The organism is Variovorax sp. J31P207, assembly GCF_030316965.1.
In the GTDB taxonomy this organism is placed as follows: Bacteria; Pseudomonadota; Gammaproteobacteria; order Burkholderiales; family Burkholderiaceae_C; genus Variovorax; species Variovorax ginsengisoli_B.
Genome location: NZ_JASZYN010000003.1, coordinates 111971 through 166993, shown reverse-complemented (window position 1 = coordinate 166993; position 55023 = coordinate 111971). Strand labels below are relative to the sequence as shown.

Annotated in this window: 57 protein-coding genes (1 of these 57 running past the window's edge); 26 read left to right on the top strand and 31 right to left on the bottom strand. The window is 69.4% G+C overall.

The window, feature by feature from the left end; genetic code table 11:
- Positions 1-157 precede the first annotated feature (157 nt).
- Positions 158-970 carry a class I SAM-dependent methyltransferase gene (locus QTI68_RS11885; RefSeq protein WP_286521750.1) on the top strand — a complete coding sequence of 271 codons (813 nt, stop codon included), beginning with the start codon at positions 158-160 and terminating at the stop codon, positions 968-970.
- A gap of 7 nt (positions 971-977) precedes the next feature.
- Here QTI68_RS11885 and QTI68_RS11880 read toward each other — a convergent pair whose 3' ends face one another.
- The 3 genes from QTI68_RS11880 to QTI68_RS11870 all read right to left on the bottom strand — a co-directional run bounded on the left by QTI68_RS11880 (position 978) and on the right by QTI68_RS11870 (position 2528).
- Positions 978-1226, bottom strand: coding sequence for a hypothetical protein (locus QTI68_RS11880; RefSeq protein ID WP_286521749.1), 249 nt, complete (start codon positions 1224-1226; stop codon positions 978-980).
- Positions 1227-1354: 128 nt separating this feature from the next.
- On the bottom strand, positions 1355-2059 hold the full coding sequence (locus QTI68_RS11875; RefSeq protein WP_286521748.1) for a nucleotidyl transferase AbiEii/AbiGii toxin family protein: 705 nt from the start codon (positions 2057-2059) through the stop codon (positions 1355-1357).
- Complete coding sequence (locus tag QTI68_RS11870) at positions 2052-2528, bottom strand: helix-turn-helix domain-containing protein (protein ID WP_286521747.1); 477 nt, start codon at positions 2526-2528, stop codon at positions 2052-2054. The genes QTI68_RS11875 and QTI68_RS11870 overlap by 8 nt, the downstream gene beginning before the upstream one ends.
- Positions 2529-2672: 144 nt before the next feature.
- Here QTI68_RS11870 and hpaR point away from each other — a divergent pair, with 144 nt between their 5' ends.
- The 12 genes from hpaR (at position 2673) to QTI68_RS11810 (ending at position 12971) form a co-directional block, all read left to right on the top strand.
- Positions 2673-3107: a homoprotocatechuate degradation operon regulator HpaR gene (hpaR, locus tag QTI68_RS11865; protein ID WP_286521746.1), complete on the top strand. Its 435-nt coding sequence runs from the start codon at positions 2673-2675 to the stop codon at positions 3105-3107.
- Complete coding sequence (locus QTI68_RS11860) at positions 3104-3727, top strand: fumarylacetoacetate hydrolase family protein (protein ID WP_286521745.1); 624 nt, start codon at positions 3104-3106, stop codon at positions 3725-3727. Before hpaR ends, QTI68_RS11860 begins: the two co-directional genes overlap by 4 nt.
- Positions 3724-4476, top strand: a complete 753-nt coding sequence (locus QTI68_RS11855; protein WP_286521744.1) for a fumarylacetoacetate hydrolase family protein — start codon at positions 3724-3726, stop codon at positions 4474-4476. The genes QTI68_RS11860 and QTI68_RS11855 overlap by 4 nt, the downstream gene beginning before the upstream one ends.
- Positions 4477-4499: 23 nt before the next feature.
- Positions 4500-5477, top strand: coding sequence for a Bug family tripartite tricarboxylate transporter substrate binding protein (locus tag QTI68_RS11850; RefSeq protein ID WP_286521743.1), 978 nt, complete (start codon positions 4500-4502; stop codon positions 5475-5477).
- 17 nt (positions 5478-5494) lie between these two features.
- Positions 5495-6952 (top strand): 5-carboxymethyl-2-hydroxymuconate semialdehyde dehydrogenase, encoded by a 1458-nt coding sequence (hpaE, locus tag QTI68_RS11845; RefSeq protein ID WP_286521742.1) that lies wholly within the window; start codon positions 5495-5497, stop codon positions 6950-6952.
- 2 nt (positions 6953-6954) lie between these two features.
- Complete coding sequence (gene hpaD, locus QTI68_RS11840) at positions 6955-7878, top strand: 3,4-dihydroxyphenylacetate 2,3-dioxygenase (protein ID WP_286521741.1); 924 nt, start codon at positions 6955-6957, stop codon at positions 7876-7878.
- 7 nt (positions 7879-7885) lie between these two features.
- Complete coding sequence (locus QTI68_RS11835; RefSeq protein ID WP_286521740.1) at positions 7886-8293, top strand: 5-carboxymethyl-2-hydroxymuconate Delta-isomerase; 408 nt, start codon at positions 7886-7888, stop codon at positions 8291-8293.
- Positions 8294-8296: 3 nt separating this feature from the next.
- Positions 8297-9100 carry a 2-oxo-hept-4-ene-1,7-dioate hydratase gene (gene hpaH / locus QTI68_RS11830; protein WP_286521739.1) on the top strand — a complete coding sequence of 268 codons (804 nt, stop codon included), beginning with the start codon at positions 8297-8299 and terminating at the stop codon, positions 9098-9100.
- A 12-nt stretch (positions 9101-9112) separates the two neighbouring features.
- Positions 9113-9922 carry an aldolase/citrate lyase family protein gene (locus tag QTI68_RS11825; RefSeq protein ID WP_286521738.1) on the top strand — a complete coding sequence of 270 codons (810 nt, stop codon included), beginning with the start codon at positions 9113-9115 and terminating at the stop codon, positions 9920-9922.
- A 117-nt stretch (positions 9923-10039) separates the two neighbouring features.
- Entirely contained in the window at positions 10040-11038 is a 999-nt protein-coding gene (locus QTI68_RS11820; RefSeq protein ID WP_286521737.1) for a Bug family tripartite tricarboxylate transporter substrate binding protein, read from the top strand.
- Between the two features lie 19 nt (positions 11039-11057).
- Positions 11058-11849 (top strand): class II aldolase/adducin family protein, encoded by a 792-nt coding sequence (locus tag QTI68_RS11815; protein ID WP_286521736.1) that lies wholly within the window; start codon positions 11058-11060, stop codon positions 11847-11849.
- Between the two features lie 144 nt (positions 11850-11993).
- Complete coding sequence (locus tag QTI68_RS11810) at positions 11994-12971, top strand: 2-dehydropantoate 2-reductase (RefSeq protein WP_286521735.1); 978 nt, start codon at positions 11994-11996, stop codon at positions 12969-12971.
- A 6-nt stretch (positions 12972-12977) separates the two neighbouring features.
- Here the strand turns inward: QTI68_RS11810 and QTI68_RS11805 are convergent, their stop codons facing one another.
- Together QTI68_RS11805 and alr are read right to left on the bottom strand one after the other, a co-directional pair.
- Entirely contained in the window at positions 12978-13697 is a 720-nt protein-coding gene (locus QTI68_RS11805) for a hypothetical protein (RefSeq protein WP_286521734.1), read from the bottom strand.
- On the bottom strand, positions 13694-14782 hold the full coding sequence (gene alr, locus QTI68_RS11800) for an alanine racemase (protein WP_286521733.1): 1089 nt from the start codon (positions 14780-14782) through the stop codon (positions 13694-13696). Before alr ends, QTI68_RS11805 begins: the two co-directional genes overlap by 4 nt.
- A gap of 173 nt (positions 14783-14955) precedes the next feature.
- Here alr and lplT point away from each other — a divergent pair, with 173 nt between their 5' ends.
- From lplT to QTI68_RS11785, 3 genes are read left to right on the top strand one after another with little or no spacing between them, the layout of a single operon-like run.
- The gene (lplT, locus tag QTI68_RS11795; protein ID WP_286521732.1) at positions 14956-16260 is read left to right on the top strand and encodes a lysophospholipid transporter LplT; all 1305 of its coding nucleotides are present in this window, start codon (positions 14956-14958) and stop codon (positions 16258-16260) included.
- A gap of 16 nt (positions 16261-16276) precedes the next feature.
- A complete protein-coding gene (locus QTI68_RS11790; protein WP_286521731.1) occupies positions 16277-17179 on the top strand; it encodes a DMT family transporter in 903 nt (300 codons plus the stop codon).
- Positions 17176-17664, top strand: a complete 489-nt coding sequence (locus QTI68_RS11785) for a glutathione peroxidase (protein ID WP_286521730.1) — start codon at positions 17176-17178, stop codon at positions 17662-17664. The genes QTI68_RS11790 and QTI68_RS11785 overlap by 4 nt, the downstream gene beginning before the upstream one ends.
- On the opposite strand, the gene QTI68_RS11780 is transcribed toward QTI68_RS11785, so the two are convergent.
- The 10 genes from QTI68_RS11780 to QTI68_RS11735 all read right to left on the bottom strand — a co-directional run bounded on the left by QTI68_RS11780 (position 17665) and on the right by QTI68_RS11735 (position 28741).
- Complete coding sequence (locus QTI68_RS11780) at positions 17665-18084, bottom strand: carboxypeptidase-like regulatory domain-containing protein (protein ID WP_286521729.1); 420 nt, start codon at positions 18082-18084, stop codon at positions 17665-17667. It lies immediately after the preceding gene.
- 86 nt (positions 18085-18170) lie between these two features.
- Positions 18171-19397, bottom strand: coding sequence for a glycolate oxidase subunit GlcF (gene glcF, locus QTI68_RS11775; protein ID WP_286521728.1), 1227 nt, complete (start codon positions 19395-19397; stop codon positions 18171-18173).
- A gap of 8 nt (positions 19398-19405) precedes the next feature.
- Positions 19406-20521, bottom strand: coding sequence for a glycolate oxidase subunit GlcE (glcE, locus tag QTI68_RS11770; protein ID WP_286521727.1), 1116 nt, complete (start codon positions 20519-20521; stop codon positions 19406-19408).
- A gap of 27 nt (positions 20522-20548) precedes the next feature.
- Positions 20549-22054 (bottom strand): FAD-linked oxidase C-terminal domain-containing protein, encoded by a 1506-nt coding sequence (locus tag QTI68_RS11765; protein WP_286521726.1) that lies wholly within the window; start codon positions 22052-22054, stop codon positions 20549-20551.
- Between the two features lie 150 nt (positions 22055-22204).
- Positions 22205-23866 carry an L-lactate permease gene (locus QTI68_RS11760; protein WP_286521725.1) on the bottom strand — a complete coding sequence of 554 codons (1662 nt, stop codon included), beginning with the start codon at positions 23864-23866 and terminating at the stop codon, positions 22205-22207.
- 107 nt (positions 23867-23973) lie between these two features.
- A complete protein-coding gene (locus QTI68_RS11755; RefSeq protein WP_286521724.1) occupies positions 23974-24855 on the bottom strand; it encodes a LysR substrate-binding domain-containing protein in 882 nt (293 codons plus the stop codon).
- 1 nt (position 24856) lies between these two features.
- Positions 24857-25780 (bottom strand): SMP-30/gluconolactonase/LRE family protein, encoded by a 924-nt coding sequence (locus QTI68_RS11750; protein ID WP_286521723.1) that lies wholly within the window; start codon positions 25778-25780, stop codon positions 24857-24859.
- A gap of 147 nt (positions 25781-25927) precedes the next feature.
- Entirely contained in the window at positions 25928-27454 is a 1527-nt protein-coding gene (gene amt, locus QTI68_RS11745) for an ammonium transporter (protein ID WP_286521722.1), read from the bottom strand.
- A 28-nt stretch (positions 27455-27482) separates the two neighbouring features.
- Positions 27483-27821, bottom strand: coding sequence for a P-II family nitrogen regulator (gene glnK, locus QTI68_RS11740; protein ID WP_162565354.1), 339 nt, complete (start codon positions 27819-27821; stop codon positions 27483-27485).
- A 56-nt stretch (positions 27822-27877) separates the two neighbouring features.
- A complete protein-coding gene (locus QTI68_RS11735) occupies positions 27878-28741 on the bottom strand; it encodes a TorF family putative porin (protein ID WP_286522260.1) in 864 nt (287 codons plus the stop codon).
- 166 nt (positions 28742-28907) lie between these two features.
- On the opposite strand from QTI68_RS11735, the gene QTI68_RS11730 reads away from it, so the two are divergent.
- Positions 28908-30452 carry a YifB family Mg chelatase-like AAA ATPase gene (locus QTI68_RS11730; protein WP_286521721.1) on the top strand — a complete coding sequence of 515 codons (1545 nt, stop codon included), beginning with the start codon at positions 28908-28910 and terminating at the stop codon, positions 30450-30452.
- Between the two features lie 14 nt (positions 30453-30466).
- Here QTI68_RS11730 and QTI68_RS11725 read toward each other — a convergent pair whose 3' ends face one another.
- Positions 30467-30598, bottom strand: coding sequence for a hypothetical protein (locus QTI68_RS11725; RefSeq protein WP_286521720.1), 132 nt, complete (start codon positions 30596-30598; stop codon positions 30467-30469).
- A gap of 86 nt (positions 30599-30684) precedes the next feature.
- Between QTI68_RS11725 and QTI68_RS11720 the strand changes: the two genes are divergently transcribed.
- The 4 genes from QTI68_RS11720 (at position 30685) to QTI68_RS11705 (ending at position 34667) form a co-directional block, all read left to right on the top strand.
- Positions 30685-31710, top strand: coding sequence for a M14 family zinc carboxypeptidase (locus QTI68_RS11720; protein WP_503011658.1), 1026 nt, complete (start codon positions 30685-30687; stop codon positions 31708-31710).
- A complete protein-coding gene (locus QTI68_RS11715) occupies positions 31707-32474 on the top strand; it encodes an alpha/beta fold hydrolase (RefSeq protein ID WP_286521719.1) in 768 nt (255 codons plus the stop codon). Before QTI68_RS11720 ends, QTI68_RS11715 begins: the two co-directional genes overlap by 4 nt.
- A 211-nt stretch (positions 32475-32685) precedes the next feature.
- Entirely contained in the window at positions 32686-33429 is a 744-nt protein-coding gene (aqpZ, locus tag QTI68_RS11710) for an aquaporin Z (protein WP_286521718.1), read from the top strand.
- Positions 33430-33458: 29 nt separating this feature from the next.
- Complete coding sequence (locus QTI68_RS11705) at positions 33459-34667, top strand: MFS transporter (RefSeq protein WP_286521717.1); 1209 nt, start codon at positions 33459-33461, stop codon at positions 34665-34667.
- Here the strand turns inward: QTI68_RS11705 and QTI68_RS11700 are convergent.
- The 12 genes from QTI68_RS11700 to QTI68_RS11645 all read right to left on the bottom strand — a co-directional run bounded on the left by QTI68_RS11700 (position 34660) and on the right by QTI68_RS11645 (position 49494).
- Positions 34660-35844: a fumarylacetoacetate hydrolase family protein gene (locus tag QTI68_RS11700; protein ID WP_286521716.1), complete on the bottom strand. Its 1185-nt coding sequence runs from the start codon at positions 35842-35844 to the stop codon at positions 34660-34662. The genes QTI68_RS11705 and QTI68_RS11700 overlap by 8 nt on opposite strands.
- A gap of 61 nt (positions 35845-35905) precedes the next feature.
- The gene (locus tag QTI68_RS11695) at positions 35906-39691 is read right to left on the bottom strand and encodes a molybdopterin cofactor-binding domain-containing protein (protein ID WP_286521715.1); all 3786 of its coding nucleotides are present in this window, start codon (positions 39689-39691) and stop codon (positions 35906-35908) included.
- Entirely contained in the window at positions 39688-40167 is a 480-nt protein-coding gene (locus tag QTI68_RS11690) for a (2Fe-2S)-binding protein (RefSeq protein WP_286521714.1), read from the bottom strand. Before QTI68_RS11690 ends, QTI68_RS11695 begins: the two co-directional genes overlap by 4 nt.
- Positions 40168-40180: 13 nt before the next feature.
- Entirely contained in the window at positions 40181-40897 is a 717-nt protein-coding gene (pncA, locus tag QTI68_RS11685; protein ID WP_286521713.1) for a bifunctional nicotinamidase/pyrazinamidase, read from the bottom strand.
- Positions 40898-40925: 28 nt separating this feature from the next.
- Positions 40926-41660 carry an ABC transporter ATP-binding protein gene (locus QTI68_RS11680; protein WP_286521712.1) on the bottom strand — a complete coding sequence of 245 codons (735 nt, stop codon included), beginning with the start codon at positions 41658-41660 and terminating at the stop codon, positions 40926-40928.
- Complete coding sequence (locus QTI68_RS11675; protein WP_286521711.1) at positions 41657-42460, bottom strand: ABC transporter ATP-binding protein; 804 nt, start codon at positions 42458-42460, stop codon at positions 41657-41659. Before QTI68_RS11675 ends, QTI68_RS11680 begins: the two co-directional genes overlap by 4 nt.
- Positions 42457-44373, bottom strand: coding sequence for an ABC transporter permease (locus QTI68_RS11670; protein ID WP_286521710.1), 1917 nt, complete (start codon positions 44371-44373; stop codon positions 42457-42459). Before QTI68_RS11670 ends, QTI68_RS11675 begins: the two co-directional genes overlap by 4 nt.
- An 18-nt stretch (positions 44374-44391) precedes the next feature.
- On the bottom strand, positions 44392-45603 hold the full coding sequence (locus tag QTI68_RS11665; protein ID WP_286521709.1) for an ABC transporter substrate-binding protein: 1212 nt from the start codon (positions 45601-45603) through the stop codon (positions 44392-44394).
- 52 nt (positions 45604-45655) lie between these two features.
- A complete protein-coding gene (locus tag QTI68_RS11660; RefSeq protein WP_286521708.1) occupies positions 45656-46240 on the bottom strand; it encodes an amino acid synthesis family protein in 585 nt (194 codons plus the stop codon).
- Positions 46241-46273: 33 nt separating this feature from the next.
- Complete coding sequence (locus QTI68_RS11655) at positions 46274-46915, bottom strand: amino acid synthesis family protein (protein ID WP_286372132.1); 642 nt, start codon at positions 46913-46915, stop codon at positions 46274-46276.
- 21 nt (positions 46916-46936) lie between these two features.
- Complete coding sequence (locus QTI68_RS11650) at positions 46937-47863, bottom strand: UPF0280 family protein (RefSeq protein WP_286521707.1); 927 nt, start codon at positions 47861-47863, stop codon at positions 46937-46939.
- A 5-nt stretch (positions 47864-47868) separates the two neighbouring features.
- Complete coding sequence (locus QTI68_RS11645; protein WP_286521706.1) at positions 47869-49494, bottom strand: 6-hydroxynicotinate reductase; 1626 nt, start codon at positions 49492-49494, stop codon at positions 47869-47871.
- Between the two features lie 249 nt (positions 49495-49743).
- Here QTI68_RS11645 and QTI68_RS11640 point away from each other — a divergent pair, with 249 nt between their 5' ends.
- Genes QTI68_RS11640 through QTI68_RS11620 form a run of 5 tightly spaced genes read left to right on the top strand, consistent with a single transcriptional unit; the run spans position 49744 to position 53260 of the window.
- Positions 49744-50517, top strand: a complete 774-nt coding sequence (locus QTI68_RS11640; protein ID WP_286521705.1) for a ferredoxin--NADP reductase — start codon at positions 49744-49746, stop codon at positions 50515-50517.
- Positions 50518-50530: 13 nt separating this feature from the next.
- Positions 50531-51301, top strand: coding sequence for a TetR/AcrR family transcriptional regulator (locus tag QTI68_RS11635; protein ID WP_286521704.1), 771 nt, complete (start codon positions 50531-50533; stop codon positions 51299-51301).
- Complete coding sequence (locus QTI68_RS11630; RefSeq protein ID WP_286521703.1) at positions 51247-52446, top strand: amidohydrolase family protein; 1200 nt, start codon at positions 51247-51249, stop codon at positions 52444-52446. Before QTI68_RS11635 ends, QTI68_RS11630 begins: the two co-directional genes overlap by 55 nt.
- A gap of 56 nt (positions 52447-52502) precedes the next feature.
- Positions 52503-52775: a type II toxin-antitoxin system TacA family antitoxin gene (locus QTI68_RS11625; RefSeq protein WP_286521702.1), complete on the top strand. Its 273-nt coding sequence runs from the start codon at positions 52503-52505 to the stop codon at positions 52773-52775.
- The gene (locus tag QTI68_RS11620) at positions 52772-53260 is read left to right on the top strand and encodes a GNAT family N-acetyltransferase (protein ID WP_286522258.1); all 489 of its coding nucleotides are present in this window, start codon (positions 52772-52774) and stop codon (positions 53258-53260) included. The genes QTI68_RS11625 and QTI68_RS11620 overlap by 4 nt, the downstream gene beginning before the upstream one ends.
- A gap of 18 nt (positions 53261-53278) precedes the next feature.
- Here the strand turns inward: QTI68_RS11620 and QTI68_RS11615 are convergent, their stop codons facing one another.
- The 3 genes in view from QTI68_RS11615 to QTI68_RS11605 are tightly spaced (each overlapping or abutting the next) and all read right to left on the bottom strand, a layout consistent with a single transcriptional unit that may run on beyond the window.
- Entirely contained in the window at positions 53279-53680 is a 402-nt protein-coding gene (locus QTI68_RS11615; RefSeq protein ID WP_286521701.1) for a GtrA family protein, read from the bottom strand.
- Positions 53677-54642: a glycosyltransferase family 2 protein gene (locus QTI68_RS11610; protein ID WP_286521700.1), complete on the bottom strand. Its 966-nt coding sequence runs from the start codon at positions 54640-54642 to the stop codon at positions 53677-53679. Before QTI68_RS11610 ends, QTI68_RS11615 begins: the two co-directional genes overlap by 4 nt.
- Positions 54635-55023: the end of a phospholipid carrier-dependent glycosyltransferase gene (locus QTI68_RS11605; protein WP_286521699.1), read on the bottom strand. 1378 nt of this gene lie beyond the right edge of the window; 389 of the gene's 1767 nt are visible here — the last part of the coding sequence; the start codon falls outside the window, past its right edge; it ends in the stop codon at positions 54635-54637. Before QTI68_RS11605 ends, QTI68_RS11610 begins: the two co-directional genes overlap by 8 nt.

The window sequence follows — 55023 nt, the reverse complement described above, 5'->3', positions numbered from 1 at the left end:
CCGGCCCGCGCGGGCGGACAAAGGCGCGGCCATTGTCTCGCCGATGGCGGATGTCTGCTGGGCTGGGGGCACTGCCGGCCGGCCACGTTGACGTCGCGGTCCACGGCACCCTAGCATCGGCCAGCAACGCCCACGGCGGTGCGAAAGGGGACCGCCGATGACCTCCGCCTCATCCACCTTCGTCGCCAACGACGCCGATGCGTACGAAAAGCTCATGGGCCGCTGGAGCCGCCAGCTGGCACTGCCCTTCCTGGATTTCGTCGGCAGCGCCGATGGCGAGCGCGTGCTCGACGTCGGCTGCGGCACCGGCCACCTGGCCTTCGCGGTGACCCGCCGCACCGGCGCCGGCGAGGTGCGGGGCATCGACCTGGCCGAGCCCTACATCGCCCATGCCCGGCGCCACAACCAGGACCCGCGCATCGTCTTCGAGGTCGGCGACGCCTGCGCGCTGCCCTACCCGGACCGGCACTTCGACCGCGTGCTGTCGCTGCTGGTGCTGCACTTCGTTCCGGACACGGCCAAGGCGATTGCCGAGATGCGGCGGGTCGCCAAGCCGGGGGCGGTGGTCGGAGCGGCGGTGTGGGACGCGCGCGGCGGCTTCGTCTCGAACCGCATGTTCTTCGACACCGCGGCCGCGCTGGACCCGGCAGGGAGGGAACGCCGCGCCAGCAGCTACACGCGGCCGATGACGCGGCCCGGCGAACTGGCCAAGGCATGGCGCGAGGCCGGGCTGAAATCCGTCGCCGAGACATCGCTCTCGATTCGCATGGAGTTCGCGTCCTTCGCGGACTACTGGACGCCCTTCGAAGGCCGGGACGGCCCGGTTGCCGAGTACCTGTCGACGCTGGACCCGGAGCAACACGTCCGGCTGCGAGAGGCGGTCGAGTCGGCCTACCTCGACGGCGAGGCCGATGGCCCGCGCTCCTATGCGGCGCTGGCCTGGGCGGTCAAGGGCCAGGCGCCCGCCTGAGGGTCGGTCAGCCGGCGTTCTTCAGCGACTGCTTGGCCTTGTCGGCCGAGGCCTTCGAGCGGTTCTTGTGATAGCCCGACTTGACGTTGTTGACCGCCTTGCCGACCGGGCCGCTCTTCTCGGCCTCGCTGTCCGCGCGCTTCTCGTCGATCTTGTGCTTGGCCGCGTCGGTCGCCTCCGAGGCGGCCTTGCCGACCTGGGCGCTGGCGGTCAGGACGGCGAGGGAGGCGGCGAGTGCGAACAGCATCTTCTTCATTGGATCTTCCGGGTTGTGTGGTGAAGACCGATGGTTCCATGCGGCCGGGCGAGGATGCGTCAGCGCTTGCCGCGCTGGAGGTCGCCAAGGCGCCGACAGCGCGTGTCAGGTTTTGGCGCGTGCGCCGCCTAGATCAGCACCCGCCTCAACGACCGGACGCGCTGCCACACTTGCGCCGGCGTACAGGTCAGACCCATGACCTGCACGCACCGCTCCAGCCATCCAGCGCGTTCACCCATGCGGTCGATCGCGCGCTGCAGGTCGCGGCGGATCGCATCGCCGTAAGCGCCCTCGGCCTTTGCGACCGCGCGGCGCAGCAGCGGCAAGGCGGGCTTCATCATCGCGAGGTCGATCAGGTCGCGGCTGAATACGCCATCGTCGGCCCAGCGGTCGGAGTTGGCGAGCAGCTTGGTGGCGCCCATGTCCAGCGACGTGAGCGTGGGCACGCCGCACAATTCGTCGGCCCGGCCGGGTCGCTCCAGTGCGATTCGGGCCTCGAACACGACCTCGAACTTGATCGGCTGGCCCTCGACCAGCAGACGGGTGCGGATGCCGTATTGATCGGCGCGCAACTCGCCGGGCTGTACGTCCGAAGTCGCATCGGCCCGCGTGATGGCCTTCCATCCGTTAACGCCAGTCATGGCTTGTCGCAGCTCGCGGTACGCCGCCAGGTCCGACACCAGGAAATCGATGTCCAGCGATTCGCGGTACTCGCCGAAACGCAGCGCGATCGCAGTGCCACCGCCGAACAGGCAGCCCCGTTGGCGCAGCAGCGACCCGTCGAGCGTCTGGAGCACCCGTCCAATGCGGCGATGGTGCGGTCGTTCAAACAATGGGATGACTCCCGAGCGCCGATCGCAAAGACTCGACCAGATCCCTCTCGTCGGCGGACAGCGCTGCCGGGTCCAGGTGGCGCCAGTTGCGTTCGTAGATGCCCAGAGCTTCGCGCGGCGTGAGCTCCTGCGGACCGTGGACCTGCCACGCGAGTTGCCGGAGCCAGGGGTAGTCGGCAATGCGGATGCGCGCGGGCAGCCAGCCCGGGCGATGCGCTTCGGCGGACTGCTGCGGCAGCCCCGCCGTCAGTTGGAGGCCGAGCGCCGCCAGCACCCGGAGGTAGGCACCGATGGTGACCGCGGACTCGCCCTTCTCGATGCGGTGCAGCGTCACGCGCGACAACCCGGCGGCCTCGGCTGCGGCCACCGCGCTGACTTTCAGATCCTTGCGCCGGTGGCGTACGGCGGCGGCGATGGCGGCGAGGTCGGCGGCGGATCGAGGGGTGAGTTCCGGACCGTGAGCAGGCATAAGTGTTTCTCATTTTTGGCAAATTCTATGTTTTGTCAAGAATACGAAACGTTTTTCTTGCATCGCAGCCCAGCGGGTTTACCCCTAGCTCAGCGCGCTTGACCCAACTATTTAATATATTAAATAATCCACTCCAACATGGACATGCGCAGCACCGCCTTCTCCCACCGCAACCTGCCGCGCCTGCTGCTGCAGGCGCGCGAGGCGGTCATGGGCCACACGCGGCCGAGCCTGCGCGAGCATGCGCTGTCCGACCAGCAGTGGCGCGTGCTGCGGGTGCTGGGCGAACACGGCGCGGTCGAGACCGGCCGGGTGGCGCGCGAGGCCTTCATCCTCGGACCGAGCCTGACCGGCGTGCTGGCGCGCATGGAGCGCGACGGCCTCATCGCGCGCAGCCGCGACCCCGAGGACCAGCGCCGTACCGTGGTCGAGGCCACGGCCCGCGGCCACCAGCTCGTGACGCAGCTCTCGACCAGCATCGAGGCGCATTACGCGTGGATGGAAGAGGCGATGGGCAAGAAGAAGCTGGCCCAGCTCTACGAGCTCCTCGACGAATTGATTGCATTGGAACAACCATGAGCTATTTGCCATCCGGCACCGTCTACGGCGTGCTGCTGAACTTCCGCGCGGAGTTCGACGCACTCGCGCCGCAGATGAACCAGCCGCCCTACAAGGCCCCACCGAAGGCCCCCGTGCTCTACGTCAAGACCGCCAACACCTGGAGCCCGCACGGCAGCGCGATCACCGTGCCGGCGCAGGTCGATGCGGTCGAGGTCGGCGCCACGGTCGCGATGGTGATCGGCGTCGACAACGACGTCGAAGGCTTCGTGCTGATGAACGACCTGTCGATCCCGCATGCGAGCTTCTTCCGCCCGCCGGTCAAGTTCAAGTGCGTCGACGGCTTCCTGGGCATCGGCGCGGCGATGCGCGATGCGCAGGAGGTGGCCGACCCGGCGCAGTTCAGGCTCGAGGTGCGCATCAACGGCGAGCTGAAGCAGTCGATCGACTTCTCGCAGACGGTGCGCAGCGCCGAGCAGCTGCTGGCCGATGTCGGCGAGTTCATGACGCTCGCCCACGGCGAGGTGCTGATGCTCGGCTGCGACGCCGGCCGTCCGCTGGCACGCCCCGGCGACCGCATCGAGATCAGCGCGCCGGGCTTCGAGACCCTGGCCAACACCCTCGTGAAGGAGCAGGCATGAAGCACGCGCGCATCTTGTTCGAGAACGCGGTGCATGACGCCGTGGAAGACGGCGGCCGCCTGCGGCTGGCCGATGGCCGCCAGGTCGAGGCCGATGCCGTGTCATGGCTGCCGCCGCTCAAGCCCGTGCCGCGCCCGCGCACCATCCTCGCGCTGGGCCTCAACTACGCCGACCACGCCAAGGAGCTGGAGTTCAAGGCGCCCGAGGAGCCGCTGGTCTTCGTCAAGGGCGAGAGCACGCTCACCGGCCACCGCCAGCTCACCTACCGGCCGTCGGAGGTGCAGTTCATGCACTACGAATGCGAGCTGGTGATCGTGGTCGGCAAGACCGCGAAGAAGGTCCGGCGCGACGACGCCTACGACTTCATCGGCGGCTACACGGTGGCCAACGACTACGCGATCCGCGACTACCTCGAGAACTGGTACCGCCCCAACCTGCGCGTGAAGAACCGCGACACCTGCACGCCGATCGGCCCCTGGCTGGTCGACGCCAAGGACGTCGCCGACCCGATGGCGCTGGCGCTCAGCACCACGGTCAACGGCAAGCTCACGCAGTCGGGCAACACCAAGGACATGATCTTCGACGCACCCTTCCTGATCGAGTACTTCAGCGCTTTCATGACCCTGCAGCCCGGCGACCTGATCCTGACCGGCACGCCCGATGGCGTGGTCGACTGCCGCCCGGGCGACGTCATCGTGACCGAGATCGCGCAGATCGGCGCGCTGGTCAACACCATCGCCGCGGCCTGAGCGGCACAGCAAACGGAGACAAGATGAAGAAGATGATCAAGCTCGCGACCGCGATGGTCGCGCTGGCCGCATCGGTGGTGGCGCTCGACGCGCCGGCGCAAGGCTATCCGGCCAAGCCGGTCCGCTGGGTGGTCGGCTATCCGGCCGGCGGCGGCACCGACTTCCTGGCGCGCACCGCCGGCGCCCAGCTGTCGCAGCAGATCGGCCAGCCGGTGCTGGTCGACAACCGCCCCGGCGCCGCCGCCATCATCGCTTCCGAGAACGTGGCGCGCTCGCCCGGCGACGGCTACACCGTGTTCTCGGCCGACAACGGCGTGCTGGTCTACAACCCGGTCCTCTACAAGAAGCTGCCCTACGACAGCGAGAAGGACTTCGTCGCGCTCGGCATGATGGGGCGCTCGCCGCTCATCATCACGGCCGCGCCGGGCGCGGGCTTCGCCGACGCCAAGGCGCTGATCGCCGCGCTCAAGAAGGCGCCGGGCAAGTACAGCATCGCGACGCCCGGCGCCGGCAGCCCGCACCACCTGGCGCTCGAACTGTTCCAGCGCGAGGCGGGCGTCTCGTTGCTGCACGTGCCCTACAAGGGCGGCGCCCCGGCGCTGCAAGATCTGATGGGCGGCCAGGTGCCGTTGATGATGCTCGACCTGCCGAGCGGCATCAGCGCCGTCAAGGCCGGCAAGGTGGTGCCGCTGCTCGCGATGTCGGGCGAGCGGGTGCCGCAGCTGCCGCAGGTGCCGACCGCGAAGGAACTCGGCTTCGCCGAGGTCGAGGCCTACACCTGGCAAGGCCTGGTGGCACCGGCCGCGACACCGAAGGACATCCAGCTGAAGCTCGGCACCGACCTGCTGAAGGCCATGAACGACCCCACCGTGCGCCAGAAGCTGTTCGACGCCGGCTGGGAAGCCCGCCCCACCGACGCCGCCGACATGAACCGCTACGTGCAATCGGAGCGCAAGAAGTGGCAGGCGCTGATCGCTTCGCGCGAGATCCGAATCGACTGACCCTGAAAGACATTCCCATGCAGATCGACCACCTCATCAACGGCAAGCCGGTCGCCGGCCGCGACTATTTCCAGACCGTCAACCCGGCTACGCAAGAAGTGCTGGCCGAGGTCGCCTCGGGCGGCGAAGCCGAAGTGAACGCGGCCGTGGCCGCCGCCAAGGAAGCCTTCCCGAAGTGGGCCGGCCTGCCCGCGCCCGAGCGCGCCAAGCTGATCCGCAAGCTCGGCGACCTGATCGCCAAGAACGTGCCCGAGATCGCGAAGACCGAGACCAACGACTGCGGCCAGGTCATCGCCCAGACCGGCAAGCAGCTGGTGCCGCGCGCGGCCGACAACTTCTATTACTTCGCCGAGATGTGCACGCGGGTCGACGGCCACACCTACCCGACGCCCACGCACCTGAACTACACGCTGTTCCATCCGGTGGGCGTGTGCGCGCTGATCTCGCCGTGGAACGTGCCCTTCATGACCGCCACCTGGAAGGTCGCGCCCTGCCTGGCCTTCGGCAATACCGCGGTGCTGAAGATGAGCGAGCTGTCGCCGCTGACGGCCGCGCGCCTGGGCGAGCTGGCGCTCGAGGCGGGCATCCCGGCCGGCGTGCTGAACCTGGTGCACGGCTACGGCAAGGAAGCCGGCGAGCCGCTGGTGGCGCACCCCGACGTGCGCGCGATCTCGTTCACCGGATCGACCGCCACCGGCAACCGCATCGTGAAGAGCGCCGGCCTGAAGAAGTTCAGCATGGAGCTTGGCGGCAAGAGCCCGTTCGTGATCTTCGACGACGCCGACCTCGACCGCGCGCTCGATGCCGCCGTGTTCATGATCTTCAGCAACAACGGCGAGCGCTGCACCGCGGGCTCGCGCATCCTGGTGCAGCAGTCGATCTATGCCGACTTCGCGGCCAGGTTCGCCGAGCGGGCGAAGCGCATCACGGTCGGCGACCCGCTGGACGAGAAGACCATCGTCGGGCCGATGATCTCGCAGGCGCATCTGGCCAAGGTGCGCAGCTACATCGAGCTGGGCCCGAAGGAAGGCGCGACCCTGCTGTGCGGCGGACTCGGCGCGCCGGAGCTTCCCGATCGCGTGAAGAAGGGCAACTACGTGCTGCCGACGGTGTTCGCCGATGTCGACAACCGCATGAAGATCGCGCAGGACGAGATCTTCGGACCGGTCGCCTGCCTGATCCCGTTCAAGGACGAGGCGGATGCGATCCGGCTGGCCAACGACATCGCCTACGGCCTGTCGAGCTACGTGTGGACCGAGAACATCGGCCGCGCGCACCGGGTCGCTGCGGCGGTCGAGGCCGGCATGTGCTTCGTCAACAGCCAGAACGTGCGCGACCTGCGCCAGCCCTTCGGCGGCACCAAGGCCTCGGGCACCGGTCGCGAGGGCGGCACCTGGAGCTACGAAGTGTTCTGCGAGCCGAAGAACATCGCGGTCTCGCTCGGATCGCATCACATCCCCCATTGGGGCGTCTGACCATGGGCAAGCTCGCACTCGCCGCCAAGATCACGCACGTGCCCTCGCTGTACCTCAGCGAGCTCGACGGCCCGCGCAAGGGCAGCCGGCAGGCCGCCATCGACGGCTTGAAGGAAATCGGCCGCCGCTGCCGCGAACTGGGCGTGGACACCATCGTGGTGTTCGACACCCACTGGCTGGTCAATGCCAGCTACCACCTGAACTGCGCGCCGCATTTCAAGGGCGTCTACACCAGCAACGAGCTGCCGCACTTCATCAGCAACATGCCCTACGAGGTGCCGGGCAACCCGACCCTCGGCAAGCTGCTGGCGCAGGCCTGCAACGAATGGGGCGTGGAGACGCTGGCGCACGACGCCACCACGCTCGGGCCCGAATACGGCACGCTGGTCCCGATGCGCTACATGAACGAGGACCTGCACTTCAAGACGATCTGCGTCTCGGCACTGTGCACCAGCCACTACCTGAACGACAGCGCCCGCCTGGGCTGGGCCATGCGGCGCGCGGTGGAGGATCACTACGACGGCACGGTCGCCTTCTTCGCCAGCGGATCGATGTCGCATCGCTTCGCGCAGAACGGGCTGGCGGCGCAGTTCGCCGACCGCATCTGGAGCCCGCTGCTCGAGCGCATGGACCACGACGTGGTGCGGATGTGGGAGAACGGCGAATGGAACGAGTTCTGCAGCATGCTGCCCGAGTACGCCGTCAAGGGCCATGGCGAGGGCTTCATGCACGACACGGCGATGGTGCTCGGCGCCCTGGGCTGGTCGGCCTACGACGGCAAGGCCGAGGTCGTGACGCCCTACTTCGGTTCCTCGGGCACCGGCCAGATCAACGTGGTGCTCCCGGTCACGCCGCAGCACGGCCGCGCCATTCCGAAGGCCCAGGCGTCCAGCGCCGAGGGCTTCCAGGCCGTCTCTCGCCTTTGAGGCCCCCATGCCGCACCTGGTCATTCTCTACACCCCCAACATCGAGCGCGAGACCGACATGTCGGCGCTCTGCCGCTCGCTCGCCGACTGCATGCTCGAACAGCGCGACGACGAGGGCCGGCAGGTCTATCCGACCGGCGGCACGCGCGTGCTGGCCTACCCGGCCGCGCACCATGCGGTGGCCGACGGCAAGGCCGACTACGCCTTCGTCTACCTCAACCTGCGAATGGGCGCGGGCCGAAGCGCCGCGGTACACAAACGCGTTGGCGACGCCCTGCTGGGCGTGACGAAGGCGCACTTCGCGCCGGTCTTCGACCAACGCCACATCGGCATCACGCTGCAGATCGACGAGAGCCCCGGCCAGGTCTACGACGGCAAGCACAGCAACCTGCATCCCCTCTTCAACAAGGCCTGAACCATGCTCGCACCCGAACTCATCCGGCAACTGGCCGCCGAACTCCACGAGAGCGAGAAGACGCGCGTGCAGGTCGAGCATTTCTCGAAGCGCCATCCGGAGATGACGATCGAGGACGGCTACGCGATCTCGCGCGAATGGGTCAAGGCCAAGATCGCCGAGGGCCGCACCGTCAAGGGCCACAAGATCGGCCTGACCTCGCGCGCCATGCAGCTGTCGAGCCAGATCGACGAGCCCGACTACGGCACGCTGCTCGACGACATGTTCTTCGAGCAGGGCGGCGACATACCGTTCTCGCGCTTCATCGCGCCGCGGGTCGAGGTCGAGCTGGCCTTCAAGCTCGGCAAGCGGCTCAAGGGGCCGAACGTAACGATCTTCGACGTGCTGGACGCCACCGACTACGTGGTGCCGGCGATCGAGATCATCGATGCACGCATCGAGCAGTTCGACCGCCACACCAAGCAGATGCGCAAGGTGTTCGACACCATCGCCGACAACGCGGCCAACGCCGGCATCGTGACCGGCGGGCGGCCGGTGAAGCCGGACGCGGTCGACCTGCGCTGGGTCAGCGCGCTGCTCTACAAGAACGGCGTCATCGAAGAATCCGGGGTCGCGGCCGCGGTGCTGAACCATCCCGCCACCGGCGTCGCCTGGCTCGCCAACAAGCTGGCGCCCTGGGACGAATGCCTGGAGGCCGGCGAGATCGTGCTCGGCGGCTCGTTCACGCGGCCGACCACCGCGCTGCCGGGCGATACATTCCATGCGGACTACGGCCCCCTGGGCGCGATCTCCTTCCGCTTCGTCTGAAAGACCCCAACCATGACCACACCCGCCAACCTCTTCAAGCAAGCCCTGGCCGACAAGCGCGCCCAGATCGGCCTCTGGCTCGGCCTGGCCGACGCCTACAGCGCCGAGATCTGCGCCGGCGCCGGCTTCGACTGGCTGCTGATCGACGGCGAGCATTCGCCCAACGGGCTGGCCAGCATCCTGCAGCAGGCACAGGCGATCGCCGGCTATCCCGGCGTCAACGCGATCGCCCGCGTGCCGCTGGGCCATGGCGATGCGGGCGCGGCGCTGATCAAGCAGTACCTCGACCTCGGCCTGCAGACCCTGCTGGTGCCGATGGTCGACACGCCCGAGCAGGCGCGCGCGATCGTGCGCGCGATGCGCTACGCGCCCGAGGGCATCCGCGGCATGGGCGGCGCGCGCGCCTCGCGCTGGGGCCGCTATCCCGCCTATGCCAAGGAAGCCAACGACCGCGTCTGCCTGCTGGTGCAGGCCGAATCGCGCGAGGCGCTGGCCAACCTGGAAGCCATCGCGGCGGTCGACGGCGTCGACGGCGTCTTCATCGGACCGGCCGACCTGTCGGCGTCGATGGGCCACGTGGGCGACTCCGACCACCCCGAGGTGCAGGCGGCGATCGAGGACGCGATCGCCCGCATCCAGCGCGCCGGCAAGGCCGCGGGCATCCTCACGCCCAACGAGACGCTGGCGCGCAAGTACCTGGCGCTGGGCGCGACCTTCGTCGCCGTCGGGCTGGACACCAACCTGCTGGTGCGAAGCACCAGCGCGCTGGCGGCGAGCTTCAAGAACACGGCCAAGCCGGCAGCCAGCGGCGGGACCTACTGATCCCCGGCGTGATGACTTCAGTACTCGATACGTGAGGTAAACGCGGGTGTGCGGCGCAACGAGTTGCGGGAAAAATACGCCCTTTCCAACGCATCGACCACCCGAGGAGACATCCCGATGACCATCACCCGCCGCCACCTGCTGCAGACCACCAGCGCCTCCGCGCTGCTGGCCGGCCTGGGCCAGAGCGTCTTTGCCCAGTCGCAGGCCTTTCCCTTCGAGACCGCGCGCCTGATCACCGGCTTCGCGGCCGGCGGCACCTCCGACACCACCTGCCGGCGTGTCGCGACCCGGCTGCAGCCCGACTACGGGAAGGCCGTGGTGGTCGAGAACCGCACCGGCGCGGGCGGCCAGATCGCGGTCACCTACGTCAAGAGCCAGCCGGCCGACGGCGCCACGATCCTGCAGACGCCGACCTCGATCCTCACGATCTATCCGCACATCTACAAGAAGCTGCCGTACGACCCGCTGGTCGACCTGTCGCCGGTGACGATCGCCTGCGTGTTCGACTTCGGCTTCGCGGTCGGGCCGGCGGTGCCGATGTCGGTCAAGACCGTGCCCGAGTTCCTGGCCTGGGCCAAGACCCATCCCGAAGGCGCCAATTTCGGCTCGCCGGCCGCCGGCTCGACGCCGCACTTCATCGGCGCGCTGCTGGGCAAGAGCGCGGGCGTCGAGCTCAAGCACGCGGCCTACCGCGGCACCCAGCCGGCGATGCTCGACTTGCTGGGCGGCAACATCGCGGCGGTGTCGGGCCCGATCGGCGACATCACGCAGCACCTGCCGACCGGCAAGGTGCGCATCCTCGGCGTCTCGGGCGCCAAGCGCAGCCGCTTCGCGCCCGACGTGCCGACCTTCGAGGAGCAGGGCATCAAGGACATGACGCACAGCGAATGGTTCGCCTTCCTGCTGCCGGCCAAGGCCTCGCCCGAAGTGGTGGCGCGCGCCAATGCCGCCTTCAAGCAGGCGCTGGCCCAGAAGGACGTGATCGACGGCCTGGCTGGCTTCGGCCTGGAGGCGATGTCCTCGACGCCGGGCGAACTCACGGAACTGATCAAGAAAGACACGGCCAAGTGGGCCCCCATCGTGAAACAGGTCGGCTTCACCGCAGAGGGCTGACCATGAAAAGGAACTGCAGATGAACACACTCGCCACCCCGTCGCCTTCGGCGCTGGTGCATCCCGCCCTCCACCCCGACGAGCGCGCCGCCCGGCTGCAGCTTGCCGCCTGCTACCGCGTGTTCGCGATGCTGGGCTGGACCGAGATGATCTACAACCACATCACGGTGCGGCTGCCCGACAGCGTGACCGGTGGCGAGAAGCAGTTCCTGATCAATCCCTTCGGCCTGCACTACAGCGAGGTCACGGCCAGCAACCTGGTCAAGATCGACCTGCAGGGCCGGGTGCTCGACGGCTCCACCCATGCGGTGAACCCGGCCGGCTTCACGGTGCATGCCGCGATCCACGACGGCCTGCCCGACGCGCACTGCGTGATGCACGTGCACACCACCGCGGGCGTGGCGGTGGCCTGCCTGCAGGGCGGCCTGCAGCAGACCAACTTCTATACCGCTCAATTGCACGGCATGGTCGCGTACCACGAGTTCGAGGGCATCACGATCCATGCCGACGAAGGTCCGCGGCTGCTGAAGAGCATCGGCGAGCGCAAGGCCGTGATCCTGCGCAACCATGGCTTGCTGGCCTGGGGCGAGACGCTGCCCCAGACCTTCGCGATCCTCTGGACCTTGCAGCGTGCCTGCGAGATCCAGCTGGCGACGCTGTCGATGGGCGCGCCGATCCCGGTCTCCGAGGCCATCGCCGAGCGCTGCACGCGCGATGCGCTGCAGTTCAACCCGGCGCACGGCGCCGGCCAGGATGTGTTCGACGCCCTGGTGCGCCAGGTCGACCGCATCGACGACAGCTACAAGCTATAGAGCTCCCCCCCAGGTTGGCTCACTTCGTGTAGCCGCCCACCCCCTGCCGGGGGCAACACCAGCGGCCCGGCAAAGCCGGTTCCGCGGTGTTCCTGGAAGGGGCCAGGGCGAGCCTCAAGCCAAGAGCAAAGGAATCTCCCGAAAATGAAAATTTGTATCTACGGCGCCGGCGCCATCGGCGGCTGGATCGGCGCCAAGCTGGCGCGGGCCGGATCGGCGATCAACGTGGTGGCGCGCGGCGCCACGCTGGACGCCCTGAAGCGCGACGGGCTCACCCTGGCCAGCGGCGACTCGCGCGTGAGCGTGCCGGTCAACGCCAGCGAGGACCCCTCTGCGCTCGGCGTCCAGGACCTGGTCATCGTCGCGGTGAAGGCGCCCTCGCTGCCGGCCGTGGCGCAGCAGATCGCGCCGCTGCTGGGCCCCGACACCATCGTGCTGACGGCCATGAACGGCGTTCCGTGGTGGTTCCTGCAGGGCGGCTTCGGCGGCCCGCTGGCCGGTGCGCAGCTCGAGGCGGTCGACCCGGGCGGCAAGATCGATGCGGCGATTCCCGCCCGACACGTGATCGGCTGCGTGGTGCACGCCAGCTGCGCGCTCGACGCGCCGGGCGTGGTGCGGCATCACTTCGGCAACGGCCTGATCATCGGCGAGCCCTCGGGCGAGGCGACCCCGCGGGCCAGGGCGCTGCTCGACCTGCTGGCCGGCGCGGGCATCGACACCAAGCTCTCGCCGCAGATCCAGAAGGACGTCTGGTACAAGCTGTGGGGCAACATGACGGTCAACCCGATCAGCCTGCTGACCGGCGCCACCACCGACCTGATCCTGGGCGACGACCTGGTGCGCGGCTTCATCTCCACCATCATGCTGGAGGCCAAGGAGGTCGGCGCCCGGATCGGCGTGCCGATCGCCGACACGCCCGAGGATCGCCACGCGGTCACGCGCAAGCTCGGCGCCTTCAAGACCTCGATGCTGCAGGACGTGGAAGCCGGCCGCGCGGTGGAGCTCGACGCGCTGGTGTCCTCGGTGCGCGAACTCGGCGAACGCGCCGGCGTGGCGACGCCGTTCACCGATGCGCTGCTGGGGCTGGCGCGGCTGCGGGCTCGGCAGCTCGGGCTGTACTGAGCCGCCTCAGCGCCCCATCAGCACCCGCACCGCCCCCGGCAGCGAATCGACCTGCGGCATGAAGCGGTCGATCACCGCGCCCAGCAGCACCGCGCACAGGAGGGCGCCCAGCAGCGGCTTCCAGCTCAGCCGCACGGCGACCGCCAGCCAGCCCTCGCGCGCGATCCGTACCACGGCCCGCGCCGACACGTACGAAAAAGCGATCTCGACCGCCACCGCGAGCAGCGCGTCCCAGCCGAAGTACAGCATCACCAGCGCGCCGGCGCCGAACACGACGGCAACGCCGATCAGGAAGATCGCCAGCACCGGCACCACGAACACCGCGCCCTCGTCGACGCCGCCCACCAGGTCGAGCGCGCCGCCGCCGACGTCCGGCAGGCCGCCGGCGTCGAGCTTCGCCGCCGGCGCGTGCCCCGAGGGCCAGTCGGCCACGCCGGGGTCCACCAGGTCGGCATCGAAGCTCATGTTGCGGTGCACCAATCGGGCCGCCCACCAGCGCAGCAGCAACAGGTAGGCCCCGTAGCCGACGCCGAGCGTCACCGCATAGCGCAGCGCCAGCGCGTCGACGCCCAGGCGCATCTGCAGGTGGGACACGGCCCACATCAACAGCAGGATCGTGGTGCCGATCGCGAAGCCATGCAGGCGCAGGTCATGGCTGCGGTGCAGGTCCTGCTCGAAGCGCGACTCCCAGAGCCGGACCGAGCGCCAGTCGGAGAGGATCTTCAATCGGCGGCGACGGGTACGCGCGGCGCGACGGCGCACATGAGTTCGTAGCCGACGGTGCCGCCGGCCCGCGCCACCTCGTCGATCGGCAGCACGGCGCCGGCCGACGAGCGGCCCCACAGCGTGACCTCGGAGCCGAAACCGGCGTCGGGCACCGGCGTCAGGTCGACCGTGATCATGTCCATGCTGACCCGCCCGACCATGCGCGTGCGCACGCCGTCGACCAGCACCGGCGTGCCGGTGCTGCAGTGCCGCGGATAGCCGTCGGCATAGCCGACCGCGGCGACGCCGATGCGCAGCGGGCCCTCGGCGCGGAAGCTGGAGCCGTAGCCGATGGTGTCGCCGGCCTGGAGGGTCTGCACGGCGATCAGCCGGGTGGCGAGCGTCATGGCCGGCTGCAGCTGCCAGTGGGCCGCGTCGTGCTCGGGGAAGTCGGGGGCGCTGCCGTACAGCACGATGCCGGGGCGCACCCAGTCGGCCCGGGTCTGGGCCGGGTGGCGCAGGGTCGCGGCGCTGTTGGCGACCGTGCGCTCGCCGGGCAGGTCCTGGGCGGCACGGTCGAAGACCTCGATCTGGTGGGCGATGCCGCGCTCGCCGTCGGCGTCGCTGAAGTGCGTCATGAGCGATATCTCGTCGACCTGCGGCAGGGCATTGAGCCGCGTCCAGGCCGAGCGGAAGCGCTCGGGCGTGAAGCCCAGGCGGTTCATGCCGGAGTTCATCTTGAGAAAGACGCGCTGCGGCACCTGGGTCTTGTGGGCGGCCAGCATGTCGATCTGGGCGTCGCAGTGGACCGTGTGCCAGAGGTCGAGGCGGGAGCACAGCTCGAGGTCGCGCGGCTCGAAGACGCCCTCGAGCAGCAGGATCGGCCCTCGCCAGCCCAGGGCGCGCACCCGCTCGGCCTCCGCCAGGTCGAGCAGCGCAAAGCCGTCGGCCGCGCGGAAGGCGTCGAAAACCCGTTCGATCCCGTGCCCGTAGGCGTTCGCCTTGACCACCGCCCAGACCCGGGAATCGAGCGCGGAACGGCGGGCCCGGTCGAGGTTGTGGCGCAGGGCGGCGGCATGGACAGTGGCAAGGATCGGACGTGGCACTTCAAAAACCCTGTGAAAAGCTGAAAACACTCACACAACAAAGCCTGGCGTTGAGGCCGGAAAGCGCCATTCTGACATCGCGCACCCCATGCTATAACCGCGCACCCGCCTCTGATGCGGGCCCTTTTCTTCACTACCGCCAGCCCTCCCCCATCTGGCCAGCCAGCTCATCGATGAAGCGCGGTTTCTACACCATCATGTCGGCCCAGTTCTTTTCGTCACTGGCCGACAACGCGCTTTTCGTTGCTGCTGTGGAGCTGATGCGAACCAGCGGCGCGCCGGAGTGGCAGCGCGCCGCGCTGGTGCCGATCTTCACCGTCTTCTACGTGGCGCTGGCGCCGCTGGTCGGCGCCTTCGCCGACGCCTTGCCCAAGGGCAAGGTGATGTTCATCAGCAATGCGATCAAGGTGGTCGGCTGCGTGATGATGCTGTTCGGCTCGCACCCGCTGATGGCCTACGCCATCGTCGGGCTCGGCGCCGCGGCCTATTCCCCGGCCAAGTACGGCATCCTGACCGAGCTGCTGCCGGCCTCGCAGCTGGTCAAGGCCAACGGCTGGATCGAGGGGCTGACCATCGCCTCGATCATCCTGGGCATCGTGCTCGGCGGGCAGCTGGTCGGGCATGCGCTCTCCAGCCACCTGCTGGCGATCGACTTCCCGTTCATCGAGACCGGCGTCAACACGCCGCCCGAGGCCGCGATCTCGGCGCTGATCCTGGTCTACATGGTGGCCGCCTGGTTCAACACCCGGATCCCGCTGACCGGCGTCGAGATGCGGCCGCTGCGCTCCAACCCGCAGCACGGCATCGTGCGCAACGTGTTCGCCCTGCTGCCCGACTTCTGGCAATGCAACTCGCGCCTGTGGCGCGACAAGCTGGGCCAGATCTCGCTCGCCACCACCACCCTGTTCTGGGGCGCCGGCGGCAACCTCAAGTACATCGTGCTGGCCTGGGCCTCGCTGGCGCTGGGCTACAACACGGCGCAGGCCTCGTCGCTGACCGGCGTGGTGGCGATCGGCACCGCGGTCGGCGCGATCGTGGCCTCGATGAAGATGCGGCTGGACATGGCCACGCGGGTGATCCCGATGGGCATCGGCATGGGCCTGCTGGTGATCGGCATGAACTTCATCGGCAGCATCTGGCTCGCCGTCCCCTTCCTGATCCTGCTCGGCGGCCTGGGCGGCTTCCTGGTGGTGCCGATGAACGCGCTGCTGCAGCACCGCGGCCACAACCTGATGGGCGCCGGCCGCTCGATCGCCGTGCAGAACTTCAACGAGCAGTCGTGCATCCTGGTGCTGGGTGCGTTCTACAGCGCCTGCACCGGCATCGGCCTGTCGGCCTATTCGGCCATCACCGCCTTCGGCGTCGTGGTGGCCGGCTTCATGTGGCTCATCAAGCGCTGGCACCAGCACAACCTGAAGCGCCATCCGGAAGAGGTCGAGCACCTGCTCGCCATCGCGCGCAGCGACAAGCACCACTGACCGGTTTCCGTTTCCATTGCCCGCTCTCGCGCTGATCTTCAACGCCTTCGTCTGGGGCGTCTCCTGGTTTCCCTTCCGCCAACTCGAAGGGCGTGGCCTGCATCCGGTGTGGGCGACCTGCCTGATCTATGCCGCCGTCACGCTCGCCATGGCGCTGCTGCGGCGGCGCGTCTGGGGGCTGTTCGCCCGGCAGCCGGCGCTGCTGGCGCTGGGGCTGGCGGCGGGCCTGACCAATGTCGGCTTCAACTGGGCCGTGACGCAGGGCGACGTGGTGCGGGTGGTGCTGCTGTTCTACCTGATGCCGCTGTGGAGCGTGCTGCTGGCCTGGGCTTTCCTGGGCGAGCGGCCGAGCCTCGCGGCGCTCGCCCGGGTGGCGCTGGCGCTGGTCGGCGTCGCGGTGGTGCTGAAGTCGCCTGAGACCGACTGGCCGGTGCCGGCCAGCCTGCCGGACTGGCTGGGCGTGGCCGCCGGCTTCGGTTTCGCTGTGACCAACATCCTGCTGCGCCGGCTGCGCAGCGCCCCCGGCGAGGCCCGGGCGCTGGCGATGTTCGGCGGCTGCGCCGTGATGGCCGGTGCCACCGCCCTGGTCGGCACGGCGCTCGGCGCGATGGCGCCGCCGCCGCTGGCCGACCCGGGCTGGTGGGGCTGGGCCCTGCTGCTGGGCACCGGCTTCGTCTTCGCCAACGTCTGCCTGCAGTACGGCGCGGCGCGGCTGGCGGCCAGCGCGACCTCGGTGATCATGCTGTCCGAAGTGCTGTTCGCGAGCGTCTCGTCGGTGGCGCTGGGCGCGGCCACGATGGAAACGCGGATCTGGCTCGGCGGCGCGCTGATCGTGGCGGCGGCGGTGTGGTCGTCGTTTGCACGCGCCCCGGCGGGCGACGATGATCGGCGCACACTTTCCCCCCAGGACTTGCCATGACCAGCGTCTACGACTTCGAGGCCCGCCGCATCGACGGCCGGCCGGCCCCGCTTTCCGAGTACCGCGGCCGGGTGCTGCTGATCGTCAACACCGCCAGCCAGTGCGGCTTCACGCCGCAGTTCGAGGGGCTGGAGGCGCTGTACCGGAAGTACGCCGGGCAGGGCCTCTCGGTGCTGGGCTTTCCGTCCAACCAGTTCAGGCACCAGGACCCGGGAACCAACGCCGAAATCGGCGCCTTCTGCACCGAAAAGTACGGCGTCAGCTTCCCGATGATGGAGAAGATCGACGTCAACGGCGCCGCCGCCGCGCCGCTCTACAAGTGGCTGGTCAAGGAGGCGCCGGGCCTGCTGGGCAGCACCGCGATCAAGTGGAACTTCACCAAGTTCCTGGTCGGCCGGGACGGCCGGGTACTCAAGCGCTACGCCCCGCTCGACAAGCCCGAGTCCATCGCCCGCGACATCGAGGCGGCCTTGCAGGCGGCCTGATCAGAACCTGAAATCGGCGGTCTTGGCGCCGGCGCCCAGGGTCACGGCCTGGCTCTTGGTCACGCCCTCGCTCGCGGCCTCGACCGTGTAGCGGCCGGCCGGCAGGTCGACCAGGCAGACCGGGCCGCTGGCGCGCATCGCCAGCGCGGTGCCGCCCTTGTCATCCTTCACCATGACGTCGACATCGGCCAGGTAGGCGCCGCTGGCGCGGGCGAACAGCAGCGACAGCGGGTGGTCCTTCATGGCGGCGCGCATCGCGACCGACTCGTCGGAGCCGACGCCGCCGCAGACGTAGCGACCGGCATCCTGGACCTTCATGGCCGGCGCCACGGCCGGGGTCTGGGCCTGGGCCATCCAGGGGGCGGCGGCGCAGGCGCACAGCGCGGCGGTGCGCAACAGGGTTCGTGAAAAGGCATGCATGGCAATTCTCCCGGTAGGAACACGCCTGCATGCTGGCGCGGCGCCGTCGCGCCGGGCGTCGGACCAGAACCCCGGATGCTGTACGTTCAGACCGCCAGCGCGGCGTCGAGCAGCTCGATCCAGTGCCGCACGGGCGTCTGCGTGCCGCTTTGCAGGTGCGTGATGCAGCCGATGTTGGCCGACGCGATGGCGCTGGGCTGCAGCTGGTTCAGGTGGCCCAGCTTGCGGTCGCGCAGCGGATAGGCCAGCTCGGGCTGCAACACCGAATAGGTGCCGGCGGAGCCGCAGCACAGGTGCGATTCGCTGGCCGCCACCCGGATGTCGAAGCCGAGCGCGCGCAGGTGGACCTCGACCCCGTTGCGCAGCTTCTGGCCGTGCTGCAGCGTGCACGGCGGGTGGTAGGCGACGACGCCGGCCGGCGCCGCGACGCGGCCTTTCAGCGTCGGCACCAGTTCGGGCAGCAGCTCGCTCAGGTCGCGGGTCAGCGCGCTGATGCGCTCGGCCTTGGCGGCATAGGCCGGGTCGTCCTTCAGGATGTGGCCGTACTCGCGCACCGTGACGCCGCAGCCCGAGGCATTCATGACGATCGCCTCGACCGCGCCGCCTTCGACCAGCGGCCACCAGGCATCGATGTTGGCGCGCATCTGCACCCGGCCGCCGTCCTGGTCGTTGAGATGGAACCGGACGGCGCCGCAGCAGCCGGCGTTCGGCGCGACCACGGCCTGGATGCCGGCGGCGTCGAGCACCCGCGCGGTCGCGCTGTTGATGTTGGGCGCCATCGACGGCTGCACGCAGCCGGCCAGCATCAGCACCTTGCGGTCATGCGTGCGCGTGGGCCAGGCACCCGCGGGCCGCGGCGCCGGCACCTTGGCCTTGAGCGCGGCCGGCAGCAGGCCGCGGACCGACTGGCCCAGCTTCATCGCCGGGCCGAAGAGCGGCGAAGGCAGGGCCTCCTTGAGCGTCCATCGCACGGCGTTCTCGCCCATCGGCCGCGGCACCTTCTGGTCGACGATCTTGCGACCGATGTCGACCAGGTGGCCGTATTGCACGCCGCTCGGGCAGGTGGTCTCGCAGTTGCGGCAGGTCAGGCAGCGGTCGAGGTGAAGCTGCGTGCTGCGCGTCGGCGCCTTGCCTTCGAGCACCTGCTTGATGAGGTAGATGCGCCCGCGCGGGCCGTCGAGCTCGTCGCCGAGCAGCTGGTAGGTCGGGCAGGTGGCGGTACAGAAGCCGCAGTGCACGCACTTGCGCAGGATCGCCTCGGCCTCGCGGCCGTCGGCGGTGCCCTGGAATTCGGGAGCGAGTTCGGTTTGCATGCGGGGCTTCAGTGCGCGGTGGTTCTTGCAGGAAGGAGCCGGCCGCGATCGAACACGGCATCGGGATCGAATTCGTTCATGAGCGCGCGGTGGATGCGCTCGATCGGCGCGCTCAGGGCGTCGAAGCGGGCCTCGTGACGCGCCCCGGGCGCGGGCCTGAAGAGCGTCGCATGGCCGCCGGCCGCGCGGGCCGCGGCCCGCACCCGCTGCGATTCGCCGGGGGTGGCCAGATACCAGCGCTGGCCGCCATGCCACTCGACCAGCGGCGCGCCGTCGAGGTCGAGCACCGGCGCGGTCTGCGGCACCGAGAGCCGCCACAACGCGCCCGCGCCGGCGCTGAACCACGGGTGCTGCTGGTCGCGCAGCGACTGCCAGCCGGCCGCGGCGCGCCCGGCATCCTGGCGCTCGCCGCCCAGCTGCGTGCAGGCCGCCTCGACCGCCGCCACCGCGCCACGCAGGCGCAGCGACAGCACGCCGACGCCGTCGCGCAGGCGCCAGGCACTGGCATTGAGCGGCAGCGGCCGGCCGCCCCATTCGTTGAGCAGGCGCAGCGCATCGGCCTGGCTGCAGGCGAAGTCGAGCGTGGCCTCGGCCGGCGCCACCGGCAGCACCTTGAGGCTGGCCTCGGCGATCAATCCCAGCGCGCCCATCGAACCGGCCAGCACGCGCGAGACGTCGTAGCCGGCGACGTTCTTCATGACCTGGCCGCCGAACACCAGCACCTCGCCGCGGCCGTTGACCAGCGTGAGGCCGAGCAGGTAGTCGCGCACCGAGCCGACGCTGGCGCGCGCCGGGCCGCTGAGCCCGGCCGCGATCATGCCTCCGACCGTGCCGCCAACCGTCCCGCCGGGCGCGAAGCGCGGCGGCTCGAACGGCAGACACTGGCCCTGCCCGGCCAGCAGCGCCTCCAGTTCGGCCAGCGGCGTGCCGGCCCCGACGGTGACGACCAGTTCGCTGGGCTCGTAGCTGACGATGCCGGCGAGCGCGGCGGTCTCGAGAGGTTCGCCGTGCGCGGCTTCGCCGTAGAAGGCCTTGGTGTTGCCGCCGCGGATGCTCAAGGTCGTGCGGTCGGCAGCGGCGGCGCGGATGCGGTCGGCGATATCTTTGAGGGCTGTGGATTCCATCGTCTTGATCTTTGTCCCGCAAGGTAATCAGAACCTCGGCAGGTCCGCAAAAGGCATCGCCCGACTCGCGCGGAACACCTGCTTGCCGTACTCGGCGCAGCGCGACAGCGTCGGAATCACCTTGCCGGGATTCAGCAGCCCCGCAGGATCGAAGGCCCGCTTGACGCCGAACATCTGCTCGTTCTCGGCCGCGGTGAACTGCACGCACATGCTGTTGAGCTTCTCGACGCCGACCCCATGCTCGCCCGATACCGTGCCGCCCATCGCGACGCTGGTCTCGAGGATGTCGGCGCCGAACAGCTCGCAGCGGTGCAGCTCGTCGGGGTCGTTGGCGTCGAACAGCACCAGCGGATGCAGGTTGCCGTCGCCGGCGTGGAACACGTTGCAGCAGCGCAGGTTGTACTTCTTCTCCATCTGCTGGATCGCGAGCAGGATGTCGGCCAGCCGCTTGCGCGGGATGGTCGAGTCGAGGCACATGTAGTCGGGGCTGATGCGGCCCGAGGCCGGGAAGGCGTTCTTGCGGCCGCTCCAGAAGCGCAGCCGCTCGTCCTCGTTCTCGCTGCAGGCGATCGCGGTGGCGCCGCACTGGCGCAGCACTTCGGTCATGCGGCCGATCTCTTCCTCGACCTCCTCGGGCGTGCCGTCCGATTCGCACAGCAGGATGGCCGCCGCGTCGAGGTCGTAGCCGGCACGCACGAAGTCCTCGACCGCGGCGGTCATGGGCTTGTCCATCATTTCGAGGCCGGCCGGGATGATGCCGGCCGCGATGACCGCGGCCACTGCATCGCCGGCCTTCCGGACATCGTCGAAGCTGGCCATGATGCAGCGCGCCAGCTGCGGCTTGGGCACCAGCTTGACAGTGACCTCGGTGGTGACGGCCAGCATGCCCTCGCTGCCGATCACCAGCGCCAGCAGGTCGAGGCCGGCGCAGTCGAGCGCCTCGCCGCCGAATTCGATCGCCTCCCCCTCGGCCGTGAAGCCGCGCACCCGCAGCACGTTGTGCAGGGTGAGCCCGTACTTGAGGCAGTGCACGCCGCCCGAATTCTCGGCCACGTTGCCGCCGATGGTGCAGGCGATCTGGCTCGAGGGGTCGGGCGCGTAGTAGAGGTTGAAGGGCGCCGCCGCCTCGCTGATCGCGAGGTTGCGCACGCCGCACTGGACCACCGCGGTGCGGCTGACCGGATCGATCCTGACGATCCGGTTGAACTTGGCGAGCGACATCGTCACGCCCAGCGCATGCGGCATCGCGCCGCCTGAGAGCCCGGTGCCGGCACCGCGCGCCACCACCGGCACGCCCAGCCCGTGGCAGGTCTTGAGGACGGCCGCGACCTGGGCCTCGGTCTCGGGCAGGGCCACCACCAGCGGCCGCTGGCGGTAGGCCGTGAGGCCGTCGCACTCGTAGGGCACGGTGTCCTCGTCGTGCCAGATCAGCGCATGGGCGGGCAACTGCGGCTGCAGCGCCTGCACCACCTGGGCCTGGCGGGCGGAGGCCGACAACGAACCTTGTTCGGCGGAACTGAGCGGCGCATTCATTTCAAAGCCTCTTTTCATTGGACTTGCACGAAGCCCGGCGAGCACCAGCCCCTTCGTGAGACACCGCGGAACCGGCTTTGCCGGGCCGCTGGTGTCGCCCCCTTGAGGGGGAACTCGCTACACGCAGTGAGCGAGATTCGGGGGTGGGCTTCATCGGACCACCATCAGCGTGAAGGGCCAGACGTAGGCCTGCATCGTGACGAACAGGCCGACCAGGCAGGCCAGCGCGATCGAGTGGAAAAACACAAAGCGCAGGATATCGCCTTCGTGGTTGAACCAGCGGGTGGCGGTGGAGGCGACCACGATCGACTGGGCGTCGATCATCTTGCCCATCACCCCGCCCGAGCTGTTGGCCGCGCCCATCAGGTTGGGCGACAGGCCGAGCTGCTCGGCCGCCACCTTCTGCATGCCGCCGAACAGCACGTTGGAGGCGGTGTCGGAGCCGGTCATCGCGACGCCGATCCAGCCCATCAAGGTGCCGAAGAAGGGATAGAAGGCGCCGGTGTTGGCGAAGGCCAGGCCCAGCGTGGTGTCGGTGCCCGAGAAGCGCGTGAGCGTGCCGAGCGCCAGCATGAGCACGATGGTCAGCAGCGAGTAGCGCACCAGCCACAGCGTGCGAAAGAAGATGCGCACGATCTCGACCGGGCCGTAGCGCATGAAGAAGGCGCTGACGACGGCCGACAGCAGGATCCCGGTGCCGGTCGCCGACAGGATGTTCAGCACGTAGACCGCGCCTTCCTTGGTCGGCGTGGCCACCACCGGCGGCATCTTCTCGATCATGTTGTGCAGGCCGGCCATCGGGAACGAGGGCGCGAAGAGGCCGTTGAGCGCGGTCTTGACCGAAGGCAGCCCCCAGACGAAGACGAACACCGACAGGATCAGCCACGGCGTCCAGGCGCGAATCAGCGCCGCCCGCTCGTGCACCACCACCGGCGCCGGCGGCTTGGCTTCATGGGCGCTGACGTCGTGGCCCTTGAGCGAGGGCGAATGCCAGATCTTGCGCGGCTGCCAGACGCGCAGGAACAGCACCAGGCAGACCATCGAGACGATCGCCGCGATGATGTCGACCAGCTCCGGGCCGATGAAGTTCGACACCAGGTACTGGGGGATCGCGAAGCTCACGCCGGTGACCAGGATCGCCGGCCAGATCTCCCACATCGCCTTGCGCCCGGCAAAGGCCCAGATCAGCCAGAACGGCACCAGCAGCGAGAAGAAGGGCAGCTGGCGGCCGATCATCGCCGTGACCTCCATCAGGTCGTAGCCATGCACCTTGGCCAGCGTGATGACCGGCGTGCCGAGCGCGCCGAAGGCGACCGGCGCCGTGTTGGCGATCAGGCTCAGGCCGGAGGCCGCCAGGGGCGAGAAGCCCAGCCCGATCAGGATGCCCGCGGTGACCGCGACCGGCGTGCCGAAGCCGGCCGCACCCTCGAAGAAGGCGCCGAAGCAGAAGGCGATCAGCAGCAGCTGGATGCGCCGGTCCTCGGTGATGCCCGAGAGCGAATCCTGCAGCACCTTGAAGCTGCCGTTCTGCTCCGCCAGCTGCTGCAGGAAGATGATGTTGAGCACGATCCAGCCGATCGGCAGCAGCCCGGTGAAGCCGCCGAACAGCGCCGCGCGGCCCGCCATGTCGACCGGCATGCCGTAGGCGAAGACGGCAACGGCGATCGCCGCCAGCAGGCCCAGGCCGGCCGCGATGTGGGCCTTGATGTGGAAGAAGCCGAGGCAGGCCAGCATCACCACCACCGGAATCGCGGCCAGCGCGGTGGAGACGATCATGTTGCCGAAGGGGTCGTAGATTTGCTGCCAGGTCATGAGCTGTCTCCCGAAAAGTGGTGTCTCGCTTGTGCGATCCGAACTTTAAGGAACCCGGGGGCCGCCGAATTGAAGGTTTTTTGCGGCGGCCTTGAAATCTGCTCGAACTATCTCAGGGTTTGTACGAGCCACTCGGCGAAGGCCTCGCATTCCCAGCGCTCCAGCGTGCCGGGCTGCCAGCAGATGTAGTGGCGCAGCGGCGAGGGCACGGGCCGGTCCGACAGCGGCACCAGCCGCCCCGACTCGAGCCATTGCGCGCCCAGTTTCTGCCGCACCAGCGCCACGCCGAAGCCGCTGGCGGCGGCGTCGTAGACCAGGCCCAGGTCGTTGAACTGGGCGCCGACCTGCGGCTCGGGATGGTCCAGGCCGCAGCTCGCGAACCAGGTGCTCCAGGGCTCCAGGGGGCTGCGGATCAGCCGCGCGGCGGCGATCTCGGCCTCGGTGCGAAAGCCGGTGAAGGGCCCGAACTCATTGAGGTAGCTCGGGCTGCAGGCCGGCACCACCGACTCCTCGAGCACCAGCCGGCTCTCGCAGTCGGCGTAGTTGCCGCTGCCGTAGCGCACTTCGAGGTCGGCCTGCTCGGCGGTCACGTCCAGCAGCGGGATCGAGACCTGCATCACCAGCTCGACGTCGGGGTAGATGTTGCGAAACAGCTCCAGGTGCGGCATCAGCATCTGGCGGCTGAAGGTCGGCGTGACCGCCAGCCTGAGCCGGGTCGAGCGCCGCGTGGCGTCGCGGCTCGGCACCGCCTGCAGGGCCGCCAGGCCGGTGCGCACGTTGGCGAGGTAGACCGCGCCGTCGGCCGTCAGATTGAAGTCGCTGCGGCCGAAGAGCTTGATGCCCACATGCGATTCGAGCTGGCGGATGCGATGGCTCACCGCGCTCGGGGTGACGCACAGCTCGTCGGCCGCGCGGCCCGCGTGGCGAAGCCGCGCCACCGCCTCGAAGGTCAGCAGGCACTGGATCGGCGGGATGTGCTGGAGGGCCACTTCAGTCCTCGAAGAAGGCCACGGGCTGGCCGGGCGTGTCGACGCGCATGCGGATCACGCAGCCCGAAGCCGGCCGCTCCTCGAGTTCGGCCGCCGGACGGCCGCGGCGGGCGCTGGTGACGAACAGCGTGCGCAGGTCGTCGCCGCCGAAGCAGGGCATGGTCGGGCACTGGACCGGGGTCGCCAGCGTCGCCACCCGCTCGCCCGAGGGCGCGAAGCGCAACAGCTGGCCGCCCTCGAACATCGCCACCCAGTAGTGGCCCCGCGCATCGACGGTGGCGCCGTCGGGCCGACCTTCGTAGCGCAGCGGCGAAGCCGGCGTCCAGCCGGCGGGCTTGTCCTCGAACTGCTGGAAGGCGCGCTCGTGCGACAGGGTGTTGACACGCGCGGCCCAGCTCCAGGCGCGCACCCGGTGTGCCGCGGTGTCGGCCCAGTAGACGGTGGCGTCGTCGGGCGCGAAGGCCAGGCCGTTGCCGGTGGTGGCCTGGTTGGCCATCGGCCGCAGCGCCGGCGCCCGGCCGCCACGCGCGTCCAGGCAGTAGAGCGTGGCGTTGGCGCGGTCCTTGGCTTCGTTGATGGTGCCGGCCCAGAACCGGCCCAGCGAGTCGCACTTTCCGTCGTTGAAGCGCATGGTGCGGATGTCGTGGTCGACCCGTGCCAGCGGCCGCAATTCAGCGCCCCACTCGGCCGCGCGGTAGACCCCGTCGCGCAGCGCGATCACCAGTCCGCCGCGCCGCGCCGGTGCCATGCAGCCGGGCTCGGTCGGCAGGTCCCAGCGCTCGACCGACGGCGAGCCGTCGATGTCGCCGCGGGTGCGCAGCACCGCGCGGCCGGGAATGTCGAGCCAGTAGAGCGAGCGTTCGCCGGGATGCCAGAACGGCGATTCGCCGAGCTGGCTCAGACTGTCGTCGAGGGTGGTCCACATGCGCGAGAGCTTAGGCCAATTCGCCCGCCTCGCGACCCACAAAAAAAACAGCCCGCAGGCCGAAGCGTGCGGGCTGAACTTCCAGAGGAGACTCTCGCAGACAAATTCTTGCCGCGGAAGCGGGCCGCACGCGGCGGCCCGGAGGCTTCAGCGGTTGTAGGCGGTTTCGCCGTGGGAGGTGATGTCGAGGCCTTCGCGCTCTTCTTCTTCCGACACCCGCAGACCGATGGTCAGGTCGGCGATCTTGAAGGAGATGAAGGCCACCACGCCCGACCAGACGATGGTCAGCACCACGGCCTTGAGCTGGATCCAGACCTGGGCACCGATGCCGTTGGAGATCACGCCCGCCGTGACCCAGTCGCCGACCAGGCCGGGGCCACCGAGGGCCTGGGTGTTGAACACGCCGGTGAGCAGCGCGCCGACGATACCGCCGACACCGTGGACGCCGAAGACGTCCAGCGAGTCGTCCGCCTTGAGCATCTTCTTGAGGCCATGGACGCCCCAGAGGCAGGCGAAGCCGGCGACGAAGCCGATGATGATCGCGCCCATCAGGCCGACGTTGCCGGCGGCCGGGGTGATCGCCACCAGGCCGGCGACGGCGCCCGAAGCGGCACCCAGCATCGAGGCCTTGCCGCGCATCAGCGCTTCACCGATGGACCAAGCGAGCACGGCGGCGGCAGTGGCCGAGAACGTGTTCATGAAGGCCAGCACGGCGCTGGTGCCGGCTTCGAGGGCCGAGCCGGCATTGAAGCCGAACCAGCCGACCCACAGCAGCGAGGCACCGACCATCGTCAAGGTCAGCGAATGCGGCGTGAACGATTCCTTGCCGTAGCCGATGCGCTTGCCGACCAGGTAGGCACCGACCAGGCCGGCGACGGCGGCGTTGATGTGCACCACGGTGCCGCCCGCGAAGTCGAGCGCGCCCCACTGCCAGATCAGGCCGGCCTTGTCGTTCATGGCGTCGACCACTTCCTTGCTGGCATACGCGTCCGGGCCCATCCAGAACCAGACCATGTGGGCGATCGGCGCATAGCTGAAGGTGAACCAGAGCACCATGAACAGCAGCACGGCCGAGAACTTGATGCGCTCGGCGAAGGCGCCGACGATCAGGCAGCAGGTGATGCCGGCGAAGGTGGCCTGGAAGGCGGCGAACAGCAGTTCGGGGATGTAGACGCCCTTGCTGAAGGTCGCGCCGGGTGCGAACACGCCGGTGGCCGGATCGAAGATGCCCTTCATGAAGAGCCGGTCGAAGCCGCCTATGAAGGCGTTGCCTTCGGTGAACGCGAGGCTGTAGCCGTAGATCATCCACAGCACCACGATCATCGAGAACGTGACCATGACCTGCATCAGCACCGACAGCATGTTCTTGCTGCGAACCAGGCCGCCGTAGAACAGCGCCAGGCCGGGCACCGTCATCATGATCACGAGCAGGGTCGAGACCATCATCCAGGCGGTGTCGCCCTTGTTGAACGAGGGCGCCGGTGCGGCGGCAGCAGGGGCCGCGGCGGCATCGGCGGCCGGTGCTGCAGCGGCCGGCGCAGCGGCGGCCGGCGCGGCCGCGGCGGGCGCCGAGGCTTCAGCCGCGGGTGCCGCTGCTGGCGCCTGCGCGAAGCCGGACGTGCCGGCGCCGAGCAGGCTCAGGCCCAGCGCGAGTGAGACAAGGAATTTTTTCATTTCGGTTTTATCTTTCGTGCCTTGCGTGTCAGAGGGCTTCGCGGCCCGTTTCACCGGTGCGGATGCGCACGACCTGCTCCAGGTCGTAGACGAAAACCTTGCCGTCGCCGATCTTGCCGGTGCGCGCAGCGCTCTCGACCGCCTCGATGACGCGCTCCACCAGCTCGTCGGCCACGGCCGCTTCGATCTTGACCTTCGGCAGGAAGTCGACGACGTACTCGGCGCCCCGATAGAGCTCGGTGTGGCCCTTCTGGCGTCCGAAGCCCTTGACCTCGGTGACCGTGATGCCCTGCACGCCGATGGCGGACAGCGCCTCGCGCACTTCGTCGAGCTTGAAGGGTTTGATGATGGCTGTGACCAGCTTCATGATGTTTCTCCTGCGGATGAAAGGGACGGCGCAGCCCCGGGCCACGCCTTCTATGACTAGAGCGTCTTGGTCAACGTGACGATGAACCGCGTCACATTCGGCGAGAAGGTGGTCTGGCCGATCGGTCCGAAGACCGTGCCCGTGGGGATGCCCGGCGAGGCGATCAGGTTGAAGGCGCTCTGGTTGTTGCCCCCCTGCACCGAGCCGGCCAGGGCCAGGCCGCTGCCGAAGTCGTAGGACACGCCCACGTTGTAGTCCAGGTAGTCCTTGTAGCCCAGGCTCTTGATGTCGCTGGTGAAGAAGGTGTAGCCGATGGCCGTCTTGAAGGTCAGCTTGGGCACGATCTCCTTCGTGTACGCCAGGTTCAGGTAGCCGGTGTTCTGGCCATCCAGGCCCGAGCCACGCTGGTGGCCGGCGTAGTTGAAGTAGTCGTTGGAGACGGTCCAGGAGTACTTGGCAGTGAAGGCGCCGAACCTCTCGTCGGACCAGGTGCCCGCGCCGTAGATCTCGGTGGTGTTGCCCGAGGTGTTGCCGGGGTAGTAGTACTGATAGACGCCGACGTCCCAGTCGATCGGGCCGCCCTTGAATTTGTAGCCGCCGTAGAAGTCCATCTCGACCGAGTTGCCGGTCAGCCAGTTGACGCTGGAGTTCCAGTTGCCGACATAGAAGCCGCTGTCCCCGAAGGCATAGTCGATGCCGCCCTGGATGGCTGGCTTGAACCAGCTGGTCTTGGCAAGGCCGTTGTTGCCGATGACGTCCTGGTCCTGGCCACGGAACTTGTAGTTGGTGGTCAGCGCGACGTTGCCCGTGAGATTCGGCGCCGGTGCGGCAGCCGCGTCGGCCGCAGCCTGCGCGCTGGCGAGCATCGGCAGGGCGGCGAGCGCGCCCAAAGCCAGGATCTGGACGGATTTACGGTGCATCATCGAGCGGACTCCTCGTGTTTTGAAAAGTGGTTAGGAATCCTTCTCAAAGCAGGGAGCGTGCCAAAGCGCATCCTCCCGAGGAGGCAGGGTTTGACGCCCGATGCACTTGGTCACAATCAAGAACAAAGAGATGGCACGCACCATCTTGGTGAAAGGGAGCGAAATGAGTCTGTGTTTGGTGCAGAGCCGCGCTTTGCTGGGCCTCGAAGCCGCAGAAGTCACGGTTGAGGTGCATCTGGCGAACGGTTTGCCCAGTTTCACGCTGGTCGGGCTGGTCGACGTCGAGGTCAAGGAAGCCCGCGAGCGGGTCCGGTGCGCGATCCAGAATTCCGGGCTCGACTTCCCGACCAACAAGCGCATCACGGTCAACCTGGCGCCGGCCGACCTGCCGAAGGATTCAGGCCGCTTCGACCTCCCGATCGCCCTCGGCATCCTGGCGGCCAGCGGCCAGATCGAGGCCGCGCGGCTGGCCGGCCATGAATTCGCCGGCGAACTCTCCTTGTCGGGGCAGTTGCGGCCCGTGCGTGGTGCACTGGCCATGGCGCTGGCCCTGCACCTGCGCGGCATCGGCGCGCGGCTGGTGCTGCCCGCCGAGAGTGCGCAAGAGGCCGCGCTGGTGCCGGATGCCGAGGTCTATGGGGCCCGCCACCTGCTGGACGTGGTGCGTCAGTTCCTGCCGGCCGACGCCGTGCCGCCGGCCCTCGACGCCGCCGGCGACGGCGAAGGCTGGGCCCGCGTGCTGGCGGCGCCGCCCGGCCCGGCCTCGCGCCCGCCGGACCTGGGCGACGTCAAGGGACACGCGGGCGCCAAGCGGGCGCTGGAGATCGCCGCGGCCGGCGGCCACAGCCTGCTGATGGTGGGCCCGCCCGGCTCGGGCAAGTCGATGCTGGCCCAGCGCTTCGCCGGGCTGCTGCCGGCGATGAGCGTGGACGAAGCGCTGGAGAGCGCGGCGGTCGCCAGCCTGGGCGGGCGCTTCGAGACCGGGCAATGGATGCGGCGGCCGACCGCCAGCCCGCACCACACGGCCAGCGCGGTGGCGATGGTGGGCGGCGGGTCGCCGCCGCGGCCGGGCGAGATCTCGCTGGCGCACCATGGCGTCTTGTTCCTGGACGAGTTCCCCGAGTTCTCGCGCGCCGCGCTGGAGGCCCTGCGCGAGCCGCTGGAGACCGGCACCATCACGATTTCGCGCGCCGCCCGGCGCTCGGAGTTCCCGGCGCGGTTCCAGCTGATCGCCGCGATGAACCCCTGTCCCTGCGGCTACCTGGGCTCGACACTCAAGGCCTGCCGCTGCACGCCGGACCAGGTGGCCCGCTACCAGGGCAAGCTGAGCGGCCCGCTGCTGGACCGCATCGACCTGCACATCGAGGTGCCCGGGGTGTCGGCGCAGCAGCTGCTGGAGGCCGCGGCCGGCGAGGCGAGCGCGACGATCCGCGGCCGCGCGGTGGCGGCGCGCGAGCGCGCCCTGGCACGCCAAGGCGGGCCGAACCAGGCGCTCGCCGGCGCCGAGATCGACCGCCATGCCGCGCTGGCACCGGCGGCGCTCCAGTTCCTGCAACTGGCCGCGACGCGGCTCGGCTGGTCGGCCCGCAGCACCCACCGGGCGCTCAAGGTGGCGCGCACCATCGCCGATCTGGCGGGTGCGGATGCGGTCGAGCCAGCGCATTTGGCGGAGGCGGTGCAGTACCGGCGGGCGCTGCAGGCGGCGTAGATCCGCTTCGAACGCTAGCGCCCGGCGTGCAGCCGCGCCATCCAGCGCGAGCGTGCCAGGGCGACGAACTCGATCGCGCCCCAGAGCAAGGCGGAGCCGATGCCGCGAAGGAGCCGGCTGGCGGAACTGGAATGATTTCGTCGCATGGTCACGATACCGTAGCGCGGGCATGTGACGCTTTGATGGCCGCCCCCGCCGCCATCCTGCGACCCACCACCTCCGCCACGCCCGAGTGACCACGACCGAACTTCCCGAATTGCTCGAGCTGCACCAGCTCGCCGAGCTGGCCGGCCCGCGCATGACGCGGCGCCGGCTGTGCGAGATCGAGGCGGACGGACGGCGCTTCCCGGTCGAGGCCTTCATGCTGGGCAGCGCCAGCCCGGACGCGCCGGCGGTCGGATTCTTCGGCGGCGTGCACGGCCTGGAACGCATCGGCGCCGAAGTGACCATCGCCTATCTGCGCAGCCTGGTGATGCGCCTGCCGTGGGACGACACGCTGCACCGCCAGCTGGAGACGGTGCGGCTGGTGTTCATGCCGCTGGTCAACCCGGGCGGACTGTGGCTGGGCACGCGCGCGAATCCGAATGGCGTCGACCTGATGCGCAATGCGCCGGTCGAGTCCGCCGAGCGCGTGCCCTTCCTGATCGGCGGCCAGCGCATCAGCGCCGCCATGCCGTGGTACCGGGGCCCGCTCGGCGCGCCCATGGAAGCCGAGAGCGCCGCGCTGTGCGAACTGGTGGAGACCGAACTCATGGGCCGGCCCTTCAGCATGGCGATCGACTGCCATTCGGGCTTCGGCCTCGCCGACCGCATCTGGTTTCCGTACGCCCACACGCCGCGGCCGATCGCGCACCTGGCGGAGGTGCATGCACTGTGCGAGATCCACGACGACACCCTGCCCCACCACCGCTTCGTGCTGGAGCCGCAGAGCCGCCAGTACCTGACGCACGGCGACCTCTGGGATCACCTCTACCTGCGCGCCTGCGACCGGCCCGGCGTGTTCCTCCCGTTGACGCTGGAGATGGGATCCTGGCTCTGGATCAAGAAGAACCCGCGCCAGATCTTCTCGCGCCACGGCATCTTCAACCCGGTCATCGCCCACCGGCAGCAACGCGTGCTGCGCCGCCATGTCGCATGGCTCGATTTCATCGTGCGCGCGGCCTGCAGCCACGCGCGCTGGGTGCCGACCGGCGCCCAGCGCGCGGACCATGCACGGCGCGCGCTGGCGCGCTGGTACGACGGCCGGGGGTCTCGATGAGCACCTGGGTGCTGCTGCGCGGGCTGACGCGCGAAGTCGGCCATTGGGGCGAGTTCCCGCAGATGCTGCGCGAGCGGCTGCCCGGCGCGCGGGTGCTGGCCATCGACCTGCCCGGCAACGGGCGCCTGAACCGCGAGACCAGCCCGCTGCGCATCGAGGCCATGGTGCAGCACTGCCGCGCGCAGCTTCGGGCCCTCGGGGTCCAGACCCCGGTCCACCTGCTCGCCATGTCGCTGGGCGGGATGGTGGCGGTCGACTGGGCCCGCCGCCATCCCGGGGAGCTGGCCGCCTGCGTGCTCGTCAACACCAGCCTGCGCCCGTTCAGCCCGTGGTACTGGCGCCTGCGTCCGGCGAACTACCCCGCCCTGCTCGGGTTCCTGCGCCCATGGTTGAGCGATCGGCAGCGCGAACAGACGATCCTGCGCATCACGAGCCGCCATCCGCCGCCGGACGACGACAGCGTCGGCCAATGGGTCGCGCTGCGGCGGGCGCGGCCGGTCAGCGGCGCCAACGCGTTGCGGCAACTGATCGCGGCCACCCGCTACCGCGCTTCGGCGCAGCCGCCGGCCGTGCCGCTGCTGGTGCTGGCGAGCCGCTGCGATGCCCTGGTCGACGCGCGCAGTTCGCACAGCCTGGCGCGCCGATGGCAGGCGGACATCGTGGAGCATCCGACCGCCGGGCATGACCTGCCGCTGGACGACGGGCCCTGGCTCGCGCAGGCCGTCGGCGCGTGGTTGGCATCGCGTGGCGATTACAAAAATTAACGCCGTGTATCAGTCCTGAGGGCCTCTGGCGCACATGCCGACGCCGCGGCAGCAAAGAAAACGCAAGCTTCCGTGAACAACGGCGCATCACCGCGGCCCGCTCCGCGGCGCCGGCTTTCTTCGTCCGCCTGGCTCCCTAGAATCCGGCCGCCCTCGGCCTCGGTCGACGGGCTTGTTTGTCACACATGAAGAATCAGGGATCAAAAAATATATGGAACACAGTACCTTCAAGAAGCTGTCGGCCGAATTCATCGGCACGTTCTGGCTCGTTTTCGGCGGCTGCGGCAGCGCCGTTCTGGCCGCCGCCTTCCCAGGCCTGGGCATCGGCTTCGTCGGTGTCTCGCTGGCCTTCGGCCTCACGGTGCTGACCGGCGCCTACGCCCTCGGCCCGGTCTCCGGGGGCCACTTCAATCCCGCCGTGTCGGTGGGCCTGGTGGTGGCAGGGCGCTTCCGCGCCGCCGAGTTGCCCGGCTACATCGTCGCCCAGGTGCTCGGCGCCATCGCCGCGGCCTTCGTGCTCTACGCGATCGCCACCGGCAAGCCCGGCGCCGAGATCGGCGGCTTCGCGACCAACGGCTTCGGCGAACATTCGCCGGGCGGCTTCGGCTTCAAGGCGGCGCTGCTGACCGAGGTCGTGCTGACCGCCATCTTCCTGATCGTGATCCTCGGCGCCACGGCCAGGAACAGCGCCGCGGGCTTCGGTGGCCTGGCGATCGGCCTGTGCCTGACCTTGATCCACCTGATCTCGATCCCGGTGACCAACACCTCGGTCAACCCGGCACGCAGCACCGGCCCGGCGCTGTTCGGCCCGGCCATCGCTGTCGACCAGCTGTGGCTGTTCTGGGTCGCGCCGATCATGGGTGCGGTCATCGGCGCGGTGATCTACAAGCTGCTGCTGGCTTCGGCCTCCGGCGAAGCACGCGCGGCGGCGTCGGCACTCGAGACAGCGGGCTGAGCGCGGACCCGGGTCGGTAGAGTCGGCCCATGGGCCTCTCCCCGTCCCCGCCGCCTCCCTACGACCGCCGCCTCGTCGGCTGGCTCTCCCTCGGCCAGCTCATCACCTGGGGCAGCGTCTTCTACACCTTCGCGCTCCTGATGGAGCCGGTCGAGCGCGAGCTCGGCCTGAGCCGGGCCCAATCCTCGCTGGCCTTCAGCCTCGCGCTGCTGGCGGAGGGGGTCATGGCCTGGCCCGTCGGCCGCTGGATCGACCGCGGCCACGAGCGCGCCGTGATGACCGGCGGCTCGCTGCTGATCGCCGCCGGACTGCTGCTGAACAGCGTGGCGCACACCGCCGCCGGCTTCTACGCGGCCTGGCTGCTGCTCGGCGCGGCGCTCGCGGCAACGCTCTACACGCCGGCTTTCGCGGTCGTCACGCGCCGCTTCCCCAACGACTTCCGGCGCGCCATCATCACGCTCACCTTCCTTGGCGGGCTGGCCAGCACGGTCTTCATCCCGTTCGATGCCTGGCTGATCGCGCAGCTGGGCTGGCGCCATGCACTGTGGGTGCTGGCCGCGGTCCACCTGTTGCTGTGCGCGCCGCTTCACGCGCGCATCCTGCGCCATGCGCCGAAGCGCAGCATCGCCGTGCCGACGGCGGGCGCCGCGGCGGCGCGGCGTCCCGTCGGCCACTACCTGCGCAGCGCACCCTTCCTGCTCATCGGCGTCTTCACCGTGCTGCTGATGGCCGTGACCGCCGCGCTGCCGCCGCACATGGTGAGCCTGCTGCGCGGCGCCGGGCTGTCGGAGTCCTGGGCCATCGCGGTGCCGGCCGCGATCGGCATCGTGCAGGTGTTCGGCCGCGCCCTGCTCTACTTCTTCGAGCACCACTTCGACCTGCATCTGGCGAACCGGCTGATTCCCTGCCTGATCCCGATCGGCCTGGCGACCCTGCTGGCCGGCGCCGGGCATCCGGCCGCGGCGCTGGCCTTCGTGCTGTTCTACGGCATGGGCAACGGCATGCTGACGATCGTCAAGGGCACCGCGATCGCGCAGTACGTGAACCGGGAGCACGTGGCGACGCTGAACGGCGCCCTCGGCCTGCCCAGTGCGATCGCCCGCGCCATCGCGCCGCTGATGCTGGGCCTGCTGTGGACGCCGACGGGCGGCTACACGGCCGGGCTGTGGATCCTGCTGGCGGCCAGCCTGGTCGCCGTGCTGGCGCTGCTCGCCGCCCAGCGGCGGCGCGTCAAATGATTCCGCGGCCGGCCAGGTTGCGCATCAGCGCACCGATGCCGAAGGTCCAGCGCGGTGCCTGGTCCGCATGCACCACGCGGTTGTGCAGCGCGCCGAGTTCGGGCGCCGAGATCGTCACCCGGTCGCCGACCACGTGCGTGAAGCCCTGGCCCGGCCCGTGGCGGTCCTGGGTCGGCGCGAACATGGTGCCGAGGAACAGCATCAGCCCGTCGGGATAGGCATGGTGCGGGCCGATCGCCTGCGACACGAGGTCGAGCGGGTCGCGGCTGATCTTCGAAAGCGAACTCGCGCCGTCGAGCGTGAAGCCCTCGGGCCCGACCACCCGCAGCGCCACCGTGATGCGGCGCACGTCGTCAATGCCGAAGTGCTCGTCGAACAGGCGAATGAAAGGCCCGATCGCGCATGACGCGTTGTTGTCCTTGGCCTTGCCGAGCAGCAGCGCGCTGCGGCCCTCGAAGTCGCGCAGGTTGACGTCGTTGCCCAGCGCCGCGCCGAGCGTGCGGCCGCGGCTGTCGACCGCCAGCACCACCTCGGGCTCGGGGTTGTTCCAGACCGAACCCGAATGGATGCCGACGTCGGCCCCGGTGCCGACCGCGGCCAGCACCGGGGCCTTGGTGAAGATCTCGGCGTCGGGCCCGATGCCGACCTCGAGGTACTGCGACCAGGCGCCCTGCGCGATCAACACGTCCTTGACCTTGGCGGCCTGCGGCGAGCCGGGCACGATGCCCGCCAGGTTGTCGCCCAGCACGCCGCCGAGCGCGGCGCGGATCGATTCGGCCTTGGAGGCATCGCCGCGCGACTGCTCCTCGATCACACGCTCCAGCAGGCTGGCGATGAAGGTCACGCCGCTGGCCTTGACCGCCTGCAGGTCGCAGGGCGCGAGCAGCCACGGGTGCTGCGCGTCGCGCCGGGTCTCGTCGCTGTTGGCCAGCGCCTGCTCGAGCGACGCCACGCGCTGCGTGCGCTCGTCGCGAAGGGCCTCGCGCACCGCGCCGACCGGATCGTCGAGTTCAAGCAACTGGCTCGCGGTGGCGGCGACCCGCGACAGGTCGTGCAGGCCGCCTTCGTGCACGGCGACCAGCACCGGGCCGATGTCGGGCTGCCAGAGGCGCCCGACCAGGGTGGCGCGCTCGGCATCGCGAGGCAGGGACTGGGCGGGCGAAAGCATCGAGGTCATGCGAAGGTCTCCAGGAGCGGGCCGGCGATTCGGCCTCTGCGCCCCGGATCGTACGGGACTCTCAGCGTCGCGGGGCGCTCGGCGTCTCGGCCCGCAGGCGGGCCACGCGCCCGGGCAGGTCGGCCCAGGCCGGTTCCTGCGGCGCGAAGCGGGCTCGCATGTAGCCGGCCAGTTCGGCGATCTGGGCATCGTCGAGCGCCTCGCGGAAGGCCGGCATGAAGCCGATGTCGCGCGAAGCCGGTTCGCGCACGCCGTCGAGGATGGTGCGCAGCAGGTTGTCGGGCCGCGCGCTCGTGAGGTTGCTGTTGAGCGCCAGCGGCGTGTTCACGCCGAGCAGCGTCGGCCCGTCGCCGTCGTGGTGGCAGGCGGCGCAGGCGCTGTCGAACATGCGCTGCGCGGGCCCGAGCAGTCGGCCTTGCTGCGCTGCCGCATCCGCCACCACGCGCTGCGCCCGGGCCTCCGCCGCCGCCGGCGTGGTGGCGGTGTTGAAGGACGCCAGGTAGGTGGCCATGGCGCGGATGTCGGCGTCGGGCACCAGCGCCAGCTCGCGCACCACCTCGGCCATCGGTCCGCCGGCGATGCCGTGCGCTTTCGCATGGCCGTGGCGGAGGTAGCCGTAGAGCGCGTCGGCGGTCCACGGCACGCCGGCGGTCGACAGCGCGGTCAGCGCCGGCGCCTCCCAGCCGTCGATCATCGCGCCCGACAGCGAGGCGCTGCCGCCCTGCTCGGCGCCGAGCGCATTGCGCGGCGTGTGGCAGGCGCCGCAGTGGCCCAGGCCGTTGACCAGGTAGGCGCCACGGTTCCATTCGGCGCTCTGCGCCGCCACCGGCCGGTAAGGCGCGGGGTCGTGGAACAGCGCGTTCCAGCCGGCCATCAGCGGGCGCAGGCCAAAGGGGAACTTGAGTGCCGCCGGCGGCGTCTCGGCGCGCACCGGCGGCAGCGACATGAAGTAGGCGTAGAGCGCCTGCAGGTCGTCGTCGCTGGTCTTGGCGAAGGCGGTGTACGGGAAGGCCGGGTACAGGTGATGGCCGTCGCGCGAGATGCCCTCGCGCATCGCGCGCTGGAAGGCCGTGAACGACCAGCGGCCGAGGCCGGTGTCGTCATCGGGCGTGAGGTTGGTGGTGTGGATGGTGCCGAATGGCGTCTCCATCGCCCGGCCGCCCGCGTTGGGCGTGCCGCCCGGCGCCGTGTGGCAGACCGCGCAGTCGCCGAGCGCGGCCAGCCGGCGGCCGCGCTCGATCGTCGCCTCGCTGTAGGCCGGCGCACTGAAGCTGACCGGCGCGATCGCCGAGCGCCAGCCCGCGAGCCCCGCGACCACGCCGATGCCGCCGACGATGAGGGCGCCGGCGCCGGCCCACAGGCCGCGGCGCTTCGGCCATGGGGCGGAGGCCGGCAGCTGCCGCCGGGCCGCGGCGGGAGCGGTTTCGGGCCCGGCCGGCGCCGGCAGCGGATTGAGCGCCGCCCGCACCACTTCGGGCGTGAACGGCGGCGACCGGAAGCGCACGCCGGTGGCATCGAAGATCGCGTTCGCGATCGCGGCGGTGCCCGGCACCGAGGATGATTCGCCGGCGCCCAGCGAGGGCTCGCCGGGCCGCTGCAGGTGCATCACCTCGATCACCGGCACTTCGCGGAAGTTGATGATCGGGTAGCTGCCCCATTCGCGGCTGGCGACCACGCCCGACGGCGGCCGGCCGGGCAGCAGCGCCGACCCGGGCGCGGCCTGCGGCGCGAAGCGCACCTGCTCCTTGAGCGCGCGGCTGGTCGTCTGGATCACGTTGCCGTGGATCTGGTGCTCGACACCGGCCGGGTTGACCATCAGCCCGGCGTCGTGGCCGACCACCACGCGCCGCACGTGCACCTCGCCGGTCTTGCGGTTGACCTCGACATCGGCCACCCAGGCCGACCAGGCGGCGCCGAAGCCCGGCCACTTGCTGTGCACGTAGCGCGCATACGCGAAGCCCTGGCCGAACAGCACGTCGCCGCCCGGGCCGAGGCCGTTGTCGGCGTTCTCCTGCGGGCCCGTGCGCATGCGCCAGCCGGCCTTCTGCGCGGTCTCGCGCACCAGCTCCGCGGCGCGCGGATCGTGCAGATGGCGCAGCCGGAAAGCCACCGAGTCGACACCCGCGGCGGTCGCGAGTTCGTCGACATAGGACTCGTGGGCGAACGAACTCGGCAGCGCCGACACCCCGCGCAGCCACGAGGCGCGCACGATCGGCGCCATGTCGTTGACCTTCACCCGCAGGTTCGGATAGCTGTAGGGCGGCCGCGCGGTGCGGTCGCCCATCTCGAAGGCCTGCGCCACCGGCTCGACGGTCCGGGTCAGCAGCAAGGCCAGCGTCGGCGCGCCGTTCGACGGGTAGGAGGTCTCGAAGTCGTAGGCCGCGACGCCGCCCTCGGCGTCGAGCCCGCCCTGGATGCGCATCAGCTGCGCCGCGCCCTTGGGCTCCCACAGGTGCTCCTGCTCGCGCGTGAGCTGCACCCGCACCGGGGCGCCGGCCGCGCGCGCCAGCAGGGCCGCGTCGGCCGCGACATCGTCGGCGCCGTTACGGCCGTAGCAGCCGGCGGCCTCCATGCGCACCACGTCGACCGCGGTGTCGTCCAGGCCCATCAGCTTCGCGAGGTCGGCCCGCAACACGTGCGGGTTCTGGGAACCGGCCCAGACACGGAGCCTGATGCCCCCACGCTCACCCACTTCGTGTGGTTCGCTGCCCCCCGAGGGGGCCGCGTTCCGCCTTGGGAGCGGCCCGGCGGCGGAACTGGCTCCGTCGCCCGGCTGCCAATGCGCCAGCGCGCACGAGGGCCCGATCGACGCATGCATCTGGTACGGCCAGACATAGGTGCGCGGCATCGGCTGGGCCGTCCCCGCCAGCCCGCCGTCGACATCGCCTTCGTCGACCAGCAGGCGCTGCGTCGACGGGTTGGCGCTGATCGCGCCTTCGAGGTCGTCGAGCGGCGGCAGGCCGGGCCAGGCCTTCCAGTGCACGCGCAGTTCGCGCAGCGCCTGTTCGGCGTGCTCCTCACGCTCGGCGACGATGCCGACGAAGTCGCGGATCACGACCACCGCGCGGATGCCGGGAATGTGCGCGATCGACGACTCGTCGACCGACGCCAGCGTGTTGCCGATGTAGTCGCCATGGTCCGCCCCCGCATAGGGCGGCCGCACGACGCGGCCGTGCAGCATGCCGGGCAGGCGCATGTCGTGCACGAAGACGGTCTCGCCGGCCAGCTTCGCAGGGATGTCGACGCGCGGCTGCGAACGGCCGACGATGCGGTAGTCGGCCGGGTCCTTAGGTTTCGACAACGAATCCAGCTGCAGCACGCTGCGCCCGCCGGCCACCAGCTCGCCGATGCCGATGCCGAAGGCTGGGGCCTCGCGGTGCTGGACGCGGCCGTCGCGCAGGGTCAGCAGCGCGGGCTGCACGCCCAGCTGCTCGGCCGCCTGCGCGATCAGCCAGCCGCGCGCCTGTGCCGCCGCATGCCGCAGCGGGGCCGCGTGGATCTGGATCGAGGCGCTGGCGATCGTCGCCCCCTGGTTGGGCGCGCGCGCGGTGTCTCCGAGCACCATGCGGACCTGCGCCATCGGCAGGTCGAGCTCCTCGGCCACGATCTGCGACAGGGCGGTCTGGATGCCGGTGCCGAGATCGACGTGGCCGTTCAGCGCCGTGACGCTGCCGTCGTCCCAGACCGCGAGCAGCACCTCCGGCCCCTCGGCCGGATTGCCCGCCACCGCCGCCGGCTGGCCCGGCGACGGCGGCGGCGCCGGGGGCGTCTCGCGCACGACGACGAGAACGCCGTCGGCCTGGAGGAAATCGCTGCGCGTGCGGGGCAGGTCGGCGCGGCGCGTCACGTGCCGGCGCCTTCCGCGATCCGCAGCGCGGCACGCTGCACCGCGGCCAGGATCTCGACGTGCGTGCCGCAACGGCACAGGTTGCCCGACAGCTCGCTGCGGATGCGCGCCTCGCTCGGATTCGGCTCGCGCGCGAGCAGCGCCGCGGCCTGCATCACCATGCCGTTGAGGCAGTAGCCGCACTGCGCGGCCTGGGCGTCTTCGAAGCCCTTCTGCACGGGGTGCCAATGGTCACGGGTGCCGATGCCTTCGAGCGTCGTGATCTCGCGGCCGGCCACGCCGTGCGCCGGAATCACGCAGGCCCGCGCCGCCGTGCCGTCGACCCACACGGTGCAGGCGCCGCACTGGCCGAGGCCGCAGCCGAACTTGGGCCCGTTGAGCCCCAGGTCGTTGCGCAGCACATGCAGCAGCGAGGCCTCGTGCGACGCCCTGAGTTCGACGCTGCGTCCGTTGACCTTGAGTCCGAGCTCCGGCATCTTCCCGGGCGGCTCAGGCGATGTCCGTGGACTGGATGCGCTTCACGCCCTTGGCCGCCATCTGCTTCCATGCCGCGGCCAGCGAGCCATTGAGGTCGATGGCGCGCGTCGCGTCCTCGATCACGTAGACCTCGAAGCCCGCCTTGCGTGCATCCATCGCGGTCCAGGCGACGCAGAAGTCGGTCGCCAGGCCGGTGACGAACACGGTTTTCACGCCCCGCGCCTTCAGGTAGCCGGCCAGTCCGGTGGCGGTCTTGTGGTCGGCCTCCTCGAAGGCCGAATAGCTGTCCATGTCCTTGTGGAAACCCTTGCGGATGATGATCTGCGCGGTCGGCAGCTTCAGGTCCTTGTTGAGCGCGGCGTCGTCGGTGCCCTGCACGCAGTGGTCGGGCCACAGCACCTGCGAGCCGTAGCTAAGCTTGGTGCTCTCGAAGGGCTTCTTGCCGGCGTAGGTGCTCGCGAACGAGGCATGCCCCGGCGTGTGCCAGTCTTGTGTGACGACGATGTTCTGGAATACATCGGCGAGCTTGTTGATGACCGGCACCACCTCGGCACCGCCCTTCACCGGCAGCGTGCCGCCATCGATGAAGCAGTTCTGCACGTCGACCACGATCAGCGCCGAATTGGCCGCCGGCTTGATCTTCGCGGCCGCGAACAGCGGCATCGAAATGCCAAGGCCACCGACAAGGCCGAAAGCGGCCGCGGATTTCAGGACGGTTCTGCGTTGCATGGTGTCGCTCCTCGGGTTGAACAAAGACTCAGACGCTCAGGTAGGCACGGCGGACTTCGTCGTTGGCCGCCAGTTCGGCCATCGACGCCTGGTAGCGGATCTGCCCCTTCTCGAGCACGTAGGCCCGGTCGGACACCAGTTCCGCGAAGTGCATGTTCTGCTCGGACAGCAGGATGCTCACGCCCTGCGCCTTCAGCTCCAGGATCATGTTCGCCATCTGCTCGACGATCACGGGCGCGACACCCTCCGAGGGTTCGTCGAGCAGCACCAGGTACGGATTGCCCATCAGCGTGCGCGCCACGGTCAGCATCTGCTGCTCGCCGCCGCTCATGCGGCCGCCCGGGCGGTTCGGCATCTCGCCGAGGTTCGGGAACAGCTTGAACAGGCGCTCGGGTGTCCACAGCGGCGCGTCGGTGCCGTCGCTCCAGCGGCGTGCCGGCTGCCGCCCGACCTCGAGGTTCTCCATCACGCTGAGATCGGTGAACACACGCCGGTCCTCGGGCACGAAGCCCAGGCCCAGCCGGGCCGCCAGGTGCGGCTCGCTCTTCGAGATGTCGTGGCCGAGGAAGCGCACCGCGCCGCGGCGCTTGGCCAGCATGCCGATCAGCGCCTTGAGCGTGGTCGACTTGCCGGCGCCGTTGCGGCCCATCAGCGCCACCACTTCGCCGCGCCGGACTTCGAGGTCGACGTCGTAGAGGATCTGGGCGGCGCCGTACCAGGCGCACAGGGCCTTGGCTTCGAGCAGCGTCTCGTGCGAACTCATGCGTGCTCCCCCACGGCCGCGTTCACCGCGGCCGCTTTCTCTGCAATCTTCTCGAAGGTCTTGCCGCTGCCGAAGTACACCTCCTGCACCTTCGGGTGGTCGCGGATCTCGAGCGGCTTGCCCTGCGCGATCAGCCGCCCCCGGGCCAGCACGATCATGCGGTCGGCATAGGCGAACACCACGTCCATGCTGTGTTCGGTGAAGAGCACCGCCATGCCGCGGTCGATCACGAGCTGCTTGGTCAGGGCCATCAGCGAGTTGCGTTCCTTGGGTGCCATGCCCGCGGTGGGTTCGTCCATGAGCAGCAGCTTCGGGCTGTTGGCCATCGCGATCGCGAGCTCGACCCGCTTGACGTCGCCGTAGGCCAGCACGCTGCAGGGCCGGTCGGCCTGGGCCTTCATGCCGACCTGGTCGAGCAGCGCCAGCGCCTCGTCGCGCTTGTGGTCCGAGGCCCGGCGCCAGGTCGAGAACAGCTTGTGGTCGTGCGACAGCAGGGCCATCTGCACGTTCTCGGCCACGGTGAGCGAGGCGAAGGTCTCGGCGATCTGGAAGGTGCGGCCCACGCCCAGGCGCCAGATCTCGCGCGGCTTGCGGCCCACGAGTTCCTGGCCGTCGAGCAGGATCGATCCGCGGTCGGCCTTGAGCTGGCCGTTGACCATGTTGAAGGTGGTCGACTTGCCGGCGCCGTTGGGGCCGATGAGTGCCAGCAGTTCGCCGGCCGCGAGCTCGAAGCTGATGCCGTCGACCGCCTTGACGCCGCCGAAGGACTTGCCGAGTTCGTTGACTTTGAGGAGGCTCATGCCTTCACCTCTTTCAGTTCGACTGCTTCGGCCTTGTGCCGGCGGCGATCGAAGAGCTGCTTGGCGAAGCCCGCGATGCCCTGCGGGAACAGCAGCACCAGCAAGAGGATGATGCCGCCCAGCATCGCGCGCCAGTAGTCGGTGTTGCGCGCCACGGTGTCGTGCAGCCAGGTGAAGGTGACCGCGCCCACCACCGGGCCGGCCAAGGTCTGGATGCCGCCGAGCAGCACCATCACCAGCCCGTCGACCGACTTGCCCACGCTCAGCGATTCAGGCGAGATGCTGCCCTTGGAGAAGGCATAGAGCGCCCCCGCCAGGCCCGCCGCGGTGCCGGCGATCACGAAGGCGGCCCACTGCATGCGCTTGACATCGATGCCGATCGCATCGGCACGCAGCTGCGAATCGCGGCCGGCGCGCAGCGCATAGCCGAAGGGCGAAAACAGCACGCGGCGCAGCCACCACACGCCCAGCCCGACCAGCGCCAGCGTGACCCAGTAGTAGGTCCGTTTGTCGGCCAGCCACTCGGAAGGCCAGACGCCCGTGAGGCCGTTGCTGCCGCCGGTGAAGCTGTCCCACTGGTAGGTGACGGCCCAGGTGATCTGGGCGAAGGCCAGCGTGAGCATCGCGAGGTAGACCCCGGACAGCCGCACCGCGAACCAGCCATAGACGAAGGCGCCCGCCGCGGCCACCAGCGGCGCGACGACCAGCGCCAGTTCCATCGGCATCCCGCTGGCGCGCACCAGCAGCGCGGCGCCGTAGGCACCGAGCCCGAAGTAGGCCGCGTGGCCGAAGGAGTGCATGCCGGCCGGGCCCATGATGAAGTGCAGGCTGGCAGCGAACAGCGCCGCGATCAGCAGGTCGATCAGCAGCACGGTCGTGTAGGGCGACCCGGCGGTGAGCAGGGGCATCGCCACCAGCACCAGGCCGAACAGCCCGACCGCGATCACGTAGGCGCGGCCGGGCCGTCGCAGCGGCTCTTCCTGCATGCCGACGTAGCGGCTCGGCGCCTGCGGCTTGCCGAACAGACCCCAGGGGCGCCAGACCAGCACCACGGCCATGACGAGGAAGTCGACCACCAGCGTGAGCTTGGAGAACGAGACCGGGATGCCGAACACGTCGACCACGCCGAGCCAGATGCAGATCGCCTTGATCTCGGCGATCAGCAGCGCGGCGGCGTAGGCGCCGGGGATCGAGCCCATGCCGCCGACCACCACCACCACGAAGGCGGCGCCGATGGTGTTGAGGTCCATTTCGAGCGTGGCGGGCTCGCGCGGCAGCTGCAGCGCGCCGCCCAGGCCCGCGAGCAATGCGCCGAGCGCGAACACCGCGGTGAACAGCCAGGCCTGGTTGACGCCCAGCGCGCTGACCATCTCGCGGTCTTGCGTAGCGGCGCGCACCAGGGTGCCGAAGCGGGTGCGGGTGAGCAGCAGCCAGACCAGGCCCAGCACCACCGGACCGACCACGATCAGGAACAGGTCATAGGAAGGAAACTGCCGCCCGAGGATCATGACCGAGCCCGCGAGGCCCGGCGCGCGCGGCCCCAGCAGCTCGTCCGGACCCCAGAGCCACAGCACCGCGTCCTTGATCACCAGCACCAGCGCGAAGGTGGCCAGCAGTTGAAAGAGCTCGGGCGCCTTGTAGATGCGCCGCAGCAGCACCACCTCGATCAGCGCGCCCAGCACGCCGACCGCGAGTGCCGCCATCACCAGCGCCGGCCAGAAACCGAAGCCGGTGCCCAGCCGGTCGACCAGCGTGTAGGCGACGTAGATGCCGACCATGAAGAACGAGCCATGGGCGAAGTTCACGATGCGCGTGACGCCGAAGATCAGCGACAGCCCGGCCGCCACGAGGAACAGCGAGGACGCGCTCGCCAGCCCGTTGAGCAGCTGGACGATGAAACCTGAGAAGCTCATGGCCCGTTCGTTCCTGGCTCAGTCGGCGGCGCGCGACTTCTTGATGTCGGCGGCGCTCGGCTGGTACTTGGCGTCGGCGCCGTCGAGATACACGTAGTCGACCATCACGCCCTTGCCGCCGTCGTTCTTGGTGCGGCCCACGAAGGCGCCCATGGTCGACTGGTTGTCTTCCGGCCGGTAGGTGATCTTGCCGAAGGGCGTGTCGACCTGCAGGCCCTTGAAGGCCGCGACCACCTTCTCGGTGTCGGTGCTCTTGGCCTTCGCGATGCCCGCCGCGGCCGACTTGATCATGCTGTAGCCGACCACCGAGCCCAGGCGCGGATAGTCCTTGAACTTGGCCTGGTAGGCCTGCTCGAATTTCTTGTGATCGGCCGTCGTGATGCCGTACCACGGGTAGCCCGTGACGATCCAGCCGTTGGGCGCCTCATCCTTCAGCGGGTCCATGTATTCGGGCTCACCGGTCAGCACGCTGACCACCTCGCGGTCCTTGAACAGGCCGCGGGTGTTGCCTTCGCGCACGAATTTCGACAGGTCGGCACCGAAGAGCACGTTGAAGATCGCGTCGGGCTTGGCATCGGCCAGCGCCTGCACCACGCTGCCGGCGTCGACCTTGCCGAGCGGCGTGGCCTGCTCGGCGACGAACTCGACATCGGGCTGCGCCGCCTTCAGCAGCGTCTTGAAGGCCGCCACGGCCGACTGGCCGTATTCGTAGTTGGGGTACACCACCGCCCAGCGCTTCTTCTTGAGCTTGGCCGCCTCGGGCACCAGCATCGCGGCCTGCATGTAGGTGCCGGGACGCAGGCGCACGGTGTAGGCGTTGCCGCCCTGCCAGGTGAGCTTGTCGGTCAGCGGCTCGCCGGCCAGGAAGAAGAACTTCTTCTGCTTGGCGAAGTCGGCCACCGCCATGCCGGTGTTCGACAGGAAGGTGCCGGCCAGGATGTCGACCTTCTCGCGCGAGACCAGTTCCTCGGCCACGCGCACCGCGTCGCCGGGATTGGCGTTGTCGTCGCGGCTGATCAGCTCGATCTTCTTGCCGTTGACGCCGCCGGCCGCGTTGATCTCGTCGACCGCCAGCTCCATCCCCTTCTTGTAGGGCTCGAGGAAGGCGGGCTGCGCCTTGTAGCTGTTGATCTCGCCGATCTTGATCACGCCCTGCGCATGCGCCGGAGCGAGTGCGGTGGCGAGCGTGGCGACGGCGGCCGCGGTGAAGGCTAGGCGCATGGGATTCATCGGGAACTCCTTGGGATCGAACGGAAAAGAAACTCGTCGGGGGCGGCGGCGCTCACCGCAGGCCGTCTTCGCCCTTGATCTCGGACGCTTGAAGCCCGCCGATGCGCGGCAGCGGGCGTCCGCTGTCGGTGACCGCCACCGCGACCACGATCTCGTTGGCGCGCGGCGCATCGGCCACGCGGGCCTCGATGGCGTCGAAATGACTGCGCACGAAGGCCGCGTCCTTGTGGCCCAGCGGCACGTCGATGGCGGTGCCGAGCGTGCCGCGCTTCTTGCTCGACGGCACCAGCGCGGCACCCTTCTCGACCGCCACCCGCAGCGGCGCGCCGAGCTTCGGATGGAGGATGGCCGCGGCATGCTCGAGCTCGCCCGCTTCGCCGACGATCGCGGCCTTGCCATAGCTCTGGGCCTGGCCGGGCGCGATGCCGAGCGCAGCCACGGCCTTCTGGCCCAGCAGCGCGCCGAGTTCCTCGCCGATCGCGATCAGCTCGTCGAGCGATTCGCTGTAGCGGCCGGCATAGGGGTTGTCGATGACCGCGATGGCCACCGCGCGGCGCGTCGGCGGGTCGATCGCCTGGCCCATTTCCTTGCGGGTTTCGTCGACCTGGACGACGAGCTTGCGGATGTTGGCACTCATGGTGGGTTCCTTGTCTCTGGATGCGTTCGGGACCTAGCGGAGGCCGTCCCACTTGCTGATGTTCTCGGCCCGCAGGCCGCCGACGCGATCATGCACGCGGTAGCCGGTGCTCATCGCGAGAATGAAGACGATCTCGTCGGCCGCCGGCGCGCCCGGCACGCGGACCTCGATGGCATCGAACTGGCCGCGCACGTAGCTGGCGTTGATGTTGGTCAGCGGCACGTCGAGCGCGGCGCCGGGCGGGCCGACCTTCTTGGTCGACGGCACGATCGACAGCGCGTTGCCGGGCTGGCCGGTCTTCTCTTCGGCCTGGCCCTTGCGGTAGGCCTCGCGGTCGCCTTTCCAGCCCAGCAGCTCGCGCATTGCATAGCCGCCGGGCACGTGCCACAGCGCGCCGTGCTCGAGCTCGCCGGCGGCGCCGACGATGGCGCCCTTGCCGTAGGTGGCGATCTGCTCGACCGGCACGTCCATGGCGGCGCGCAGGCGGTGCGCCATGTCGACGCCGACGGGGTCGAGCAGCGCCATCATCGGCAGGATGTCGGGCTCGTAGCGGCCCGCGAAGGGATTGGTCAGCACCGCGCCGATGGCGCCCCTCACCAGCGGCGTCGCGGCGCGCGGTCCGAACTCGTGGTGGATGTGCTCGACATGGGTGAAGACGCGGCGGATATCGATCATGAAAAGGTGTCCTGCTTATCGTTAAGCAAATACTGAACCAACTGCATCGGCAGCGATGCTGCCCTCGCTCTGCGGCAGCAGCTCCGCAAACCCGGAGCTTAAGGGCTGGACCACCCGCCACTGCCCCTGGCAGACCAGCACCGCGGAGGCCACGAGCCCGAGACGCTGCAGTGCCTCGGCGCGCTCGACGCCCGCATCCAGTGCACGATGCACTTTCGAGGGCGCCAGCGTGCCGACGTCGACCGTCACCGGGATGTCGCCGAGGTCGCTGTCGTCCTTGCATTCGTTCGCCGGCCGGCGCTGGATGCCGGCATCGTCGACATCGACCGCATTGGCGATCACGGTGGCCGCGGCGTCGGCCTGAGCCGCGGTGGCGGCCAGCACCGTCACGCTGTCGGCGATGCCGAGCGAGAAGCTGCGGCCCCGCCAGCCGCTGGTGGCGACGCCGCGCACCGGCTGTTCGGCGCGCAGTTCGAACTGGCCGTCGGTGGTGATGAGGCCCGGCGCGCGCAGGTCGAAGCGCGCGAGGTCGGCGAACAGGCCGATGCGCGCGCTCTGGCCGGGCGCCAGGTGCAGGGCGATGTCGCCGCCGTTGTTGATCCAGGCGCGCTCGATACCCGGCCGGTGGTAACAGGGGATCAGCTCCTGCGCCACCGCACCGGCGACCGCGGCCATCGGTGTGATGAAGCCGGCGCGAAACGGCGCGCAAGCCTCCCACATGCGGCGCGCGACCGGGCCGCGCAGCGGACAGTCGCCGTCGGCCACCGGCTGGCGCAGCAGGGGCAGCTCGGCCACCAGTTCGTCGAGCAGCACGGCGAAACGCCGCCAGACATGCTCGTGCGCCACCGCGACCTCGACCGCATCGCCGTGGGCTTCGGCGATGAGGTCGATCGGCCCGTGGTTCAGATGCCAGCGGCTTCCGTCCAGCGCGGTGCGTTGTGCGGACATGAAAGTCAACCCAGCATCGGCGGCTGGCCGAGCGGCCAGGGATTGGCCGCATCCATGCGCAGCCACCGGCGCGCCAGCGGGGCGCCGTCGTCCTGCCAGGCACCGCGGGCCAGGGCCTGTTCGAGCGAGAACACGTGCTCCATGTGGCCGCCCAGAGCGGCATAGTCGTCGCGCCGCATGCTGAACTCGATCGGCGCGACGATCGCCGGGGTCGGCACCGTGCCGAAGCTGTTGTCGGGCATCCGCAGCACGTCGGCCATCACCGTGATGCCGCCGCCGGGCCACACGTAGGCCGGCGCGCCGCCGCAGGTCACGTTGACCAGTGCCCGCTTGATGGCCCGCGTGAGCAGCACCGGGTTCTCGGTCACGCCGGCGCGCAGGGATCCGCCGGCGCCGCCGAGGAAAAGCACCGTGCACAGCGAGGGTTCGCAGTTTTCGCCGATGCGCTCGACGATGCGGCGCACCTCGGCCGGCATCGGCTGCTCGACCGGCTGCAATTGCTCGTCGAGCACATACCACTGCGCGTGCTCGCCGGTGGTGGAGGTCATCAGCAGGCGCAGGCCCGGCCGGGCCACACCCTCCTCCCAGCCTTCGATGATCGACAGCGGATCGTCGATGTCGGTGCCGCCCCAGCCATTGCCCGGATTCGCGACCTGGAAATAGCGCCCCGGCGTCGACTTGCGCCCGCGCATCTGGATGCCCGAGGGCGCCATGTCGAGGCAGCGCCCGGCCTGGTGCTCGGTCAGCACGCCCGTGATGTGGTCGTCGACCACCACCACCTCGTCGGCGTGGCCGAACAGCTGGCGCGCGAAGATGCCGACCGCGGCCGAGCCGCAGCCCACGCGCATGCGCTGCTCTTCGACGCCATTGACGATCGGCGCCTTGCCGGCCTGAATCACCATGCTGGCGCCGCCGTCGATCACGCATTCGACCGCCTTCTTGTTGCCCAGCAGCTGCATCAGCTCGCAGGTCATGCGGCCTTCCTTCTTGCTGCCGCCCGTGAGGTGGTGCACGCCGCCCAGCGACAGCATCTGCGAACCGTATTCGGCCGTGGTGACGTGGCCGACCACCTCGCCCTTGTAGCGGACGTTGGCCTGCTCGGCGCCGAGGAACCGGTCGGTGTCGATCTTCACCTTGAAGCTGCAATAGCTGAAGATGCCTTCGGTGACGACCGTCACCATGTCGACCCCCTGCGCCTTCGAGGCGACGATGAACGGCGCCGGCTTGTAGTCGGGATAGGTGGTGGAGGAGCCCACGCCGGTCACGAAGACCTCGTCGGCATGCAGGAGATCGCCGTCCCAGTCGGCATCGGCTGCCGGCGCTTCGGCGTGCTCGGCCCCCTCGACCTCGTTGCCGATGCGCGCAAAAGGCACCAGCGCCGGCGATTCGCTCGCCAGTTCGCGCCGCAGCAGCACCACCGGGTCGACCCGCACCAGCACGCCGGCACGGTTGGCGTAGCGGTCGCAGGCGCCGGTGCGGCCGTCGGAGATCTGGCACAGCACCGGGCAGGCGTTGCACTCGACCTTGCTGGTGCTCATGCGCTCGTTGCGCAGCGGCGCGCGGCCCAGGGCTTCGGGCACCACCGGCATGTCCATGCCGGGCAATCCATCTGTCTTGGTGTGTTCGGTCATCGCGGGGATCTCGTGGCAGTCTGGGGAGGGAAGGCGAGCGGAGGTGCAACATCTGTGCCGGCCGCCCGCTGGCACCTTCTCTTGTGCTGGAACTGACGTTTGTGTAGCATTCCCTACACTTTCATGTGGTGAACGCTACATTTATTGATCTCAATGTAGCAAACGGGCCCGATGCTTGCATTGGGGTTTTCGCGGGCATCGCCGACAATTGGTGCATCCCTTGTTCGTTCTTAACCATTCCTGACCCTTATGAGTGCATTCAGCGAAGAACGCGTGCTCAGCGTCCACCACTGGACCGACCGGCTGTTCACCTTCACCACCACCCGCGATCCGGCCCTGCGCTTCTCCAACGGCCACTTCACGATGATCGGCCTGAAGGTCAACAACAAGCCGCTGCTGCGCGCCTACAGCATCGTCAGCCCCAACTACGAAGAGCACCTTGAGTTCCTCAGCATCAAGGTGGAAGAAGGCCCGCTGACCTCCCGGCTGCAGCACATCCAGGTCGGCGACACGGTCATCGTGGGCCGCAAGCCCACCGGCACGCTGCTGATCGACTACACGCTGCCGGGCAAGCGGCTCTACCTGTTCGGCACCGGCACCGGCCTGGCGCCGTTCATGAGCATCATCCGCGACCCCGAGACCTACGAGAAGTACGAGCAGGTCGTCCTGGTGCACGGCGTGCGCCAGGTCGACGAGCTGGCCTACCACGACCTGGTCACCGACCACCTGCCCAAGCACGAGATCCTGGGCGAGATGATCGAGAAGCAGCTGCTCTACTACCCGACCGTGACGCGCGAGGAATTCCGCAACATGGGCCGGATCACCGAGCTGATCGAAAGCAACAAGCTCACCGACGACCTCGGCCTGCCGCCGCTCAATGCCGCCGAAGACCGCGTCATGCTGTGCGGCAGCCCGGGTCTGCTGGTCGACTTGAAGCACATCCTCGAAGCCCGCGGCTTCAAGGAAGGCAACACCTCGACGCCGGGCGACTACGTGGTCGAGCGCGCCTTCGCCGAGAAGTAGAGCGAAGCCGCAGATGCCCGAGGCCAAGGCAGCCGCGCGCAAGGGCGCGCCCAAGCCCGCGACCCGCCGCACCGGCGTGCGCGAGGCCGCGGCGCAGGCCACCCGCGAGAGCATCCTGCGCGCGGCCACCAAGGTGTTCGCGAAGTACGGCTACGACGGCGGCAGCGTCGAGAAGATCTCGAAGGCCGCCAAGTCGTACGACCGCATGATCTACTACTACTTCGGCAGCAAGGAAGGCCTGTTCATCGCGGTGCTCGAGGGCATCTACCGACGCATGGACGACGCCGAGGCCGCGATCGACCTCGATGCCTCGCGGCCGGTGGAGTCGCTCACGGCGGTGATCCGCTTCGTGCTCGGCTACTACCGCAAGAACCCCGAGTTCGTCACGCTGCTGAACACCGAGAACCTGCACAAGGGCCGGCACATCGCCAAGTCGCTGCGGGCGCGCGAATACTCCTCGCGGGCCATCTCGATCATCAGCGAGATCGTCGCCGCGGGCGTCCAGCAGGGCCTGTTCCGCGACGACGTGGCACCGCGCGACCTGTACCTGCTGATCGCCTCGACCGGCTATTTCTACACGTCGAACCGGCACACGCTGACCGCGTTCCTCGGCGAGCCCCTGGAGACGCCGGAGGCGGTCGCGCATTGGGAAGACTTCGTGATCGAGACCGTGCTGCGCACGGTCGACGCCGGAGCTTCCGAGGAAGAATCCACTCACGAGGAAAAGAAATGGCAGAAGTCGCAACCGGCGCCAAGTCGGGCAAGGTCGTCATCCGGAACATAGGCCTGCTGCTGTCGGGCGACATCGACAAGCCCATCCTGGATGCCGACACCATCGTGGTCGTCGACGGGCTGATCGTCGCGGTCGGCAAGGAAAAAGACTGCGACCTCGAAGGCGCGAAGACCGTCATCGACTGCAAGAAGACCTGCGTCGCGCCGGGCCTGATCGACAGCCACGTGCATCCGGTGTTCGGCGACTGGACGCCGCGCCAGGGCCAGATCGGCTGGATCGACTCGACCATGAACGGCGGCGTGACCACCATGATCTCGGCCGGCGAGGTTCACCTGCCCGGGCGGCCCAAGGACATCGTCGGCCTGAAGGCGCTGGCCATCACCGCGCAGCGCGCCTTCGACAACTTCCGCCCCGGCGGCGTGAAGGTGCTGGCCGGCGCGCCGGTGATCGAGAAGGGCATGGTCGAGAGCGACTTCAGGGATCTGGCCGAGGCCGGCGTGGGCCTGCTCGGCGAAGTGGGCCTGGGCTCGGTCAAGGCCGGCTACGAGGCCAAGGAGATGGTCGCCTGGGCCCGCAAGTACGGCATCCAGAGCACCATCCACACGGGCGGCCCGTCGATCCCGGGCTCGGGCCTGATCGACAAGGACGTGGTGCTCGAAGCCGACGCCGACATCATCGGCCACATCAATGGCGGCCACACCTCGCTGCCCGAGGCGCACGTCTGCGAACTGTGCGAGAGGTCGTCGCGGGCGATCGAGATCGTGCACAACGGCAACGAGCGCGTCGCCATCGCGGCCGCCAAGGCGGCGCTCGACCTCAAGTGCCCGCACCGCGTGATCCTCGGCACCGACGGCCCGGCCGGCTCGGGCGTGCAGCCGCTTGGCATCCTGCGCATGGTGGCGATGCTGTCGTCGATCGCCAACATCCCGGCCGAGCTGGTGTTCTGTTTCGCGACCGGCAACACGGCGCGCATCCGCAAGCTCAACTGCGGGCTGGTCGAGGTCGGCCGCGACGCCGACTTCGTCTTCATGGACCGGGCCCAGCACTCGCCCGCGCTCGGCCTCCTCGAGAGCGTGCAGCTGGGCGATATCCCCGGCGTCGGGATGGTCATGATCGACGGCATCGTGCGCTGCGGACGCAGCCGCAACACGCCGCCGGCGACGGAGATCCCGGTGGTGGTGTCAGGCGGGCATTGAGGCAGCGGCGGACGCGACGTATGGACATTGTCCATACGCTCACCTAAGATGACTACATGTCCACCACTGCCACCCGCACCATCAGTCTGCGCACGCCGCCCGCGCAGCGGGAGCTGATCGATCGAGCGGCGCGTCTGGCGGGAAAAAGCCGCACGGACTTCATGCTGGAAGCAGCCAGCGAAAAAGCGCAGCAAGTCCTCCTGGACCGGACGCTTTTCGAGGTGCCGCCGGACAAATTCGAAGCCTTCGAAGCCCTGATGGCGGCGCCGCTGTCCAACAATGGCGCCATCCAGCGATTGCTGGCAACGCGCGCGCCTTGGGACAAGTGAACACCCGCGCGCTGAGTGCACCCACGCCCCTGACCGCAGCGCACGAAACATCGCAGTTCGTCTGCAGCCATCCCGCCTTGTCCGCTTGGCTCGCGCGGCGCGCGCTCGCCAACGCCGTCGGCGGGGCATCAAGGACCTACGTGGTCTGCGCATCGGATCAGCACGTCGTGGGCTTTTATGCGCTGGCGGCCGGGTCCGTCGAAATCCAGGCCGCGCCCAGCAAGCTGCGTCGAAACATGCCCGATCCATTGCCAGTGATCGTGCTCGGACGCTTGGCCGTGCATAGCGATTGGGCCGGTCGAGGGCTGGGCACGGCCCTGCTCAAGGACGCGGTGATGCGTTCAGTGCAAGCGGCTGAACTCATCGGCATTCGTGCCATGCTCTGCCACGCCATCGACAACGAGGCCAAGGCCTTCTACTTGAAGCACGGGTTTGCAGAGAGTCCGACCGACCCGCTGACCGTCATGCTCGGATTGAGGACTTGAGCCGGTTTCGGCAACGGCTCAACCCGCCTTGCTCGTCCCCCTGAACACCAGGAAGCGCGCCGTCAGGAAATTGACGGCCAGCCCGGCGCAGCTGCCGAGCGCCACGCCGAGCGCGGGGGCCAGCGGCCCGCCCAGCCAGTGCAAGGTCAGCACGTAGGCCGCATAGTTGACCAACGCCCCGCCCACCATCGTGAGCAGGTAGCGCAGGTACTCGCGCACGATCGACGCGCCCGAGTGCCTTTCGGCGAACGTGAAGCGCCGGTTCAGCGCCCAGGTGACGGTGGCGGCGGCGAGGAAGGACAGCACGCGCCCGCCATACCAGCCGAGCGCCGGCGCCACCACGTAGAGCACGCCGAGGTCGACGACGAAGCCGATCGCGCCGACGACCGCGAACGACAGGAATTCCCGCCCGAGCTTCATGGCCGGCCGGCGGCGGAGCGGACGCCGGGAATCCCCAGGTAGCACAGCCGCTTGGCCTCCCGCCGGCCGATGGTCACGGTGTGCAGCACCACGCCGCAGACGAAGGACAGCATCGCCGTCAGCATCATCCCGGTGACCAGCACCGCGGTCGGCTGGCGCGGCACCAGGCCGGTGTTCAGGTAGGTGGACACCAGCGGCTCGGCGAGGATCAGCGACAGCAGCACCAGCAGGCCCGCGGCACCGGAGAAGAACTGCAGCGGCCGTTCGCTCACGAACAGCTTGCAGATGGTCTTGAGGATGCGCCAGCCGTCGCGGTAGGTCGACAGCTTGCTTTCGGAGCCTTCGGGCCGCGAGCGGTAGGGCATCGGGACCTCGGCGAAGGGCATGCGCAATTCGAGCGCGTGGACCGTCAACTCGGTTTCGATCTCGAAGCCCCTGGACAATGCCGGGAAGGACTTGGCGTAGCGCCTCGAGAAGACGCGATAGCCCGACAGCATGTCGGTCATCCGGCCGTCGAAGAGGCTCGCCACCGCGCCGGTCAGCAAGGCGTTGCCGAAGCGGTGGCCGCGCCGGTAGGTCTGCATGTCGGCGCCGTCGTCGACCCGAGCGCCGACCACCATGTCGAGGTTGCCTTCGACCATCAGTTCGATCAGCTGCCGCACCTCGCCGATGTCGTAGGTGGCGTCGCCGTCGACCATCACGTAGACGTCGGCCTCGACGTCCGCGAACATCCGCCGCGCCACGTTGCCCTTGCCGCGCAGCGGGACGTGCGTCACGCGCGCGCCGGCGGCCCGGGCCACGGCCGCGGTGTCGTCGGTCGAGTTGTTGTCGAAGACGTGGATCTCGGCCTCGGGCAGGGACGCCTGAAACTCGCTCACCACCTGCGCGATGGCCAGCGCCTCGTTGAAGCACGGGATCACGGCGGCGATGCGCAGCGGGCGCGAGTCGAAACGTTCAGTCATTCTTGGCAGGCAGGATGCGGTAGGCCTTGGCACCGGCTTTTTCGTACATCAAGGCGAAATGGTCAAGGAAGCCGGGCTGGGCGGCGAGCATCGGCGCGGCGCTGGCGCCGACCGCGATCGCCTCGAAGCCCAGGCCCCGCAGTTTGCGCGCGAATTCGGCCGGCGGCAGCACGATGAAGTCAGCATAGCGCCAGGGCCCGATCGCATCGCCCCAGACCGGGGCCGGCCCATAGTAGGTCGCTTCGCTGAGCGCGATCTGGTAGACCCGCCCGGTCGCGTGTTCGCGCAGGTAGTTCATGACCGCATAGCCGGGCACGTGGGCGTCGAGGAAGGCGGCGCGCTCGGCCGGCGTGGTCGCGATCGCCGCCACGCTGCGCCGCG

Bases quoted from the DNA above. Each gene is read 5' to 3' on its own strand.
- QTI68_RS11825 (WP_286521738.1), top strand. From the start codon at position 9,113: ATGACCACACCCGCCAACCTCTTCAAGCAAGCCCTGGCCGACAAGCGC.
- QTI68_RS11885 (WP_286521750.1), top strand. From the start codon at position 158: ATGACCTCCGCCTCATCCACCTTCGTCGCCAACGACGCCGATGCGTAC.
- QTI68_RS11855 (WP_286521744.1), top strand. From the start codon at position 3,724: ATGAAGCACGCGCGCATCTTGTTCGAGAACGCGGTGCATGACGCCGTG.
- QTI68_RS11760 (WP_286521725.1), bottom strand. From the start codon at position 23,866: ATGACCTGGCAGCAAATCTACGACCCCTTCGGCAACATGATCGTCTCC.
- QTI68_RS11660 (WP_286521708.1), bottom strand. From the start codon at position 46,240: ATGAGTGCCAACATCCGCAAGCTCGTCGTCCAGGTCGACGAAACCCGC.
- QTI68_RS11625 (WP_286521702.1), top strand. From the start codon at position 52,503: ATGTCCACCACTGCCACCCGCACCATCAGTCTGCGCACGCCGCCCGCG.
- QTI68_RS11820 (WP_286521737.1), top strand. From the start codon at position 10,040: ATGACCATCACCCGCCGCCACCTGCTGCAGACCACCAGCGCCTCCGCG.
- QTI68_RS11610 (WP_286521700.1), bottom strand. From the start codon at position 54,642: ATGACTGAACGTTTCGACTCGCGCCCGCTGCGCATCGCCGCCGTGATC.
- QTI68_RS11645 (WP_286521706.1), bottom strand. From the start codon at position 49,494: ATGACCGAACACACCAAGACAGATGGATTGCCCGGCATGGACATGCCG.
- glcE (WP_286521727.1), bottom strand. From the start codon at position 20,521: ATGGAATCCACAGCCCTCAAAGATATCGCCGACCGCATCCGCGCCGCC.
- glcF (WP_286521728.1), bottom strand. From the start codon at position 19,397: ATGCAAACCGAACTCGCTCCCGAATTCCAGGGCACCGCCGACGGCCGC.
- QTI68_RS11650 (WP_286521707.1), bottom strand. From the start codon at position 47,863: ATGTCCGCACAACGCACCGCGCTGGACGGAAGCCGCTGGCATCTGAAC.
- aqpZ (WP_286521718.1), top strand. From the start codon at position 32,686: ATGGAACACAGTACCTTCAAGAAGCTGTCGGCCGAATTCATCGGCACG.
- QTI68_RS11815 (WP_286521736.1), top strand. From the start codon at position 11,058: ATGAACACACTCGCCACCCCGTCGCCTTCGGCGCTGGTGCATCCCGCC.
- QTI68_RS11880 (WP_286521749.1), bottom strand. From the start codon at position 1,226: ATGAAGAAGATGCTGTTCGCACTCGCCGCCTCCCTCGCCGTCCTGACC.
- QTI68_RS11860 (WP_286521745.1), top strand. From the start codon at position 3,104: ATGAGCTATTTGCCATCCGGCACCGTCTACGGCGTGCTGCTGAACTTC.
- QTI68_RS11615 (WP_286521701.1), bottom strand. From the start codon at position 53,680: ATGAAGCTCGGGCGGGAATTCCTGTCGTTCGCGGTCGTCGGCGCGATC.
- QTI68_RS11835 (WP_286521740.1), top strand. From the start codon at position 7,886: ATGCCGCACCTGGTCATTCTCTACACCCCCAACATCGAGCGCGAGACC.
- QTI68_RS11700 (WP_286521716.1), bottom strand. From the start codon at position 35,844: ATGACCTCGATGCTTTCGCCCGCCCAGTCCCTGCCTCGCGATGCCGAG.
- QTI68_RS11765 (WP_286521726.1), bottom strand. From the start codon at position 22,054: ATGAATGCGCCGCTCAGTTCCGCCGAACAAGGTTCGTTGTCGGCCTCC.
- hpaE (WP_286521742.1), top strand. From the start codon at position 5,495: ATGCAGATCGACCACCTCATCAACGGCAAGCCGGTCGCCGGCCGCGAC.
- hpaD (WP_286521741.1), top strand. From the start codon at position 6,955: ATGGGCAAGCTCGCACTCGCCGCCAAGATCACGCACGTGCCCTCGCTG.
- QTI68_RS11780 (WP_286521729.1), bottom strand. From the start codon at position 18,084: ATGCATGCCTTTTCACGAACCCTGTTGCGCACCGCCGCGCTGTGCGCC.
- QTI68_RS11690 (WP_286521714.1), bottom strand. From the start codon at position 40,167: ATGCCGGAGCTCGGACTCAAGGTCAACGGACGCAGCGTCGAACTCAGG.
- QTI68_RS11730 (WP_286521721.1), top strand. From the start codon at position 28,908: ATGAGTCTGTGTTTGGTGCAGAGCCGCGCTTTGCTGGGCCTCGAAGCC.
- QTI68_RS11665 (WP_286521709.1), bottom strand. From the start codon at position 45,603: ATGAATCCCATGCGCCTAGCCTTCACCGCGGCCGCCGTCGCCACGCTC.
- QTI68_RS11750 (WP_286521723.1), bottom strand. From the start codon at position 25,780: ATGTGGACCACCCTCGACGACAGTCTGAGCCAGCTCGGCGAATCGCCG.
- QTI68_RS11785 (WP_286521730.1), top strand. From the start codon at position 17,176: ATGACCAGCGTCTACGACTTCGAGGCCCGCCGCATCGACGGCCGGCCG.
- pncA (WP_286521713.1), bottom strand. From the start codon at position 40,897: ATGCAACGCAGAACCGTCCTGAAATCCGCGGCCGCTTTCGGCCTTGTC.
- QTI68_RS11675 (WP_286521711.1), bottom strand. From the start codon at position 42,460: ATGAGCCTCCTCAAAGTCAACGAACTCGGCAAGTCCTTCGGCGGCGTC.
- QTI68_RS11640 (WP_286521705.1), top strand. From the start codon at position 49,744: ATGAGTGCATTCAGCGAAGAACGCGTGCTCAGCGTCCACCACTGGACC.
- lplT (WP_286521732.1), top strand. From the start codon at position 14,956: ATGAAGCGCGGTTTCTACACCATCATGTCGGCCCAGTTCTTTTCGTCA.
- QTI68_RS11810 (WP_286521735.1), top strand. From the start codon at position 11,994: ATGAAAATTTGTATCTACGGCGCCGGCGCCATCGGCGGCTGGATCGGC.
- QTI68_RS11670 (WP_286521710.1), bottom strand. From the start codon at position 44,373: ATGAGCTTCTCAGGTTTCATCGTCCAGCTGCTCAACGGGCTGGCGAGC.
- QTI68_RS11705 (WP_286521717.1), top strand. From the start codon at position 33,459: ATGGGCCTCTCCCCGTCCCCGCCGCCTCCCTACGACCGCCGCCTCGTC.
- hpaR (WP_286521746.1), top strand. From the start codon at position 2,673: ATGCGCAGCACCGCCTTCTCCCACCGCAACCTGCCGCGCCTGCTGCTG.
- QTI68_RS11635 (WP_286521704.1), top strand. From the start codon at position 50,531: ATGCCCGAGGCCAAGGCAGCCGCGCGCAAGGGCGCGCCCAAGCCCGCG.
- QTI68_RS11655 (WP_286372132.1), bottom strand. From the start codon at position 46,915: ATGATCGATATCCGCCGCGTCTTCACCCATGTCGAGCACATCCACCAC.
- hpaH (WP_286521739.1), top strand. From the start codon at position 8,297: ATGCTCGCACCCGAACTCATCCGGCAACTGGCCGCCGAACTCCACGAG.
- QTI68_RS11735 (WP_286522260.1), bottom strand. From the start codon at position 28,741: ATGCACCGTAAATCCGTCCAGATCCTGGCTTTGGGCGCGCTCGCCGCC.
- QTI68_RS11850 (WP_286521743.1), top strand. From the start codon at position 4,500: ATGAAGAAGATGATCAAGCTCGCGACCGCGATGGTCGCGCTGGCCGCA.
- glnK (WP_162565354.1), bottom strand. From the start codon at position 27,821: ATGAAGCTGGTCACAGCCATCATCAAACCCTTCAAGCTCGACGAAGTG.
- amt (WP_286521722.1), bottom strand. From the start codon at position 27,454: ATGAAAAAATTCCTTGTCTCACTCGCGCTGGGCCTGAGCCTGCTCGGC.
- QTI68_RS11680 (WP_286521712.1), bottom strand. From the start codon at position 41,660: ATGAGTTCGCACGAGACGCTGCTCGAAGCCAAGGCCCTGTGCGCCTGG.
- QTI68_RS11870 (WP_286521747.1), bottom strand. From the start codon at position 2,528: ATGCCTGCTCACGGTCCGGAACTCACCCCTCGATCCGCCGCCGACCTC.
- QTI68_RS11715 (WP_286521719.1), top strand. From the start codon at position 31,707: ATGAGCACCTGGGTGCTGCTGCGCGGGCTGACGCGCGAAGTCGGCCAT.
- QTI68_RS11630 (WP_286521703.1), top strand. From the start codon at position 51,247: ATGGCAGAAGTCGCAACCGGCGCCAAGTCGGGCAAGGTCGTCATCCGG.
- QTI68_RS11725 (WP_286521720.1), bottom strand. From the start codon at position 30,598: ATGCGACGAAATCATTCCAGTTCCGCCAGCCGGCTCCTTCGCGGCATC.